Genomic DNA, 57,671 nt, shown 5'->3' with positions numbered 1-57,671 from the left:
CTGAACCGATGGCTTGCCATGACCGCACAAGTAGGGTTGACAGGATATTGTTCGATGGCATCGGGATGGGAAGCCAGTACGATGGAAAGGCTGACGGCACAGGCAGGGCCGGAAATCTACCTGCACCGATGGAACACGCAAATCTCTGTGCGTGGTGGTCGCTATGTGTATGGGGACTATGGAGTAGTCGGGGAAGGTTATCGTCATTTCAAGCATGTCAGCGTAGGTGTGTATGCCTCGTACAGCGACAAAGGGAAAGAGGATGCGGGCTTCAAGGTCATTGTCATGCTGCCACCCTACAAACGGACGGCACGGAAAGTGAACATCCGCCCGGCAAGCAATTTCCGCCTAACCTATAGCGTGGAGGCAGAAACTTATGCCAACCGCACTTACTTTACCGACCCGGAACAGAACGAGCGGACGGGATGGTTCGACCGGAACTTGTTGCCATGGGGAACGGACACAATGTCGCCCGACTTCATCGTCAAGGAAAGAAAGGAGGAAGAGAAATGAAGACTGCAAAGCTGATGAGTTTACGAACTAATTTTCGTCTGATACTTCTTGTCTTTCTATGGTTAGGATGCCATTCTGCATCGGCACAGCTCTATACCGGACTGTCCGGACTGCTCAATACGCCTTCGGCTGACATGAACGAGGAGGGAACGGCACGTATAGGCGGCTATTTCATGAACAAGCATTTCACACCGGATGATGACGGAAAATATGGATTTATCTATGATGGTAAGAAATACAATACAGTGGATTTTTACCTGTCCATAACACCTTTCGACTGGATAGAGCTTGGCTATACTTTCACACTTCAGAAATCCTTGTTAGACGGATATGACAAACCGAAATACAACCAGAAAGACCGCTATTTTTCTGTCAAACTGAATCCGTTGCGGGAGGGACGTTATCATCCTGCCATCGCCATCGGGTCGAACGACTTTATCGGCTCACCCACCAAACGGCATGGCCATGGCGGAAGCGGAGCGGGATATTTCTGCAACTATTACATCGCAGCCACCAAGCATTTCAAGCCTGCGGGACACAACATCGGTATAAACCTTGCCTACCGCTATTGCCCCAATGTATATAACGAGAAATGGGAAGGTGTTGTGGGTGGTATCACCTGGCAACTAAAGTGGGTTCCGAACTTGCGTGCTATCGCAGAATACACAGGAAACGAGATAAACGTAGGTGCAGACTGCCTGTTGTGGAAACATCTGTTCCTGCAAGTGGTGTTACAGGACGGAAAATACTTCTCAGGAGGTTTATGTTTCCAGACCAACCTGTTCTAAACAAAAGAAATACAATTTATGTCTTACAAAAATTAATATTTATGGAAATGAGAAAGTTTAAAAAGTTTGGAGTGCTCGCACTCCTCGGTATGGCACTGACATTCAGTGCAAGTTCGTGCAGCGATGACGATCCGGACTATAGCAACGTCACACCGCCTACAGTGGCACAAGTTCACAACATCAGTGGCTCCATAGCAGGACGAGACGGTAAGGGCATTTCAGGTGCAACAGTTACCATGGGCGGAGCAATGAGCGCTACCGCTACCACTGACGCCAACGGTTTCTTCATCTTCGAGGATGTAAAGGTTGGCACCTATAACCTGAAAGCCACCGCAGAGGGGAAAATACCTCAAGAGGCTTCCGTCAGCGTAACAGATGAAGGCGACGGACAGAACGTGGTGTGGAACGTGATGCTGGCCAGTGAGGAGACCGTGACGAATATCACTGTATCAAACGAGGAAGGCGGCGAAGGCAATGTAACAACTGAGGCTTTGGAAGGAAACGAAAAGGCCAAAATTCCTGTGGAAGTGGTGGTTCCTCCTGCTGCTTTGAGTGAGGAAGCTGTGATTGAAATCTCTCCTGTCTATTCTGAAGAGGAAGCTGTACAAACTCGTGGCATCTTGTCAACCATGTCCATTGTTACGAGAGCCAGTGGTGACAGCAGAATGCTTGTGGGTTCAAAAATGAGCTGTTCAAAAAATGATGTGACGATTACAAAACCCATTGAACTGACATTCAACGTGGATGAGACAACTGCCAAAGAGGTGCGTGCACAGAAGTATTCCAATGGTGCATGGGTTGATGTACAAAGCCGCATAGAGAACGGTAAGGTGATTGTAGAGGCGGATGAATTCACGTCATACGGACTGTTTTTAGGCATCAGCATTAGTTCCACAAGTCGCAATGAGGCCATTAATTTTTCCCAAAATGTATGGGACAATCTGTATGGTAACGGCAACATGAATGTGGGTACCGCTACCTATACTTATATGGTGGGTATGGATGTGAAGACCTCAGGAACGACCGTCTTCACGGCGCTGCTGATTGAGGCATTAGCACGTGCATTTGGTGCGAACTCCTACCAGACACAGGGCAACTATCCAATTAACGTGATACTGCCTGTAGGTACCAAACTGGAAATCAAGGGTGTACAGAAAATCAACACTGTCACAGCTTCTGCAGCTGGTCGCAGTGTCAGCGGTACCCAGTATGGGAATGTGACCATTACGGTCGTTACTTCAAACCGTTCACATACTGGTGGCGGCAATTGAGAATAGTATGTTACAGATTAGAATATCCGGCAATACGGTTATAGTGTTGTCGGATATTCAAAAAAACATATAACACAATGATGTCGCACTTGACTTCTTTTGTTCATTTGAAGGAACAAATTATGCATATATACCCCAATTCGGGATAAAATAGCGATTAGTTGCATGTGAAGACAGATACGTGAATTCTCTTCCCATACCATCAGACATGGGCTATATATAAAGAATCGAAAGAGATTATTCTGTCCTTAGAACAATGTAAGTTGCTTCGTGTCTTCGATGCAGTATCCTTGCAATGCCTTTGGCTTGTTGTCGAAGAAGCAATATGCTCCCAATGCTGAAATAAGGTTCATGATAAAGTTGCTTACAGATCTATGGCGTGAATGTACAATCTGTGCCGTATTCTTCAGCATGTCGTTAATGGTTTCGATAATGTATCTCTTGCGCAGCATCATTCTGTCATAGAATGGCATCAGCTTGTTTTTCATGTTTACGCGCAACCCTGTCACCAGCTGTATTCCATCCTCAAAGAGGAAGTCAAACAGCTTTTGCGAAATATAGCCTTTGTCAGCGAACAGCTTGCCATACAAACGTTTAGCAAGAACCTTGAACACATTCGGGTCCTTGTCGCTGACATTTGCACCAGTAAGTACAAACGCTATTATCTCGCCTCTGTCATTGCACGCAAGATGGAGCTTAAAGCCATGGCACCAACCCATTGTTCCTTTTCCGTCAGTGGCAATTCCCTTGAATACCTTATTGGCATATCTCCTGAGATTATGGCATACGGGTATCATCGTGGAATCAACGAATGTTATGCCGGTACATCTTCCGAAAGCTCCCAGATTAAGGAAGAACATGAGCTGGAAGAACACGCGGCTTTCCAACTCCACAAAGCGGTTGTACGACACAGCTTTCGGAAAATAAGACTTCATCGTACCCTTAATAAAGAACAGGTAGTAGTGCTTGAAATTGCGGAATGTACCGAAATGGAAATACAACAGAATCGTCATGATTTCACTGTCGGACAACGATGCTGCACGCCGTCTACGCTTCACTCCGCTATTGTCTTCCAGCAAATTTCCTGCATTTTCTGCATCAAAATGTTTGCAAAACTCGTCTATAATACAAAATAATTCTGTAACTTTGCAATCGGTAGTCATATTAAATATTTTTGTAACTATTTGATTTTCACCTATAAAGGTACAAAATATTTATGAGACTACCAGCTTTTTTATAAACTATTTCTTATCCCGAACTGGGGTAAAACATAAATAGCCATTCACCCATGTGGAGGGATGATGAATCATGTCTTGTCGCATAATTGACTTTATGACATAATCTTATCCCGAATTCAGGTTTAGAGTAATTTGAAATTCCAAAAAGCATTCAAGGATGGTGTAGTGTTGGGCAATGAGACATCGGGGTGGCATGCTAAGTATGGCAGGTGGGGTGTGTATGCTTCTCGCGTACGCACATGTGTATATGCGCACATGCGCAAGTTGCGTATTTTTCGACCACTCGACCACCATTCTTTGTAACATGTTGTGCGATAACGGTTTGCTGGTGCTTGATAGGTATATCTATCGACCACCCATCGACCACCGACCGACCACCGAATGTGGTGGTCACGCATTTGTCACGTCAAATGGTTTGGTAATTCGATAACTTAATTGTACCTTTGCAGCTGCGCTGTCTAAGGTAGGCTGCACCTCGGAAAATCAAAAGAAAAGGTGTTTTCTTTTGTTTTTCTCTCGGTTTGCACTACCTTTGCACCACCAACCGATATAGAATCGGAATATCGACGCTAACAATTCATAAAAACAAAAGTATATGAAGTCAACAACAATTCTTAGTGCCTGTTGCACAGTAATGATGCTGGCAGGCAACATGGGCGCTGAAAAGGCATTTGCTCAACAGCCAACCAAGGTGCATGGCTATGCCAAAGAGAACATGAACACGGCAGTGAAGCCCGGTGACAACTTTGTGGAATATGCCACTGGTGCCTGGCTGAAAAACCATCCGTTGCGCGACGACCAAGTGACCAACGGTGCCTTCATGGACCTCTACGAGCAGAACCAGAAGCAGATTCAGGAGCTCATCTTGCAGTTTTCTACCACACCACAGCAGAAAGGTTCGTTGGGTCAGAAGATAGGAACGCTCTACAATCAGATGATGGATTCGGTGCGCCGCAATAAGGAAGGCTTCCAACCCATCGTGAAAAACCTGGAGAGAATCCGTGCCATCAAGGACCGTAAGGAATATCAGCGCGTGACAGCCGAACTGGATCGTCGTGGCGAATCGACCATGATGTATGGCATCGGTGTGTCAGCCGACCAGCGTCAAGCCGACCGCAATATCGTGGGCATAGGTCAGGGAGGACTCGGTTTGGGCACTCGCGACTACTATCTGAACGATGATGCTCAGACGCAAGCTGTGCGCAAAGCCTATATGGACTATAATACTAAATTGTTCACACTCGTGGGCTATGACGAGGCAACAGCCAAGCAGAAAGCCGATGCGGTATATGCCATAGAGAAGCGTATTGCCGAGAAGAGCTATTCCAGAGTGCAGCTGCGCGACATCAATGCCAACTATCACAAGATGTCGTTTGACGAACTCTGCGAGCAGTTCCCCGGTATCGACTGGACCACCGTATTCTGGGTATCAGGATTCCCAGCCTTCGACAGCGTGGATATGGGTCAGCCCGAACCCCTTCACGAGGTGGAGAAAGTATTGGCAGAGACATCGATCGACGATCTGAAGAGCTATGCCGAACTGCGCATCATCAGCGGTTCAGCCTCTTATATGAGCGATGACTTCCGAAAGGCTGCCTTTGCATTCTCAAGTGTGTTGAGCGGTCAGCAGCAGGACGATCCCCTTTGGAAGCGTGCCACCAATCTGGTGAATGGAGTGATGGGCAACGCCATTGGTAAGATGTACTGCGAGAAATACTTCCCCGAATCCAGCAAGAAGCGCGTGCTCGAACTGGTGCGCAATCTGCAAGTGGCACTCGGTCAGCGCATCAACGAAGCCACATGGATGAGTGCTGAGACCAAGGCCCAGGCTCAGGACAAACTGTCTAACTTCATTGTGAAGATAGGTTATCCCGACAAATGGAAAGACTATAGCAAGTTGGACATCAGCGATTCGCTCTCACTCTGCGAGAACCTTGCCAACATCTCTGAGTTCTTCACGATAGACGAACTGCAGCGTAAAGTGAACAAACCCGTTGACAAGACCGAGTGGCTGATGACCCCACAGACCATCAATGCCTACTACAATCCTACCACCAACGAGATCTGTTTCCCTGCCGGTATCCTTCAGGCTCCCTTCTTTGATCCTACAGCCGACGATGCCATCAACTACGGTGCCATCGGTGTGGTGATCGGTCATGAGATGAGTCACGGTTTCGACGATCAGGGATGCCAGTTTGACAAGACCGGCAACCAGCGCAACTGGTGGACTGCTGCCGATAAGGCTAACTTCGATAAGCGTACCGCAGTGCTCGTAGATCACTTCTCTACCATCGAGGTGGTGAACGGCAAGAAGGTGAACGGCAAGATGACTCTTGGTGAGAACATCGGCGACAACGGTGGTTTGAACATCGCGCTGCGTGCCTACCACAACGCTCAGAAGGAGGGCCATGTGATTTCGTCAGACCAGAAAGACTTCACTGCCGATCAGCTCTTCTTCCTCGGTTATGCTCGCATCTGGGCAAGCAACAACCGTGAGCAGTATATGGATATGCTCCTGACACAGGATGTTCACTCGCCCAATATGGCTCGCGTGAACGGTGCGCTGCCCCATATCGATGCTTGGTATCAGGCTTTCGGTGTGAAGAAGGGCAATCGCCTCTTCCTTCCTAAGAAGAAGCGTGCACAGGTGTGGTAACATCGCTGTTGCCCCTGTGGAGCGTCAGCTATCATGGGTGTAAACCTTGCATAGCGCTGTTGTGCATGCTGGGTTTACACCCTTTCTGTATCGTGTAGCGGTGGTGTGAACGGCAGATGGCTGAGCAAATTCATTGAGATTGGTTTGCAAATTCATTGAATTTGGTTTGCAATTTCAATGAATTTGGTTCGCAATTTCATTGAATTTGGTTTTGTATGGATGGGTTTTGTAATGCTTATGTCATGCGCATTGCATTGGTTTTTATGATCATCGGAATATAAAAGGTCACACGGAAATCACAGGATTTTTTAATGTCACACGGATTTTTTTGGGGTTGCTGACGCAAGAAATCTTTGGAGGAAATCTTTTTGAAGATGTTGCGCGAGCGCAAGAAATATTTTAAGGAGATAGAAATTACGGAATTACATACAAGCAACGGCGGGCTGAAAGCCCAATGACTTCCTTAGCCTAGGGCAACGCCCTGAGGATATAGAGCAACATACCCAACTACGTCCTGTAAGGACAAAAGTAGAAACAAGGTGGGTTGAAAACAAAATCTTAAAACAAATCTTTGACCAAAATGCGCTCGAATACCTCGCTTTTGGGGAGAATTTTATTGGGGATTGCCTACGTTCGGAAAATCAAAAGAAAAGGTATTTTCTTTTGTATTCCGCTCACTTAATCGTAACTTGGAGGCGTCAAGCCTCCAAGTTACTCACGTTCGGAAAAACAAAAGAAAAGGTATTTTCTTTTGTTTTTCGCTCACTTAATCGTAACTTTGTACCCTAAATACGAAAAAGATGAAGAAACTTTATATTGAAACCTACGGATGTCAGATGAATGTAGCTGATTCGGAGGTAGTGGCCAGCGTGATGCAAATGGCCGGATACGAACACACTGAAAACCTCGATGAGGCTGATGCAGTGTTTCTGAACACCTGTTCGATACGCGATAACGCCGAACAGAAAATATATCACCGACTCGATGCACTCGATGCCATCAAGCGCAAACGACCACTGATCATCGGCGTGATAGGGTGTATGGCAGAACGCGTGAAGGACGATCTGATAGAAAACCACCATTGCGATCTCGTGGCAGGACCAGACGCTTACCTCACACTGCCCGACCTCATAGCACAAGCGGAAAACGGACATAAAGCCATCAACATAGAACTATCTACCACAGAGACCTATCGCGACATCGTGCCACAACGACTGCATGGCGCACATATCGGAGGATTTGTCAGCATCATGAGAGGATGCAACAACTTCTGCCACTATTGCATCGTGCCCTATACACGCGGACGCGAACGGTCACGCGACGTGGAAAGCATACTCCGCGAAGTGAGAGACCTGCACGACAGAGGCTTCAAAGAGGTGACTCTGCTGGGACAAAACGTCAATAGCTACGGACTGTCGCCATCGGGAAAACGCGAGCCAGGCAGCACATCGTTCGCACAGTTGCTCCATCTCGTAGCGCAGGAGGTGCCCGATATGCGCGTGCGCTTCACCACATCCAATCCGGAAGATATGACAGAGGATATCCTACATGCCATAGCCGAAGAGCCCAATCTCTGTAAACACATCCACTTCCCGGCACAAAGCGGTAGCAACAAGATACTGAAACTGATGAACCGCAAATACACCCGCGAGCAGTATTTAGAGCGCGTGGAAGCCATACGCCGCATCATTCCCGGTTGCGGACTGACCACAGACATCTTCGTGGGCTACCACGACGAGACTCCCGAAGACCATGAGGAAACGCTCTCGCTCGTGCGTGAATGTCAGTTTGACTCTGCCTTCATGTTCAAATACAGTGAACGCCCAGGCACCTATGCTGCCAAACACCTGCCCGACAATGTGCCGGAAGAGGTGAAAATAGAACGACTGAACGAACTGATTCGCCTGCAAACAGAGGTCAGTGCCGCACAAAACCGCAAAGACGAGGGCAAGGAGTTTGACGTGTTGATAGAGTCGTTCAGTAAGCGTTCGCGCGAACAACTCATGGGACGCACCGAACAAAACAAGGCGGTGGTGATGGATAAGAAAGGACATCACATCGGCGAAACCGTACGCGTGCGTATCACAGGAAGTACCAGTGCAACATTATTCGGCGAGATACTATGAGAGAATTTATCAATGTGTTGAGGCGCTTCGTGCCTCCCTATAAGAAGTATCTGGTGTTGTCGGTGGTGTTCAACATCCTCTCGGCAGTACTCAACATCTTCTCGTTTGCCGCACTCATACCTATCCTGCAAATCATATTCAAAACCGGCGACGGTAAGGCTGCCACCGGTTGGATGGCATGGGACTGGGGCAATGCGCAAGAAGTATTGATGAACAATCTCAACTACTACGTCAACACCCTGTTGGCAGAACATGGACAGACCACCACACTGCTCTTCATCGGACTGTTTCTGGCTTTTACCACCATGCTCAAAACGGGGGCCTACTTCCTCTCATCGGCTACCATCGTGCCCATCCGCACGGGGGTGGTGCGCGATATTCGCAACCAGCTCTATCGGAAAATCACGGCGTTGCCCCTCGGATTCTTCAGCGAGGAACGCAAAGGCGATATCATTGCCCGCATGAGTGGCGACGTGCAAGAGATAGAATCGAGCATCATGTCGAGTCTTGACATGCTTTTCAAAAACCCCGTACTCATTGTGGCATACTTCACCACACTCGTCTTTATATCATGGCAACTCACCGTGTTTACCCTCGTCATCGTGCCCGTTATGGGATGGTTCATGGGATTTGTGGGCCGTAAGCTCAAAGCCAAATCGATCAAGGCACAATCGCTATGGAGCGACACGATGAGCGTGGTAGAGGAAACCCTCGGCGGTCTGCGCATCATCAAAGCATTCTGTGCCGAGGAAAAGATGCGACAGAAGTTTGACCGCATCAATACAGGCTACCGCAATGATATCATGCATGTGAACATTCGCCAACAGCTGGCACACCCCATGAGCGAGTTTCTGGGCACTGTGATGATCGTCATCGTGTTGTGGTTTGGCGGTGTATTGGTGCTCAACTACCATGCCCTGTCGGGTCCGACATTTATCTACTACATGGTTATCCTCTATTCCATCATCAATCCGCTGAAGGAGTTTTCAAAGGCTGGCTATAACATTCCGAAGGGATTGGCATCGATGGAACGTGTGGATAAGATACTCATGGCTGACGACAGCATCAAGGAGTCAGACCATCCGCAGCATATCCAGCAGTTTGAACATCAGATTGAACTGCGCAATGTGTCGTTCCGTTATGGCGACCAGTGGGTGTTGCGACATATCAACCTCACCATTCCAAAGGGAAAAACCATTGCCTTGGTAGGACAGAGCGGTAGCGGCAAATCGACACTGGTCGATCTCATTCCCCGCTATTACGATGTGCAAGAGGGCGAAGTGCTTATCGATGGCATCAATGTGAAAGACCTCGGCATACAGGATTTGCGACAGTTGATCGGTAATGTGAACCAAGAGGCGATACTCTTCAACGACTCGTTCCGCAACAATATCGCCTTCGGTGTGGAGACTGCCACCGATGAACAGGTGGCGGAAGCCGCACGCATAGCCAATGCCTACGACTTCATCATGCAGAGCGAACAACAGTTTGATACCAATATCGGCGACCGCGGCGGACGCCTGTCGGGCGGTCAGCGTCAGCGTGTCAGCATTGCACGTGCGATATTGAAAAATCCTCCAATACTCATACTCGACGAAGCTACATCGGCACTCGATACCGAGAGTGAGCGCTTGGTACAGGATGCACTGGAGCGACTGATGAAGCAGCGCACCACCATAGCCATTGCCCACCGACTCAGCACCATACGCAATGCCGACGAGATATGTGTGCTCCATGAGGGACATATCGTAGAGCGTGGCACCCACGAGTCACTCCTGGCGATGGATGGATTCTATAAACGACTCAACGATATGCAGAACTTAGGATAAGCCACTGTGGTGGCATCCGACAGGAAAACAACATCAACACGATCAACAAACAAGGGTAACAACGATGAAAGGTATCATAGGAAGATTCCAACTCATGCTGGGCGACTATATCAAGATGATAGGCATCTTTATAGCCGCGAAGCTCTGTTTCATGCTCGCACTGCGCAGCAACCATCCGTTTGAAGGGGCTGACGTCTGGCAAGTGGTGAAGCACGGACTGTCGCTCGACCTCTCTACGGCACTCTATCTGACGATTGTGCCCTTCTTGGTGATGGCGGTATCGGTGTGGTGGAAGCGCACGGAGGTGTTGCGCAAAGTTCTCAACGGCTATTATGCCGTAGTGGCTTTCATCCTCGCCTTGGCATTTGTGGCTGATACGAGCCTTTATCCGTTCTGGGGATTCAAGCTCGATGCCTCCTGTTTACAGTTTCTTTCCACTCCAGGTGACGCTTTTGCCAGCGTCAGCATAGGTTATATCGTGTGGAGAGTGGTGATCATAGCAGTGGTGACAACGGTGATTGCCGTGCTGATGATGCGTTGCAGATGGCATTTCAAAGTGACCTGCCGCCGCTGGATAGCCATGCTGCTGATGGTGGCAACGGTGCCGTTGATGGTCATCGGTATTCGTGGCGGATTGGATGAATCGACCACCAATATCGGACAGGTGTATTTCTCGCAGAACCAATTCCTCAATCACGCAGCGGTCAACCCGGTGTTTAGTTTTCTGGCATCGATGGAAAGAACTGCCAGCGACCAGACAGACTACCACTATATGGACGATGAAACATGTGAGAAACTGACTGCACAACTCTTTCCCACAACGAGTACAGACACTGATTCGCTACTCACCACGCAGCGTCCTGACATCATCGTCATCTTGCTGGAAAGTGCGGGAGGCGAGTTTACTGATATCGGTGGACGTACCGACATCATGCCGAATCTATGCCGACTGACGCGCGAAGGCATCTATTTCGACAACTGTTACGCCAATTCGTGGCGCACCGACAGAGGAACGCTATGCACTTGGAGCGGCTATCCATCGTTTCCTACCACCTCTGTGATGAAGATGCCGGCTAAGTCGAGAAGTCTCCCCAACATGGCAGCAACGCTTGCCCGACAGGGTTACAATACCCACTATCTATACGGTGGCGACATCAATTTCACGAATATGAGAAGTTATCTCGTGGGCGGAGGTTTCAGTCAACTGACGTGGAAAGCTGACTATAGCCAGGAAGAACAACAGTCGGCGGAGTGGGGCGTACGCGATGATATCACGTTTGAAACGTTGAGGCAACTGACAGATACCATGGCGAGACCCTATCTCATCGGGTATAGCACCCTCAGCAGTCATGAGCCATGGGATGTGCCTGTGCATCGTTTCGATGACAAAGTGCTCAATGCGTTCTATTATCTCGACCAGTGTATCGGTCAGTTCATTGCCCAGTTGAAGCAATCGCCACAGTGGAAGAACACCTTGGTGGTGATGCTGCCCGACCATGGTATCAACTATAAAGACATTGACGAAACGCATCAGGTGAGAAACCACATACCCATGCTATGGGTGGGAGGCGCAGTCAAAACTCCTAAGCGCATCAGTAAGCTATGCAACCAAACAGACTTGGCTGCCACACTGTTGGCACAGCTGGGCATCGACCATGCTGACTTTGGCTTCAGCCGCGATGTGCTGAGCAACTCCTATAGCTATCCCTTTGCCTATCATACCTATAATAATGGATTCTCACTGGTGGATTCTACGGGATATGTGGTCTATGATCTGAACTCAGAAAAGGTGATTGCCGGCAACTCAACGGATAAGGAACGACTCGTCAGGATGGGTAAGGCGCTGTTGCAAAAAACATCGGCGGACCTGAAAAAACGATAAACGAAAGGACTGAAAATGAAACAACTGAAATACATAGCACCGTTGGTGGCGGTGGCATACAATATGATTTTGGCATACGCTGTCTATATGTTGGCGCGTGTGGCATACTTGCTTGACAACTGGACACACTTTGCTGAGAACATGACATTCAGCCATTTTCTCAGTCTGTGCAGGGGCGGACTGGTGTTCGACACCGCTGCACTCTTGGTGACCAACGGCTTGTGGATGGTGCTCATGCTATTGCCGCTATGGTTGAAGGAACGTTTCTGGTATCACCGCATGTGTCGCATCTTGTTTGTAACCATCAACGGTTTGGCTCTGGTGGCCAATCTGTGCGATGCTGCCTACTTCCCCTTTACCATGCGACGCACTACCACAACGGTGTTTAGCGAGTTTCAGAACGAAGGAAACCTCGGTGGCATCGTCATGAAAGAACTGCTCCACCACTGGTATTTCGTGGTGCTGGCAGTGGTTGTCATCTATGGATTGTGGCGCTTATACCGTTCGCCAAGAATGGAAGCCAAGTGGCTGTCGCCCTGGCGCTACGCTGTGGCAATGGTGTTGTCGCTGGCGGTAGTCACTCCATTGGCTATCGGTGGCATACGTGGAGGATTCACAAAGGCTGTGAGACCCATCACTGTGAGCAATGCCAATCAATATGCTGAGCGGCCCAGCGAGGCAGCACTGGTGCTCAATACGCCGTTCTCACTCTATCGTTCGATAGGTAAATCGGTCTTTGTGGTGCCCACCTATTATCATAACGAGGCAACCATGGCAGCTATCTATACACCGGTGCATGCTGCTGCAGAAGGTCCGATGAAGAAGAAAAACGTGGTGGTACTCATCGTGGAGAGCTTCGGCAGGGAGTATATCGGTGCGCTCAACCGCGATTTGGAACAGGGAACATACAAGGGATATACGCCCTGTGTGGATTCATTGATAGGTCGGAGCGTCACGTTTAAATACAGTTTCTGCAACGGCAGAAAGAGCATTGACGGCATGCCCAGCGTACTTTCCAGTATTCCAATGTTTGTAGAACCATTCTTCCTCACACCATCAGCCATGAACGATGTGGGCGGTTTGGCATCTATGTTGGCAGGGGAAGGCTACCAAACAGCATTCTTCCATGGCGCACAGCGCGGATCTATGGGCTTTCAGGCATTTGCCACGAAGACCGGATTCCAACACTATTACGGCAGAGAAGACTTCAATCAGGACAAACGCTTCGGCGGTGATGAAGATTTCGACGGTACATGGGCTATATGGGATGAACCTTTTATGCAGTATTATGCTACGAAGATGGGAGAAATGAAACAACCGTTCATGACAGCACTGTTTACTGCATCGAGCCATCATCCCTTTGTCATTCCCGAAAAATATAAGCAGCGCTTCCCCGAAGAACAGCTCGTCATCCATAAATGTATTCGCTATACGGATATGGCGATAGGCAAATTCTTCCAAACGGCATCGCGCCAACCATGGTTTAAAAACACTATTTTTGTGTTGACGAGCGATCATACCAACCTCAGTAACCATCCCGAATTTCAGTCAGACCTCGGTGGTTTCTGTTCGCCCATCATCATCTATGCACCCGATGGCAGTTTGACACCGGCGATAGAAGACAAGGTGGCGCAGCAAATAGATATACTGCCAACAGTCATGGGACTGTTGAATTACCCCAAGCCCTACTGTGCCTTTGGCATCGATGTGTTGCAGACAGCAGGCAAAGACACATGGGCAGTGAACTATCTCAACGGCATCTATCAGTATGTCAAATATGGTTATGTGTTGCAGTTTGACGGTCAGAAGACCAAAGCCATCTATCGGTTGGATGACAGACTGATGCAGCGAAATCTGAAAGGTCGTGTTGATGTGGAGCAAAAAATGGTGCGCGAGCTCAAAGCCATCATACAGCAGTACATGGAACGAATGACGCAAAACAGGCTGAAACTCTGAGCAGAAGGAGAAGATGAATAGCGATTGAAAACTATTCAGAAGTGCCTTTGGGGTATCTATTCGCGTCGTCGAATCACCTTGCCATCCACTGTTTCATAAAAACGGTTGAACTTTTCGCGTGTACGCTTCCATCGGTTGTGACTCCAAAGCCATAATTCAGGGCGCTTACGAATAGTATCTTCCAACAGTTGGAAATAACGGTCGGTAATGGCATATTCAGGCATTTTGTCCGGTTCGCGCGTCACGAGTTTGAATTCTACTTCATAATATCCACGCTTGACACGGCTCACTTCCATATAAAACACCGCATGGTTCATGCTGCGGGCAATACGCTCTGTGCCGGTAAGTACGGGTGTGTCGTGGTGAAGGAAATTGCACCAGTGGTGGATATTCTGCCACATCGGCACCTGATCGGATATGTAGCCGATCACAACGGGTTGTCCTTCTTTGCGGTATCTCACCATTTCGCGCAGTGTATTATTCATGGCAATACACTTTGCACCGAATCTTTGGCGCATGCGAAGAAACAGTTTATCGAAGTCTTTATTCTCCAATGGATGGTAAATCTGTCCACAATGTGCCTTGGGCGTAACCCACAAAGGCAGTGAAGTAATCCACTCCCAGTTGCAATAGTGACCCAGATAGATCGCACACGACTGTCCGCTTTCCACCACCTCGTTGATGCGTTCAGCGCTTTTGAACACCATTCGGCGTTTTATTTCTGCCTTGCTCATGGTCAACAGTTTGATACTTTCTACCATATAATCGCAGAAGAAGTGGTAAAAGCCGCGTTCCACATCTTGGTGTTCCTCGGCGGTCATCTCAGGAAAAGCAGTGACAATATTGGTCCAGACGGTGCGACGACGGTAGCCCACGATACGGTAGAGCACCAGATACAATACGTCTGACAGAACATAAAGTACGCGGAGTGGCAACAGCGAAATGATGTACCACAGGGTAAAGACGATGTAATAGAGGATTTTTTTCATATCTGTGAGGATTTGTCGTCTGCAATTCTTGCCTTCCCCTCATAGGTCAGCAGGTCGTCACGGGTGTATTTATATTGTTTGCTGGCTAATGATGACGTCTCGTCGAAATGGTTGGATTCCACATCAAAGATACCGCACATCAGTTCATAGACTAAGTCGTTGGTGAAATATCTGTTGCTATTGGCTTTGAGTGCCTCTACGCGTTCGGGATGACAAGACAGGTATTCGTCGGAGAGATGAATGAAGAGCGGGATGCGCGTGGCGCCGAATCCAGAGAAATTGGGCGATCGATGGCGGTCGGGAACAGTAGCGTGATCGCTGAAATAGACCATGGCCTGGAGGTTCAGGTGTGTCTTGGCATACTCATAGAACTGCTCTAAAACGCTGTCAGTATAGCGAATGGAGTTTTCAAAGTTTGCTATATTGTCCTGTACTCCACGTTCGCCCCATACGGTACGGTCTGCCGGATAGCGGTTGAGGAAATTGAAATGGCTACCTTTCAGATGCAGCACGAGGAGGTTGTTGACATTGGGATCGAGTTCTTCGAGAAATGCTGTCATGCTTTCATCGTATTGCACCTTTCCCAAATCCTGCTTCGTCCATTTCGCTACATCGGCGGTGTTTGCCACCAAAGTGATAGGTGTATCGTTGGCACCAAGGTGTCCTTGGTTGCTATACCAGTGTACTCTGTATCCTAACCGGTGTGCAATATCGATGATAGAACAGGAGTCGTAGAATTGGCGTCCGTTGTATTGGTTGTATTCGGTAAGGGCTTTTTCCAGCGACTGCACGGTGTGCATGGCGCAACTGTAGGCATTTGGAAACAGAATGGTACGCCTGTTGTCCTCCGTCATGCGGCGCATCCATGGCGTCGTGTCGTGTTCCATGGGTGTAAAGGCACTCATATAGTCACGAGATGCAGACTCTCCAATCACCATCATGATGGTTGACGGACGTTGGAAAGCCTTTCCTAAGGGTTTGACGTGAAGGTCCTTCAACCGTCGTTCCATTTCGCTGACATACCGATGGTCGTTGGCTGCATACTCTCGGATATCTAACCAGAGGCGAACAATGCCGGAGCGGACGAACATGCCGCGGTGGGGTTTGAAGATATACCAAGCGAAAAAGAGGGCAACGGCAACAAGCAGTGCAATCTTCCACGGTGTTTCTGGTACTGTTGTGTTGTGGTTTCCGACGATGAATCCAGCAAGCAGTGCCACGATGGCCATCAGTAGCAGCACCACTTTCCATAAGGGATAGGAACGTGAAAACTCAATGATTTCGTTGGGATGCGAGTCCTGTACGATCTTCATGCCATTGGCATCGATACATGTTCCATAGAGCATATAATAGACCCACAAGGATATACTGATCAACAGGAGCATCCATTCAGCAATGGCGGCAATCACTCCGCCCCCTAAAAGACCGATGGCGGCGAAGAGGCCGAAGAAGTATATGCCACATGAAATCTCACCATAGTTTTCGTAGTCGGGTGATATTTTGCGGTTGGTGAGGTGGAATATCAGCGGATAAGTTATTGCCCATACAGCTCCAGAAAGTGCAGCAAGTGCAAGAGGCATGTTGGGTTGTGCTCCGACGATGGCGATGGGAAGCCATACCAATATGGCGGCAGCAGCAAAGCGGCGGGTCTGTTGCCCGCGTGCGCTATGGCTCATGCCCTTGTTACATCCATAATAGATGGCACAACTGGCGGCAAATGTCAGCAATAGTCCGATGGCTATTGTCCAAAATTGTATAGTTACCATAGTACAAAGGTAGTGCAAACCGAGCGAAATACAAAGAAAAACCTCGTTTTTCTTTTATTTCCGAGGTGCCGCCTACCTTGGGGCTGTCAAGCCCAAAGTAGTGCAAACCGAGCGAAATACAAAGAAAAACCTCGTTTTTCTTTTATTTCCGAGGTGCCGCCTACCTTGGGGCTGTCAAGCCCAAAGTAGTGCAAACCGAGCGAAAAACAAAGAAAAAGCTCGTTTTTTCATTTATTTCCGAGGTGCCGCCTACCTAAGCGACGCGGTCGTAGGGGAGTGATGGCGAGACAATACAGCCTTTATTTTCCTTTCAAGCGACACATGATGTAGGGCACTGCCAAGCGTGCAACAAACTTGATTCGCTGTGGGAAAGGAATGGTTTCGCATACCACTTTGATGTTGTCGAACAGTCCTGACGATCGCTTACTGTTAGACACACCGGTGGTGTCGAAGATGGCTATCGGTATATTGATATACTGGAAACGAGCCCCCTGTTGATACTGTTGGATGAAAAACTTATAGTCTGCTGACAGTCTGTGGTGTATGTCGAATGGAATATCGACAAGACATTGTCGTCTGACAAACACACATTGATGGCAAAAGAGCATGCGGTGGTAGAGGCGGTAGTGCGCTGGTGCAGCCTTGACATGGTTGTCTTTAACCACATCACCATAGACAATGTCCGCTGCATCCCATTTGTTGGAGAAAACTTGATGGAGCACATCATCTGTAGCAAAGGTGTCGCCAGCATTCATGAATATCACCCATTGTCCCGAACACCTGCTCACGCCTTTGTTCATGGCGTCGTAGATTCCCTTATCGGGTTCGCTACTCCATTGTGTCACCGTTCCCTGGTCAGCATAGTGCTGTATGATGGCTAAGCTATTGTCGGTAGATTTACCGTCAACCACGATAGTTTCTTTGTTGCCGTATTGTTGTTTTTGTATGCTGTCGAGGGTTTTTTCCAGCATAGCTCCAGCATTGTATGTAACAGTGATAATACTTACCTTTGGAATATTAAGTTCTGTCATGCGTGTTATTTTCGTACAAAGGTAGTGCAAACCGAGAGGAATACAAAGAAAAACCCCGTTTTTCTTTTATTCCCGAGGTGCCGCCTACCTAAGAAATAGGATTTCAAAGGTAGTGCAAACCGAGAGGAATACAAAGAAAAACCAAATAAAGTTGTGCATTTTCTTTGGTTATTCGCTCGCTTAATCGTACTTTTGAGCCTGTGGCTCTTAGGTACTCACGTTCGGAAATGAAAATAAAAGCACGCTTTTATTTTGCATTTCTCTCACTTAATCGTACCTTTGAGGCTTTGCCTCTAAAGTACTCACGTTCGGGAATACAAAAGAAAAACGAGTTTTCCTTTTGCATTCCGCTCACTTAATCGTACCTTTGCAAAAAGAAGGCGGAAGAGTCATATAAAAACTATTCGACATCAGAAACAGGCACATGAACGACAAACTCATCATAGGATTGGATGCCAAACGCATCGTGAGAAACGGAACAGGACTGGGTAGCTATGGGCGGACGCTCGTCAACGACCTGGCGGAACGTCCATTGCAACTGCGCCTTTATGCTCCTGACGCAGGACGCGACGACCTCAGGCAACAGGTGATGGACCATGACAATGTGCAACTCTGCTTGCCCAAACGACCGTTGCCATTGGTGGGAAAGGCATTGTGGCGCAGCCGTGGCATGGTGGCTGACCTACAACGTGACGGAGTGCAGCTGTTTCACGGTCTGTCGGGTGAACTGCCTATCGGTATTCGTCGCCGTGGTATTCCTACTGTCGTCACCATCCACGACCTGATCTTTATGCGCCATCCAGAGTTCTATCACTGGGCTGATGTGCAGATTTACAAGTGGAAATTCCGTCAGACAATCCGTGAAGCCGACCATATTATTGCCATTAGCGAATGTACAAAGCGCGATATTATGGAGCTTGGAGACGTCGATGAGCGGCGCATCTCACTCATATATCAGAGTGCAGCCCATCGTTTTGCAGCCGAAGTCACAGCCGACGAGCGTCAGCGGGTGTGTCAGAAGTACGGCCTGCCGAAGCGCATCATACTGAATGTAGGATCGATAGAAGCACGAAAAAACATGTTGTTGGCGGTCAAGGCACTGCCTTACCTGCCCGAAGACGTGGGACTTGTGATGGTGGGACGCCATACACCATATACTGATACCATCGTCAAGTATGCTGAAACGCACCAACTGACCCACCGCCTGCATATCCTGCATGGTGTTCCCGATGAAGATTTGCCTGCCCTCTATGCTGTTGCTGAGGCTTTTGTATATCCGTCAGTATATGAGGGTTTCGGTATTCCTATCATCGAAGCCATCCGTCAGGGACTGCCTGTGGTGGCCTGTTCCGGATCGTGTTTGGAGGAAGCCGGAGGTCCAGACTGCCGTTATGTGGCGCCCGGCGATGTGCAGGGCATGGCAGATGCACTCCGAAAGTCGCTTGTGGGCGATGCAGAACGCAATGCGCGGATCATAGGCAGTCAGCAGTATATACGTCGTTTCGAGGGTAATACGGTGGCGAGTCAGGTTTATGACCTCTATCAAGAACTGTTGCGGAAACGCCCCTAAATGTTTCTTCCGACGGTTCTCCCTTGTCTTTTAGTGTTCTGACCGCCCCTTTGTGGCATCCTTATCGTTTATAATGGAACAAATCAATTGAGTAGCCGTTTGGCAAAATAATGTACGGGATACCACACGCTGATAAAGCCTACAGCGAGGACAGTGAAGAACACTACGACGATATCCCACGGGTGGACGCTGACAGGATAGGCATCGACCACAAACGAACCTTCGGTAGATCCTAAGCCTATCAAGCCGAACTGCTGCTGCAACAGGCATAGCAACAAGCCGATAGCAATGCCTATCACGGCACCAATGGCGGAAATCATGCGACCTTCGAAGAGGAAGATACGGATGATTTGGCGGTCGCTGGCACCCAGATTGCGTAGGGTCACCACGTCGTTGCGCTTGTCGATCATCAGCATAGAGAGGCTGCCGATGATGTTGAAACAGGCTATGACGAGGATAAAGGTGAGGAAGATATATGCCATGAGCTTCTCTACTTTCATGATGCGGAAGGTGTCTTCCTGCTGCTCATAGCGGTCGCGCACCACAAAACGGGTGCCTGCCATCTCTTGTACCTTGGCTTTCACATGCTCGAAATTGCTACCGGGTTTCAGTCGGAGTTCCAACGATGTGAGTTCTCCGTCGCGGTCAAAGAGGTTGCGGGTGAATTGTATAGCGGTGATAATATACCGCTTGTCGTACTTGCCTTGCTTGATGCTGAAGAGTACGCCCGGTGAATACAACTCGTCTTCCACGAATCCGTCTTGCAGATTAGCCATGTTGATCTGACCTTCGCGCCGTGGCGCATAGATCTTCAGCGGTTCGCGGTAGGTATAACCGATGCCGAGCTGATAGGCTACGCCCAGTCCCAAGATGCCATAGTTCATATCGGCAGCATGGAGTGCATAGTCGCCGTCACCTTCCAAAATCTGGCGGATATGGGTCAGCTTGTCGTAGTTGTCATCCACACCTTTAATCGTCACCATCTGCTGGCGGTCGCCATAGACAGCCAATGCCTGGTCTTCAAGCACATCGGTGGCTACAGCCACCTCGTCCAACTGGCGTATGCGCATCAGCGTAGAATCGTTGCTGGCGGCAGTCTTGCCCTTGGCAGGAGTGATTTTCAACTGTGGGTCGAGCTGCGTGAAAAATGATGCCACCATGTCGTGGAAGCCGTTGAACACGCTCAACGTCACCACTAACGCCATAGACGCCACGGCAACACCTACCACCGAAATGCCGCTGATGACATTGATGGCATTGGTAGATTTCTTGGAGAAAAGATATCTCCGTGCAATGTAGAATGGGAAATTCACAGTGACACTTATTGCTTAAGCAGCTCGTCGATGCGGTCTATGTAATCGAGTGAATCGTCGATGAAGAATCTTAATTCAGGGATGATGCGCAGTTGATGGCGCACGCGGGTACCCAATTCATAGCGTATCTGTGCGCTGGTCTTGTTGATGTTCTCCATAATTTCTTCTCCACGCTCGCTGGGGAAAATGCTCAAATGGGCGGTGCAGATGCTGAGGTCGGGACTCACGCGCACTTGTGTGACGCTGACCATAACACCATGCATGCTGCGTGTCTGTTGTTGGAATATCACGCTAAGTTCCTTTTGAAGCAGTCGTGCAATTTTGTTTTGTCTTGTTTCTTGCATATATATCTATTGATTCCTTTATTTTTGCAAAGTTACACTTTTCCTATCAAAACATCAAGGAAAACGCACACTTTTTCATCCTATCGCTGTCTGATAACTGGATTGCAACGTGCTTCTACCCTTCATGGACAACAGCAAGTCAGAGTGTGGCAACTATGGTTGGGTAGGGTAGGCAACCGCTTTGTGAATGATATGGAAGGTCTCTGGGACTGCGTGTAAACGACTGCTTGTCAGCTGGAAACGTTATTTCCGTTTGTAAATTCAATGAATTTGCTTTGCAATTTCAATGAATTTGCTGAGTAAACTCAATGAATTTGCTGACCAAACTCATTGAATTTCCTTTTATGCGTATATGATTCCAGCATGCTGTGGCTATGCTCTTGATGTGGTACGGATATTCCTTTGGATAGCAAATCAATTTGTTTTCCTTGGCAAATCAATTTGTTTTCCTTGGCAAATCAATTTGAATTCCTCAGCAAATCAATTTACTTTGCTGAGAAAAGTGATGTTTATTGCGGTGCAAAGTATTGAACGCGAGATTGATACATGGCGTTTGTGTGATGTCTGGCAAATAGCTGTTCAGCCGGCAGATAAGTGAGGTATTGCCTTTTGTCGGCAATCAGCATCTGGAAGGATGACTTTTGCGGGATGAGGCATGATAGGAGATTGCAGCGTCTGTTCATGCCCATCGGCTGTTTATCCCAGTGAGATATTCTCCACCTCAACGGGTTCGTGGAGAAACAGTTGAGCCGACTCTTTGAAGCGATCGGGGTTCTCGGTAGTGAGATAATGCACATGTCCGCCTTTTGTGCAACGCTGTTCCATGTCGGGATGGCGATCAAAATACTGGCGGAGCGACTCTGCCACATATTCCCCCTGTGATACGATACGCACGCCACGGGGTATGAATTTATTGATTTTAGGCAGCAGCAAAGGGTAGTGGGTGCAACCTAAAATAATGGTGTCAATCTGGGCATCGAGGCGCAACAACTGATCGACACGCTTCTTCACAAAATAGTCGGCACCGGGAGAATCGGCTTCGTTGTATTCTACCAAAGGAACCCAGAAGGGACATGCCACACCCGAAACCTTGATGTCGGGAAAGAATTTGTGGATTTCCAAGTTGTAGCTCTCGCTTTTAATCGTTCCTTCGGTGGCAAAGATACCCACGTGGCGAGTCTTGGTCAGTGTTCCCACCACTTCGGCAGTGGGACGGATGATGCCCAAGACACGGCGGTTGGGATCTATCAGCGGCAGGTCTTTCTGCTGAATGGTGCGCAGGGCTTTGGCTGAAGCGGTGTTGCAACCGAGGATGACCAAATGGCAACCACGCTCGAAAAGACTGATGACAGCCTGGCGGGTAAACTCATATACCACGTCAAACGAACGTGTGCCGTAAGGCGCACGGGCATTGTCGCCCAGATAGAGAAAGTCGTACTGGGGAAGCAACTGGCGGATTCCATGCAGAATGGTTAGACCGCCATAGCCGCTGTCAAAGATGCCTATAGGGCCTGGATTACTGGGCAACATCGGTAATGACGCTTATCGCAATGCAGTTTTCACAGCCTCGGTCACGTCTTCACCCATCATGGGGTGGGTCCATGCCACAGCCTGTTGGTCGGTATTGATGATAAAGGCAAGGCCACGCGCTATGCCAACACGACCCATGGCTTCGGCAATACGCTTGCGAAGAGGTGCCTCTGCCTTGGCTTTTGCCTGTTCCAAGAGTGCCTGACTCTCTTTCTTGAAGGTGATGTTACGGTCGAGCAAGTCTTGAAGTTCGCTTTGGCGCTTCTGCAAAATAGTCTGCGGCATATCGCGCTGCGTATCGAGAAACTCCTCGTACTTCCGGTTGAACTCGTCTTCTGCACGTTTCTGTTCGGCTGCATACTTCTCGTTGAGCTGCATCATACTGGTCTCAACGGTGGCATATTCATTCATGCTGTGGAGCACGGCATCATAACTGAGATAGCCATACTTCAGGGTGTTGCCATCTGTTGCTACATCCTGGGCAGAAACAGTTAAAGGTAAAAAAGCAAAAAGGCAAAAAGGTAAAACCCATTTTACCGCATTTTTTACCATGCTGTCAAATATCATCTTTTTCATAAGTTTCTGTTGTTTTTATCTTTTTACGTTTTTACTTTTTTACCTTACACATTGTTTATTTCAGTCCGAGCTTGGCTTTTACCTGGGCTGTTACATCAGTAGAAAGGGTTGTGCTGATATAGGGCACGCCACCCTGAACATCCATGATATAGACATAACCACCAGCCTGTCCGACAGCCTTGATGGCGTCGAGAACCTTCACGTTGATAGCCTGAAGCTTCTCACCCTGTGCCTTGTCGAGGGCCTGACGGTTGTCCTGATAGCTCTGCTGGATCTTCTGATACATCTCCTGAAGCTCCTGCTCACGACGCTGCTTGATGTTCTCTGGAAGGTTGGCCTGCTCCTTTTCGTAAGCCTGTGCCTTCTTCTGAAGCTCATCCTGCATGCTCTTCAGATCAGCCTCGTATTGTTTGGTGAGGGCCTCGATCTCGGTGCGAGCCTTGGTAAACTCAGGCATGGCCTGGATGATTTCCTGTGTGTTGAGGTGACCGAACTTCTGTGCGAATGTTGCCAGAGGGGCAAACACCAACAACATTAAAATAAGTTTTTTCATTGTTTAATTGTTTGTTTAGTTATTATTGTTTCTTTCTGTTTTATTTTGAAGTTAGCGTGTGGAACCCAAACGCGACAGTACATCGTCGGAAATGTCGATGCGGGGAGATCCGTAGATGATGCCCGAATCACTCGCACGGTCCAATACCAACTGATAACCGCGTGATTCTGCTACATCGCTCACAGCGTTATATACCAGTTCCTGAATAGGAGCAATGAGTGCGTTGCGCTTCTTGAAGAGTTCACCGTCGGGTCCGAAATACTTCTTTTTAAGTTCGGCAGCCTCGCGCTCCTTCTTCATGACAGCGTCTTGGCGCTCCTTCTTCTGTTCTTCTGAAAGGAACACGACGTCGCGCTGGTAGTTCTTGTACATGCTTTGTGCTTCTGTCTGGATGGCTTCCACCTCTGCCTGCCACTTTTTGGAAATCTGTGTCAGCTGTTCGTTAGCACGCTCGTAGGCTGGAATGTTCTTGAGAATATAGTCCATATCGAGCAATGCAAACTTCTGTGCACTGGCGTTTTGGGGTAGGAATATCATGATGGCTGCAACCAATAGTGCCTTGGCGGCGAGTGCCATCAGTAGGGTTTTGCCCATTGTCTTGTATTCTTGCTTCATATCAACAGTCTCCTTTCTGTAGGTTTTATAAGGTTAGAACTCTTGTCCGAGAATGAAGTGGAACTGGCTGCCGCCCTTCTGGTAGCTGCCGTTGTTATATACCTTGTCAAAGCCATAAGCCCAGTCGATACCCATCATACCTACCATTGGGAGGAAGATGCGGACACCCAGACCGGCAGAACGCTTCATGTCGAAGGGATTAAACTTCTTGGTATCTACCCATGCGTTACCGCCTTCAAGGAATCCAAGACCGTAGATGGTGGTGTTACCCAACATGAATGGATAGCGAAGCTCCAGGGTGAAGCGGTCGTAGGCATAGGCATTATAGTATGCACTCGTGCCTGCAAGATAGGCTGCGGTGTTTGATATCGAACCGTTCTCATAACCGCGCAGACCGACGGTCTCTTCGGCATAACCGGTAGAGTAGCCACTCATACCGTCACCACCCACATAGAAGGTTTCGAAAGGCGACTTCTTGTCTTTATTGTAGGAGCCCAACAGACCGAGTTCGACACGGGTCATCAGCACGAAACACTTCTGACCGCTGGTCAACGCAGTATAGGTCTTTGACTTAAACTTCCATTTGTGGTATTCTATCCAACGGTATTTCTCCTGCAATTCACGCTCGTATGCTGCTGAATAGCGGTCGGTGGCGAGGGTGGAATAGTCTTTGTGGTCGAACAAAGACCATGGTGGAGTGAGCTGTACGGATGCTGAGAACTCTGATCCCTGACGTGGGAAAAGCTGGTTGTCGATAGATGTACGTGACAGCGTAATACCGAGGTTGATGTTGTTACAGTTACCGTTGCTGATGATAAAGTAACTCCAGTCGCGTAGCATATAACGGGTGTATGCCAACTGCATTGACAATTGGAAATAGTCGTCGGGCCAGCGCAAACGCTTACCCCATCCCAATGCTACACCGAACATCTCAATATACTTATCGTCGTCGAGCATAGCGTCGTAGTTGTGACCGAAGTCGTTGTACGAACCAAAACCATACATGTAGTTGAGGTAGTTGTTATAGTAGCTGTTGTTGCGGTAACTGCTTGAAATATCGCTCTGCTTAGAGAAGAAGGCGCTGACGTTTAATGCATTCGGGCGCTTGCCACCAAACCATCCGGTGCTGTAACCTGTAGAGAGCGAGGTATAGTAGCGTCCGTTGGTCTGCAACGACAGTGACAGTTGTTCGCCATCACCGATAGGCATGATACCACGGTGCATCTTGTTCTTACCAAAGAGGTTGCGCATGGAGAAGTTGTTGAGCTTTATGCCGATTCGACCGATTACACCCGTCTGTCCCCAACCCAGTGAGAATTCAAGTTGGTCGTTAGACTTCTGTTCCAATTCCCAGTTGATATCCACGGTGCCGTCCTCATAGTTAGGCTTGATATCTGGGTTGATGGTCTCAGCATTGAAGTATCCCATGTTACCAATCTCACGGGCAGAACGCATCACAGCATCTTTAGAGAAGAGGTCACCGGGCTTGGTACGCAACTCACGGCGAACAACTTCTTCATAGAGGCGGTCGTTACCATAGATGCGTACAGCATTGATGTGAGCCTGCTGGTTTTCGGTGATACGCATCTCAAGGTCGATAGAGTCGCCCACGATATTGACTTCGGTGGGGTCGAGCTGATAGAAGATGTATCCGTTGTTCCAATAGTAGTTACCCACGGCATCTTCATCTTCTTTCAGACGTTTGTTCATCAGTTTCTGATTATAGACATCGCCCTTCTTCATGCCCAAGGCATTGTTGAGGAAGTCGCTGGTGAGTACTGAGTTACCCACCCATTCTATATTGCGGATGTAGTATTGCTGACCTTCATCCACCTTGATATATACGTTGACGTGCTTCTCGTCTTCGTTCCATACCGAGTCTTCCAAAATGGTGGCATCGCGATAACCGAGTTCGTTGTACTTCTCAATCAGGTTTTTCTTGTCGGTTTCGTAGCGTTCAGGGGTGAACTTCTTGGCTTTGAAGAAGTTTTTGAACTTGCCGGCTTCGTGTATCTTGGCAAAGGCTCCGTTCTTAAAGAATGTACCTGTAATCTTGTTTCTCTTGAGTTTTTCGTTGCCTTCGATGATGATGTGGCGCACCTTCATCTTGTCTTTCTTGTCGATATCAACGTCAAGAATCACCTGATCCTTATTGGATACATCGTCGCGCTGAAGGATGCTGATTTCTGCGTTCTTATATCCTTTATCGTCAAAATAGCGCTTGGCGAGAATCTTCGCACGGTCTATCATGTTGGGCGTAATCTGGTTTCCCTTCATAATACCCAGCTTGTTTTCCAAATCTTCGCGTTCGCTCTTCTTCACACCATTATAGTTGATGCGGCTTACGCGTGGGCGAGTGCCGAGATGGATGCAGAGATAAATCTTTGAACCTACGATAGAGTCGGCAGTGATAGCCACTTTCGAGAACAGTCCGTGACGCCAGTAACGCTTCACGGCATCGGTGATTTCAGAACCTGGTACACTGATGACTTGACCTACGGAGAGTCCTGACAGACCTGTCAGCACATAGTCTTCGTAACCTTCTACGCCTTTTACAGCTATACCGCCAATCTCACAAACACGCGGTGTGCCTGTATAGGAGATTTCGGGATTGGTAATCACATCCTGTGCTTTAACAGCGGCAGGAAGGAAGAGTATGGTGCAAAGCAGCATCATGCACTTTGCCATGTCTGTCAATTTGTTGGAATAGAATATATTTCTCACTTTACTAATTATTTCCGTTGTTATTTCTCTTCATTTTCCACCTGTGCTTCGGTCTTGCCAAAACGACGTTGGCGCTGTTGGTAATTGGCAATGGCTTCGTGCAACGCTGCTTCATCGAAGTCGGGCCAGAATGTATCACAGAAATACAATTCTGAATAGGCTATCTGCCACAGCAGATAGTTGGAGATGCGCAATTCTCCGCCTGTACGTATCAGCAGTTCGGGATCTGGCATGAAATTGGTTGCCAGATGCTGGCTGATGGTGGTGTCGTCGATGGCATCAACAGACAGGGTGCCTTGTTTCACTTCTGTTGCGATATCACGCATGGCTTTGGTGATTTCCCATTTCGACGAATAACTCAACGCTACTACCAAGGTCATGGTAGTATTGTTGGCAGTATGCTCTTCGGTCTCGCGTAGTTTCTGAACGACAGACTCTGGCATTCTTGAGATATCGCCAATGACGCGGAAGCGTACATTGTTCTTCATGAAGAGTTCGTCTTCGAGTGATGTGAGTATCAGTCCCATCAGTGCTGTTACCTCGTCAGCAGGGCGGCTCCAGTTCTCTGTAGAGAATGTGTATAGTGTCAGATACTTAACTCCCAGTTTGGCAGACTCCGAGGTGATGCGTTTTACAGCCTCTACACCGGCTTGGTGTCCATAGCTACGCTCTTTACCTCGCTGTTGTGCCCAACGCCCGTTGCCATCCATGATAATGGCAATGTGCTCGGGGATGCGTGTCATATCCAGTTGCTTGTTCATAGTCATTTATATATCGTTGTTACACGTTTTGCATTTTCTCCAGATGTCGTATGTCAGTGACAACCGCAGGTGGCTGTAACCATCGGTATTCTTGAAGAGTCCACTGCTCTTGATGCCGTATGGATCTGCCACACCGTCGATTTTATCGCTGGTTGTGAAGTGTATGGTCCATTCCATTGCGACATTGGTACGGTCGCCTATCTTGTATTTCACACCTGCGCCAATTGGCATGTTGACAGCTGCTTCTGTCTTTTCCGGTTTTGCGATGGTGGCTCCGATACCTATATATATATAAGGTGTAAACCGTTGCGCTCCCCGATATTCATGTCCTGTGCCGTAGGGCCAGAAGTTATATTCATACCTCATGCCTATGTCTGCCACCGAATGTTTGAAGCTCATGGGCTCCAAATCCGGATAGTAGGTGTTGGCATGGGTTGACGATCCTTTCAGTTGTCCCCAACTGATATTGGCAGCCAGTGCCATGCGTGGATTGAGGCGATAGCGTCCTACGAGGGTCAGCATGGGTTGCTGGTTGCGTAGCGGATTGCCGTTGAAATCGCCTTCATAGGCCACCAGTCCTATTGCCCCGCCTATCTCGGCTCGATATTCGGGAGCGTCCTGTGCACTGGCATGTATGGTCAGTGTGAGGAGAACCAGTGTTTGCAGTATCTTTCTCAAAGATAGTTTCGTTCTTTTACCACGCCAGTTTGTTGAGTCTGCCGCGCCATACTTCGCCGTTTGCTCCGCCGAAGAGCCAGATATTCACACCGTCTGATGTGGCGGCATAGCGTGTAGTGCTGGTGTCGAAATCGTTTGGCAGTTGGTAGTACTTGTTCTTTTTCCAAGTGATACCGTTGTCGCGCGACTGGTAGATATAGGTAAAATTGCCATTCACCGTACCGATGGCGAGTACGCCGTCATCGTAGGGCACCAGTGTGAGGTTGTCGAGTTGTGGCAGTTCGTATCTGTTGCCGTCGGCTTCCATATATACCCATTGTCCTGGCTCGCTATGATAGTTGTATTCTGCAATCTTTCTCCATACCACGGCAGCTTTGGCGTTTGCTGTACTGTTGCCTGCCATAACGACATAGTCGGTAGAGTCTGCCATGTTCATTGGATAGCATGTCGTGGCGACTGGCGCTGTGGGTAGGAGTGATTCGCTTGCGTCGATGGCATCGGCTTGCCACTGGTGTCCACCGTCGCGTGATACCATGAGTTTGTTGTCGGCAGTCATGCCGTAGAGTTCTTTCTTGCTTGCACCGATGAGTTTGGCAATAGCTGTTGTCTCGCCAATCTCGTCCCATTGGCTACCGTCGGCAGTGCGCAACAGCATGTTGCCGTTCATCATGTAGATAGAATCTGCATTTGCCACGGTTTGTTTGTATGCTCCTGCGGTCAGCGGTGTGTTGATGTTGGGAGTGAGTGTAGTCCATTCGTTGCCATCGGTGGTGGTATAGCCAACGGTAGTGCCGCCATCGTTGCCGAATACGAAGATACGCTTGCCCAATACCATGGCCTTCATGCCAGAGAGTGCTGCCAACTGGTTGTTGTCAGCCATTTGTTTCCATCCAAAGGCATCGCCGTCTTCTTGGTGGACATTCACTTTGATGGTGTATTTCTGATACGACATACCATCGGTAGCATAGACACGGGCTTCGCGTGGTTGCGAAAAGTCGATGCTGTCTGATGAGGTGTAGAATTTCAGTGAGTCGTTGTTGAGGTTTTTGATGACTACTATGCCATTGTTCTTTGTACCTATGGTGCATACCACCTTTGACGCATCAATACCCAAAGGCAGTGAGTCGGGGTTGAAGATGACGTGATTGATCTGGTCGATGTTGAATTTGTAGCTTGATGCTGCTACGCTTGTCTTGTAGATAGAGTCCTTTCCTGCTGCTGTTGTTGTGTGCAGATAGCGGTTGAGTGTGCCCAAGGTAAACGACGTGATTGCGGCGTCGTTATAATATACGGCCTCATCATCGTTAGACTTCAGACATGATGTCAAAACAGCTATGACCAACAGCATGCATGCTGCATTTACGAGTTTTTTCATTTGAAATATTTCAATTTTGGATGCAAATTTACTCACAATTCTGCAAATAGCGTCATATTTGGTGCTTTTATTAAGTAAATTATATGATAATGTGACATATTTTAGAATTTCTAAACATAAAAAGAGTGTGACATGAATAGCTCAAGTCGCACTCTTGTTGTTAACGGACATTCGTGTGTGTCAATGTTATTAGGCACATGACAGCCGATATTGCCACAGTCGCCAGAATGGCCATTGTGTGTAAATCAAACATAATTAATTAGAATTCTTGTCTATTAGTTCCTAAATAAATCTTTTACCTTTATCTCTCAATTGCGGGTGCAAAGTAACTACATTTCTTTCAGATGACCATCGTGTAGAGGTCTTTATTTTGTCGGTTTGCTATGTTTCTTTGACTTCTGTCAATTTCTGAAAGAAGGTGTATAACAAAAAAAGGCCCGTTTCCATGGAGGAAACGAGCCATATTTAGAATGAATAGACGGGTCTATTAGAGTTTTGGACCAGCAGCTACGAGAGCCTTACCAGCCTCGTTGCCCTCATACTTCTTGAAGTTCTTGATGAAGCGGGCTGCCAGATCCTCAGCCTTCTTGTTCCACTCTGCAGCGTCAGCGTAAGTGTCGCGTGGGTCGAGAATGTTGGTGTCAACACCCTCAAGCTGTGTGGGAACTTCGAAATCGAAGTAAGGAATCTTCTTGGTAGGAGCGTTCAGGATAGCGCCACCGAGGATAGCGTCGATGATACCACGAGTGTCGCGGATAGAGATACGCTTGCCAGTACCATTCCAACCAGTGTTTACGAGATAAGCCTTGGCACCGCTCTTCTCCATCTTCTTCACGAGCTCTTCAGCATACTTGGTAGGATGCAACTCGAGGAATGCCTGACCGAAGCAAGCAGAGAAGGTTGGAGTAGGCTCGGTGATACCGCGCTCTGTACCAGCCAACTTAGCGGTGAATCCGCTGAGGAAGTAGTACTTGGTCTGCTCAGGAGACAGGATAGATACTGGAGGCAGTACGCCGAATGCGTCGGCTGACAGGAAGATAACGTTCTTGGCAGCAGGACCTGCGCTACGACCGTTCACCTTCTTCACGATCTTCTCGATGTGCTCGATAGGATATGATACGCGGGTGTTCTCAGTTACGCTCTTGTCTGCGAAGTCGATCTTGCCGTCGGCAGCAACTGTTACGTTCTCGAGCAGAGCGTTGCGCTTGATAGCACCGTAGATATCGGGTTCGCTTTCTTTGTCGAGGTTGATAACCTTTGCATAGCAACCACCTTCGAGGTTGAATACGCCTTCGTCGTCCCATCCGTGCTCGTCGTCACCGATAAGCAGACGCTTAGGATCGGTAGAAAGAGTGGTCTTACCTGTACCAGAGAGACCGAAGAAGATTGCGGTGTTCTTACCTTCCATATCGGTATTGGCTGAGCAGTGCATAGAAGCAATGCCCTGGAGAGGCAGGAAGTAGTTCTGCATAGAGAACATACCCTTCTTCATCTCACCGCCGTACCATGTGTTGATGATGCACTGTTCGCGTGAAGTGGTGTTGAAGGCTACGCAAGTTTCTGAGTTGAGGCCGAGCTCTTTGAAGTTCTCAACCTTAGCCTTAGAGGCATTGTAGATAACGAAGTTAGGTTTGAAGTTCTCCAGTTCCTCTTTGGTAGGCTGGATGAACATGTTGGTAACAAAGTGTGCCTGCCATGCTACTTCAACGATGAAGCGTACAGCCAGACGTGTTGCCTCGTTGGCACCGCAGAAAGCATCAACTACGTAGAGCTGCTTGTTGCAGAGCTCCTTGATAGCGATATCCTTAACTTTTGCCCAAACCTCCTCGCTCATGGGGTGGTTGTCGTTCTTGTATTCTTCGGTGGTCCACCAAACCTTATTGTGGCTCTGTGCATCGTCAACGATGTACTTGTCCTTAGGAGAACGTCCGGTGTAGATACCAGTCTTTACGTTTACTGCGTTGAGCTCAGTGTTCTGACCTTTATCGAAACCAGTCAGTCCTGCCTTTGTCTCCTCTTCAAAGAGAAACTCATACGAAGGATTGTGAGCGATCACGGTTGAGCCTGTGATGCCATACTGTGTCAAATCTAACTTTGCCATAATAATGAAAAATATTTTAGTTTGAAATTACTATTATCCGTTTTACGGCGCAAAGTTACAAAGAATTCCGAATTTACTGGTCGGCTTTTAGTTTTTTTAGCGTTTAGATGAGCCATTTTTTGGTTAAAGTAGTTAAAAATGGGTGGTCTCGCAAATAATTGTCACGCTGACTTTGCAAAATTCCGCGAACATTTCTTATCTTTGCGGTCAAAAACCGAAGCAATCTATGAAAATTATCAATTTCGATGAAGAGAACAGCGTGATGCACCTCTATATGGCTGAATTGCGCGACAAGAATCATCAGCGCAACCGCCTGTTGTTCCGTAATAACATCAAGCGTGTGGGTGAGTTGATGGCTTATGAGATATCTAAGACGCTCGATTACAAGTTGAAATCTGTTACCACACCGTTGGGCATTTGTGATATTCAAGTGCCTAAAGATGAAATTGTTGTAGGTACTGTATTGCGTGCGGGCTTGCCTTTCCATGAAGGATTCCTTCAGGTGTTTGACCGTGCAGAGAATGCTTTTGTGTCTGCCTATCGCATGTACACCAACCGCGAGCATACCGAAGTGGGCGTTCATACCGAGTATATGGCATCGCCCAGCATTAAGGGCAAGACTTTGATACTTGTTGATCCGATGCTGGCTACAGGTGGTTCGATGGCTGCTGCCATTGAAGCGCTTTGCAAAACAGGTAAGCCTCGCAAGATACATATCGCCAGTGTGATAGCTACACAAGAGGGAATTGATACCATTCGTCCTGTGTTGCCCGACGATGCCACTGTTTGGTGTGCCGCCATTGATGGCGGAATGAATGAACACAAATATATCATTCCTGGTTTTGGCGACTGTGGCGACCTTTGCTACGGTGAGAAATTATAATCCTTTGGCACCATTGTCTGCATTGGACAATGGTGCTTCTATCTTATAATTTGGCGTGCTACGCAACCGATAGGTGCGTACTCATGGCATCGGCAGTATTGCCACACGTTGGGAGGTGTGGCAATACTGCTTACACCTATTATATAATTATAAGAATGGGGGTGGTGTGTAGTTTTGACGATTATTGGAATGGTAAGACAGTTTCATGTCAAGTATTGATGACCTCTGTGGACTTTATGTCAATGCAGCCGAACAGTTTGTGAGATTCGCAAAAAGTGAGAAGCGTGTACTTGAGTTCACCCAATCTGCCGATTTGTAATGATAGCTCCCGAAATCGTAGTAGAGCAAATCGTGGTCAATCCTGATAACTCCCGTTATAGTTACTTTGGTAACGGTTTCTCCTTGTAGGCTTTGTCAGGAAGAAGTGGTGGAGGTCGTGTATTCCTCTATGTTGCGCACAAGGTGCTCATGCTCAAAAAAATAACAATAATTTTGCAGTTTCAATTATTTATAGTAATTTTGCAATCGGTTAGCAGAGCGCTAACTAAGGGGTGCTACCTACTCGTAGAAGAGACGGAGGCTGAGAACATACCCATAGAACCTGTACAGGTAATGCTGTCGTAGGAATTTTCCTTGGACTACGTTCTTTCCCCCTTTATATAGTTTAAGGTTTATAACAAACATTCAATGAAAAGATTAAACAGGATTGCATTCAGTGTGGTGTGCTGTGTTTTTGCCAGTCAAGCCGTATGGGCACAAGCCACAATCGACACCGTCAAGGTGCACCAGCTGAATGAGGTAGTAGTAAAAGGTGTACGTGCAGCCAAGGAAGCTCCTTATGCCGTAGCCAACATTAAGAAATCAGAACTCCAGCAATTTTCTCGTACAGGAAAGGAACTCCCATTCCTCCTTTCGCGCACACCCGGCATCCTTGCATGGGGTGAGAATGGATTGGGCACTGGTACCAGCTATATGCGTATTCGTGGTGCTGCAGGTAGCCGCATCAATGTCACCCTCGATGGTGTAGCCCTTAACTCTCCTGAGGATCAGACCGTGTTCTGGGCCAATATGAACAGCTATGCCGCTCTTTTGGGTAGTGTGCAGATTCAGCGTGGTGTTGGTTCATCTACCAATGGTGATGGAGCCTTTGGTGGTAGCATCTCTATGGCTACTGCTTTCCCATCGCTTATCCCTACCGCAGAGGTGACAGGTTCGTTTGGTAGCTTCAACACCTATAATACAGGTGTCAGCTTCTCAACAGGTTTGTTGGGCAAACACCTGATCTTCGACGGTGCCTATCATGAGACCGCTACCGATGGCTATATCGATGGAACATCAGGACGATCAGGTTCTTACTATGGTGGACTGACATGGCTTGCTGACAATTTCAAGGTGAGCTACAAGAATATCGGCAACTTTGAAAAGACCGGCCAGGCATGGAGTGGTGTGCTCGCCAGCGACTATGACACCAACTTCACGTTGATGAGCGATGGTATCTATACCTATAAGGATATGGATGCTGCTGGTCTCGGGAAGTTCAATATCCTGACAGCAGGATTGGTGCGCAACGGCAAGGGCGACTATACCATCGTGCCTTACACCATGCGTGATGGTAGTCTTTGGAACAAGACCACCGACAATTTCTATCAGAACCACAATATCCTTTCTGCTGTTTGGACTCCCAACGACCATTGGAGTCACAACTTTGCCGTACACTACACCTATGGTTATGGCTACTACAACGAGTTCAAGAGCCAGTCGAAATTTGCTAAGTTTGGTCTCACCTTCTATGATGCAGACGGCAATTTCGTAAAGCGTTCCGACTTTGTGCGCAAGAAGGGGCTGACCCAGCACACCTATGGCATCGTGTATAACACCAACTACAAGGATGAACACTGGGATGTTATTGGCGGATTGAACCTTCAGCAGTTCCGTGGCAACCACTGGGGCTATCTCACCTATATTGCCAATCAGGCAGCAGAAAACCAGTTCTTGGGCAGCAATGGTCAGTATAAATACTATGATTCTGATGCCCATAAGTATGACTATAGCGCCTTTGTTAAGGCCAACTATCGTTTTGCCGACAACTGGAATGTATTTGCCGATTTGCAGTTCCGTCGTGTAGAATACAAGACCGATGGTGTCAACGATAAATTTGTGGAGCAGGCTGACGGTACCTATAAGAACCAAGTATTGGACATCAACGAGAAGTTCAATTTCTTCAATCCCAAGGCAGGTATCAGCTATACCAACAATGGTCATAAGGCCTATGCTTCTGTAGCTTACAGTAATCGCGAACCTGAGCGCAACAACTATACCGACAACTACAACTATCCATTCCCAGAGCAAGAGAAGTTGCTCGACGTAGAGTTTGGCTATCAGTATCAGGGCAGCAACTGGCATGCCGGTGCCAATTTCTACTATATGGGTTATGACAACCAGTTGGTACAGACCGGTCAGCTGAGCGACATCGGTGAGGCACTCACCACCAATGTGAAAGACTCCTATCGTATGGGCGTAGAGCTCACAGCAGGATGGGCACCCTTGTCATGGATGTCGTTGGAAGGAAATGCCAGTCTGAGCAAGAACAAGATCAAGGATTTCGACGAGTATGTAGATAACTGGGACGGTGATCCATTGAAGATCCACTACGACAATTCAACCTTGTCATTCTCACCTTCTGCCATCCTCAACGGCTTCATCGACCTCCACTATGCAGGATTCTCTGCCACATGGCATACCAATTTCGTCAGCAGTCAGTATCTCGACAACTCTGAGAGCAAAGACCGTTCACTGCCTTGCTATTCACAGAGCGACCTCAGCATCAACTATGGTTCAAAGGTTACCAAGGCATGTGGTATCAAGTATGTGACCATCGGTTTCGATATCAACAATATCTTCGGTCGTTGCTATGCTCCTTCTGGTTTCGTATGGTACAATGCTGTTAGCGAGAGTGCCGGCTATACCAAGGATCATCGTCTGAGTGCCATCAGCTATATTCCTATGGCAGGCACAACCTTCATGACCCATCTGACATTGAAATTCTAATCATGTACGACTATATTGCCCTACATGGGCTTGACATACTGACCACGATACTCGGCTTGATATATATCTGGCTGGAGTATCGGGCCAGTATTTTTCTTTGGATAGTAGGCATCGTGATGCCCGCCCTCGATATCTGGCTCTATTGGCAGCACGGACTCTATGGTGATGCAGGAATGGCTACCTATTATACTTTGGCAGCAGTCTATGGCTATATCGTATGGAAATGGGGACACGGCGAGAAGCGTACGCTTCCCATCAGTCACATGCCCCTACGCCTTTATCTGCCAGTCACGGTGTTCTTCTTTGTAGCGTGGGGAGCTACCTATTATATACTCATCACCTGGACAAATTCTACCGTTCCTGTACTCGATGCCTTCACCAATGCGCTGAGTTTTGTGGGCCTATGGGCATTGGCACGCAAATATATGGAGCAATGGTTCTTTTGGATTGCAGTCGATGTGGTATGCACGTTCCTCTATGTCACCAAAGGCATTCCCTTTAAGGCAGGACTCTATGGACTCTATGTTGTGATTGCCGTAGCAGGATGGTTTAAGTGGCGTCAACTGATGCATCGCCAGAATCATCAAGACCAGCAGTCACCCTCAACCTCAGAAGCATGATGATGTCGCAATTCCTCTTTCGTCCTGATGCCGTTATCCTTGCCAATGGTGTGTTTCCCACCCATGCCATACCGCTCGGAGTGCTTCGTTCTGCTCCCCATGTGGTTTGTTGCGACGGATCTATTGCCCATTGGCCCGATGCTGATGTTGTAGTGGGCGATGGTGACAGCATTCCTTCGCAGTATCGCTCACGGTTGGCACGGATTACCGAACAGGAAGACAACGACCTCACTAAAGCCACACGCTATTGCTTGGACCACTATCAGTCCTCCATCAGTAATCATTGCCGTTTACGCTTAGCCTATCTTGGTGCTACTGGAATGCGTGAAGACCATACCCTTGGCAATATCGCCTTGATGATGCGTTATTACCGTCAGATGAATATCGAACCCCTGATGTTGACCGATTATGGATGGTTTGTTGCAGCAGAAGGTCGTCAAACCTTTGATAGTTTCGCAGGCCAGCAGGTCAGTATCTTCAGTTTCAATACCACTCGACTCACGTCAGAAGGCCTTCGTTGGTCTGCCTATTCCTATGAAGAACTGTGGCAAGGCACGCTCAACGAATCCTTAGGAGCCCGTTTTACCCTTGATGCCGATGGTTGCTATTTGGTATATCGCACTTATGATGCCAAATAGATAGAATGACGGCAAATATACCTTAAAAATCACTAAAAATCCAGTCTTATTCGGTCTTTTACAGAATAAGTGACTATCTTTGCAATATCTTAAAAAAACAGGTAAAAAACAGATAGAATAATGAAGAAATTAGTATTTCTGTCAGCAGTGGCAGTTGCCACACTGACATCGTGTGGTGGAAAGCTTGGAGAATTGTCTGCCGACAACTTCAAGGTAGTACCCAATCCGTTGGTTGCCGAGTCGGGTCAGGTACCTGCAACAATCAATGGTATGTTCCCTGAGAAGTATATGGCCAAGAAAGCTGTGGTTACCGTAACACCGGAACTGCGCTTCACCGACAATGGCGTAGAGACTGCCGTTAAGGGACAGAGTGCAACATTCCAGGGCGAAAAGGTGTTGGGTAACGATCAGTCCATCTCCTATAAGGTAGGCGGCCACTATACCATGAAAGCCAATTTCGCTTATCAGCCTGCCATGCAGAAGAGCGACCTCTATCTCACTTTCAACGCACGCGTTGGTAAGAAAGAGGTGCAAGTACCTGCTGTCAAGGTTGCAACAGGTGTGATTGCCACCAGCGAACTCTATCGTTCTACCATTACCAGTGCTAATCCCTGCACATCGCAGGATGCATTCCAGCGTGTCAACGAACAGAAGTTTGATGCTACTATCAAGTTCCTCATCCAGCAGGCTGAACTTCGCAAGAGCGAGTTGAAGAGCAATTCCGTACAGGAGTTCACCAGTCTGCTCAAGCGCATTGCACAGGATCAGGAAGGTCTCAATATCAATAATGTAGAAATCTCAGCCTATGCTTCGCCCGATGGTGGTGTGTCTCTCAACGAGAAGCTCGCCAACAAGCGTCAGAAGAACACCGAGTCATACGTGAAGAAACAGATGAAGGCTGCCAAGATCGACGCCAACCTCTCTTCACAATATACCGCACAGGACTGGGAAGGTTTCCAGGAGTTGGTTAAAGCCAGCAACATTCAAGACAAGGATGTTATCCTCCGCGTTCTCTCTATGTATCAGGACCCACAGGAGCGTGAGCAGCAGATTAAGAACATGAGTCAGGGTTTCCGCGAATTGGCAGACGGCATTCTGCCCGAACTGCGTCGTGCCCGCATGACCATCAACTATGAGACAATCGGTCGCGATGACGATCAGATTTTCGCTCAGTATAAGGAAGATGCTTCTAAGCTCAGCGTTGAGGAACTGCTCTATGCAGCATCTATCGCCGATACCGATGCACAGCGTGAGGACATTCTCAAAACCACAACCAACCTCTATCGTGAGGACAGCCGCGCTTACAACAACCTCGCCGTACTGGCTATGCAGAAGGGCAACAATGCCGAGGCACAGAAATATCTGAGCATGGCACGTACCCTCGATGCTAAGAATGCTGAGGCCAATGCCAACATGGGTCTGCTGGCTCTGCAGCAGGGTGATGCTAAGACCGCAGAGGATTATATCTCACGTGCAGCCGGTGCCAACAATCTGGCAGAGGCTCTGGGTAACCTGCATCTGGCACAGGGCAACTACGCTCTGGCACAGCAAGACTTCGCCGGTGTAAACTCTAACAGCGCTGCTCTGGCACAGTTGCTCAATAAAGACTACGCCCGTGCCACTCAGACACTGGCTAACGTGAAGAATCCCGACGCTATGACCGACTATCTCAACGCCATTGTCAATGCACGTCAGGGCAACAACGACGCAGCAGCTTCTTATCTGCGCAGCGCCATCCAGAAAGATCCCAAACTGGCTCAGTATGCTGCCAACGACTTGGAGCTGAGCAAGGTTAGCAAATAAAGAATGAGAAAAATTCTTGGATATATTTCGTTCGTCTTGATTCTCGTTTCGTGTGGCATCAGCGGTAACAAATTCCGTCTTGAGGGCCGACTCAGAAACCTGAATCAAGGCGAATTCTATGTGTATAGTCCCGATGGAGGCATGACGGGTACCGATACCATCAAGGTGCGCGACGGACGTTTCTCTTACGAGAAAGCCGTGCAGGGCGACTATACCTTTATCATCATCTTCCCCAACTATAGCGAACTGCCCGTGTTTGCCACTCCTGGCACTTCGCTCAATATCAAAGGCGACGCCACCCATCTGAAGGAGATTACGGTGAAAGGGTCTAAGATCAACGAGCAGTTCACCGATCTGCGTTCACAACTCAACCGCCTCACACCGCCTGAAGAGCGTAAAGAGGTGGCAGACTATATCCGTAAGCATCCCGAATCGCCCATTAGCACTTATCTGCTCAATCGCTATTTTGTCTTGACCATAGATGCCGATTTCGACCAAGCCGCCCAATTGGCAGCAGTGATGTTGAAGGCGCAACCCAACAATGCACGGTTGCTCACGCTGCGCCGCCAACTCGATGTACTGAAGAAGAGCCGTCAGGGTGCTGTCCTCCCTTCGTTTACCGCTACCGATCTTAAAGGTCGTCCCGTATCGAAAGCACAGCTCAATGGTAAGGTCAATGTGGTCAATGTCTGGGCAACATGGAGTTATCAGAGTGGTGACATACAGCGCCGTTTGCAGAAGCTCCAGAAGACCTACGGTTCAAAACTCGCCGTGGTGACACTCTGTCTCGATGGCAATATCAAAGACGTGCGCCACCGTGTAGATCGCGACTCCATCCCATGGCCTGTAGTGTGCGATGGTAAGATGTTCCATTCTCCCATGGCAACCCAGTTGGGCATATCCGCAGTCCCCGCCATGATTGTTGCCGACAATAGCGGACGTATAGTGGCACGCGACTTAGAGCCCGAAAAGGTGGAACAGGAATTGGAGAGAAGATTGAAGTGAAGACTATGTGATTGTTGGGTGAAAAAATCAATATGGATATTGTTCATCAGTCTATGTAATATTAGTTGTCTTTTTTTAATTTATAGGACTATGAAAAGAATTTTATTTGTATTGCTGACCATGGTTGCCACACTTTCATTTAGAGAATTATTGATGATAGAAGCATAAACTTTATAGAAACCATCGTTTGATAATAAGAGTGTTTGTATTAAGCCAAATGAGCAGAATTAAGCTTGCTTAAATTTTGCCATGGCGAGAGAAAGTGACATAAAATGGAAGGTTCGTTTGATATGGTCAGACGAACCTCTTTCTCTATATACGCGCGTACGCCTACGCGCACGCGATTTCGCACAAATCGACCACTCGACCACCATGACGGTATAACATCAAGCGAAACAGAATGTTATGCGGTGGTCGAATGCTTTTCTTTCAGGTGTTTTCGACCACACTTCGACCACCGGATTTCCATCTCTCATAACCATGAAACTGCTAAACGACCCACGTATATCAATGTATAAATAGGGTTAGTGAGGTTTATCAGCACTTTTTCAAACCTTGATAATATTTTTATCCAACGATGGATAACACCTTTATCCAATATTGGATAACACCTTTATCAAACGTTGGATAATACTTTTATCAAACGTTGGATAACATCTTTATCAAACGTTGGATAATATTCTTATCAAACATTGAAAAGACCTTTTTCAATCGTTAGACAATACCCTTGCTAAACGTTAGACAATACCCTTGCTAAACGTTGGGCAATACTTTTGCCAAGCATCTAAAACTCCTTGCCAAAACGTTATCAAAAAAAAAACAATCCATTTTATTGCTGAGCGACATTATATTTCTTTTGCAATTTACTCTGTAATTTTATCACCATTGTAGTTCTAAAATTGAAAAATTGTTGTATCTTTGCAGAAAATTAAACCAATGATAGTAAATAGGAAATGATAATACACCACATGAGTATGCTGAAAAGAACGATAGCGTTTATATTTTTTCTGTCAATCATAACCATATCCAGTGTTCAAGCACAGTCACAAGAGGCGCAAAGCAAGAAAGAAGTGCTCGTATTGAGTTCTTATTTCCAGGGATATGCATGGGCGGAAAACCTCGCCAGTGCCGTAGTTTCACGTTATGCAGTCAACAGACGGTTGACGGTAGAAGTGGAATTTCTTGACCTTGTAGCCCAGCGCGACAGCGTATTGATGCGGGAAAAAGCCGAATCTATCATGAACACCAATGATGCCACAGGCAAGGAAATAGTCATTCTGATAGGTGAGGAAGCATGGATTATGTATCGCACATTCATGAAAGGCGCATGGAAAGAGGTGCCTTGCGTTGCTGTTTTCTCTGGCGAATACACCTTCAGTGCCAAGGACTATGACAGTGGTAAGGAGTGTGTGGAAAGTATGAAGATACCACTGGAAGAGTCGCGTCGCGGCTTCAATGCCGCACTCATCACCGATCCCTATTCTATACACGAGACCATTGAATTGGCTTTACAACTCAAACCGAATACCAAGAATCTTGCCCTTGTCACTAATTCATGGCAGATAGGCTATCTTTCAAGATATAAAACGCGAAAAGTGTTGGAGCAATACCATCCCGACATCAATTTCATCGACCTCAACAATAGGCAGATGACTACTGCCGAGTTGCAAAACCGACTGATGACACTGCCCAAAAACACAACAGTAATCTTCGATTCGTGGATCAGTCAGAACCAGAATGCCACCCGTGCATTATATCCCGACAATGCCATGCGACAGATTGTGGGCCAGTTGACTGGCGATGCCGCTTTCGGACTTTACGATTTGGGCATCAGAGATGGCGCATTGGCAGGAGGCGTATATCCCACTTCCGACGAATTCATAGAGAAGTTGCAAGAAGTGCTTTCGAAGATAGAGAACGGCACACAACCCAAGGATATTCCTCTGATACAGCTCGACAATGCCAAACGATACCTCAATTACAACACGCTGAAAGCCTACGGAATACCCGAAGAACTCTATCCCGCTGATGCCGTTTACTACGGCAAACCCGTGAGTTTCTTAGAGCGCAACAAGGTGTATGTCATTATTGGCCTCATCATTATGGCATTCTTCCTGATAGTGTTATTCACCATAGCTGTCGTTGAAAGCAAACTCAAGAAGAAAACCAAAGAACTGCTTGTCCTTACCAAAGAGAACGAAGCCGGCAAGACCCGCTTCATAGCCAATATGGGCAAACTCATCCGCAATCCGCTCCATGTCATCCAGATGTCTATCGACATGATTGATACGAACCATCTGAGCGAAGACGAGCGCAGGATGATGAAAATCATAGCCAACAACAAAACGCAGCTCATCAACCTCTTCGACGACATCATCGACCTCGGAAAGGCTGGTCTGAACGACTTCCAGTTGTATAGTGCCAATGTCAATGTGGAGACAACACTGTCAGATATCCACGAAACACAAGAGCAGTGTAACAACCTTGAGTTTACGCTGATACCTGCCGGACGGGAGCATTATGTCTATGCTGATCCCAAGCGTCTTTCGCAAGTACTGACATACGCCATACTCAATGCCGACTGTCGTAAGACCGAAGGGCAGGTGGAAGTGAAATGTGAGGGCGATGGCAAGCAGGTGAAAATCTGGGTGATGGCACATGCCAACTTCCAAGATAAAGACAAAACCGAACTGTTTGATGCCTTCAACGACAGGCAGCCCTGTGCACAGAGTGACCGAAGCAATCTCGAACTGCCCCTGTGCCACAAAATCATGGAAGCCATGGGTGGCACTATCACGCTGCAGAAACTTACCGACGGCAAATGGGCATTCCTCATAGAAATGAGCGAAAGTTCTCCGCTTAAGAGCAAGTAATCGAGGGTTTCTGTACTATGAGACATGGTGCTGCCAGGTATCGTGCGATTTTATCGCGATAATGGGGCTGGATTTGAAAAAATGTTGTATCTTTGCACCACGCAAAAAAGATGAAACAGATGAAAATACTTATTGTGAACGGTCCCAACCTTAATCTGCTCGGACAGCGCGAACCAGGCATCTACGGCACCTCGTCGTTTGAAAGTTATCTGCCTACGCTGCGGCAGCGTTATCCCGATGTGGAGATAGACTACTATCAGAGCAATGTAGAGGGAGAACTCATCAACCGCATGCAGCAAGATGGATTTACGGTAGATGGCATCGTGCTCAACGCCGGTGCATACACCCACACTTCTATAGCGCTGCACGACTGCATCAGGTCGCTGAAAAGTCCAGTGATAGAGGTACATATCTCCAATGTGCATCAGCGCGAACCATTCCGCCACCATTCCTATCTCTCGCCAGCCTGTCGCGGAGTGATCTGTGGTTTCGGACTCGACTCCTACCGTCTGGCTATTGAAGCACTCATCGGATGACGCTCGATAACTATATATTGACCCATTCAGACCCAGAGCCCGACTATCTCTATAAGCTTTGGCGTGCTACCAATATCCATCTGCTCCATGGACGCATGGCATCGGGCCACCTCCAGGGCAGACTGCTGAAGATGTTGGTCGGCATGATACGCCCCAAGAATGTGCTTGAGGTGGGTACGTTTAGTGGCTATAGCGCCTTGTCAATGGCTGAAGGACTGGAAGATGGCGGACATCTCTACACTTTCGAAATCAACGACGAGCAAGAGGACTTTACCCGTCCGTGGATAGAACAGTCGCCATGGGCTGACCGCATCACCTTTCTCATTGGCGATGCCATTACCGAAGCGCCCCGACTCGGCGTCAGCTTCGACCTTGCTTTCATAGATGGCGACAAGCGCACATATCGCGAAACCTACGAAATGGCACTCTCGGTGGTGCGCAAGGGTGGCTTTATCCTTGCCGATAACACCCTGTGGGACGGTCATGTGGTGGATCCTTCCTACGGGAAAGACCAGCAAACCCAAGGCATCGTCTCTTTCAACGACTATGTCAGACAGGACTCCCGTGTGGAGCGTGTCATCCTCCCGCTGCGCGACGGACTGACCCTGATTCGCAAACTATAGGCGGCGAACACAGGCTTGCCTGCGGTTTCGTCCTTTCGCCACAACTCTGTAGAAAGAGGCAGAAACGGCAACCTTTTTGTATTCTGCTCACTTAATCGTACCTTTGACCTTACGGTCTTAGGTACTGTCGTTCGAGAATAAAAAATAAATTTAATTTTTCTTTTTGTATTCTGCTCACTTAATCGTACCTTTGCAGTACGAATTTAACTAGAACAAATCATCACACTTATGAAAACAAATTATGAAATTCGTTATGCAGCGCATCCCGAAGATGCAAAAAGCTATGACACTAAACGAATCCGACGCGATTTCCTAATTGAAAAAGTATTCGCCCAAGACGAGGTGAATATGGTTTATTCTATGTATGATCGCATGGTCGTAGGTGGAGCAATGCCTGTCAACGAGCCACTAAAACTCGAAGCCATCGATCCGCTGAAAGCTCCTTTTTTCACTACACGACGTGAAGTGGGTATCTTTAACGTGGGTGGAGCCGGAATCGTAAAGGTGGGCGACGAAACTTTTGAACTCGACTATAAGGAGGCACTCTACATCGGAAGTGGCGACCGTGACGTGGTGTTTGAATCGAAAGATGCTAAGCAGCCTGCGAAATTCTACTTCAACTCTACTACCGCACACAAGCAATATCCTTGCAAGAAAGTAACTAAAAAGGATGCGGTAGTGGCTCACATGGGTGCACTCGAAACTTCTAACGAGCGCGATATCAATAAGATGCTCGTCAATCAAGTGCTGCCTACTTGTCAACTGCAAATGGGTATGACCGAACTCGCACCCGGTTCTGTATGGAATACCATGCCTGCTCACGTGCACTCAAGACGTATGGAAGCATACTTCTACTTTGAGATTCCCGAAGATCAGGCCGTTTGCCACTTCATGGGCGAAGTGGAAGAGACACGCCACCTCTGGATGAAAGGCGACCAAGCTGTGCTCTCGCCAGAATGGAGCATACACTCGGCTGCTGCCACACACAACTATACTTTCATCTGGGGTATGGGCGGCGAAAACCTCGACTATGGTGACCAAGACTTCTCACTCATTACTGATCTGAAATAAAACATAAGTATATGACAAATCTATTTTCATTGGAGGGCAAAGTAGCCCTCGTTACCGGTGCTGCCTATGGTATCGGATTTTCTATCGCGGAAGCCTATGCTAAGGCTGGTGCAAAAATTGCTTTCAACTGCCGCAAGCAGGAACACCTTGATAAAGCTCTTGCCGACTATAAGGCTAAGGGTATTGAGGCTCACGGATACATCTGTGACGTGACCGATGAAGAGCAGGTGAAAGCTATGGTTAGCGACATCGAAAAGAAGTTGGGCGTTATCGATATTCTCGTCAACAACGCTGGAATCATCAAGCGAATCCCCATGACAGAAATGTCGGTAGAAGACTTCCGACAGGTGATTGACATCGACCTCAACGCTCCTTTCATCGTATCAAAAGCAGTATTGCCAGGCATGATTAAGAAGGGACATGGTAAGATTATCAATATCTGTTCTATGATGTCGGAACTCGGAAGAGAAACCGTTTCGGCATACGCAGCGGCTAAGGGCGGACTGAAAATGCTCACACGCAACATCTGCTCGGAGTTTGGTGAATACAATATCCAGTGTAACGGACTCGGTCCAGGATATATCGCAACACCACAAACCGCACCCTTGCGCGAACGTCAGGCAGACGGTAGCCGCCATCCATTCGACAGCTTTATCTGCGCCAAAACACCTGCAGGACGCTGGCTCGAACCTGAAGAACTCATGGGACCTGCTGTCTTCCTCGCTTCAGACGCATCAAATGCTGTCAACGGACATATTCTCTATGTGGATGGAGGTATTCTGGCATATATCGGAAAACAGCCCTGATGTCAGAAACTGATACTTATCAGCCCAAAAAGGAAACAGACTGAAAAAAGAATGGGGACTCCAAAACGGAGTCCCCTATTCTTTGTTGGGCCTAAAGACACAGATTACTTGTTGATAGCCTCTGCAAACTCAGCACCAGCCTTGAACTTGGCAACCTTCTTTGCAGCGATGGTGATCTTCTCACCTGAACGGGGGTTGATACCCTCGCGAGCGGGCTTCTCAGCAACGGCGAAAGTACCGAAACCTACGAGCTGAACTTTATCACCTGCGGCGAGAGCGGCCTTAATTACGGATACGGTGGCCTCAAGGGCTTTCTTAGAGTCAGCCTTTGTCAATCCTGCCTCGGCTGCAATCTTGTCAATCAATTCTGTCTTGTTCATAATTCTGATTTTTTTGATAAATTATTAATAGTTTTTGTCGGTTCTTATTTAATTTCTTGGCAAATATAGGGGAAAGTATTCAAAAAACAAACAAAAAATCAAAAAAAGTGAGTTTTTTACTAAAAAAAACCGCTTACAAGGCACTTTTCATGCCGAAACAGCAAGATTTTTAGTAATTTTGCGACCGAAAAGAAATAACAAGAGCTTACATATAATAAAACGAAGGAACAACACGATGAATAATATACCAAGTATTACAAAGAACCTGCTCATCATCAATGTACTGGCATTCTTTGCCACATGGGTGTTTGAAAAACAAGGCCTCGATCTCACAGCAACATTCGGTTTGCATTTCTTCATGGCCAAAGACTTTTCGTTCTACCAACTCGTTACATACTTGTTTATGCACGGTTCGTTCATGCATCTATTCTTCAACATGTTTGCAGTATGGATGTTTGGAACCGTTATGGAACGAGTTTGGGGACCAAAACGATTCCTTATCTACTATCTTGTATGTGGAATAGGAGCAGGTATCATACAGGAAGGTGTGCAATACATCAACTATGCCAACGAAAACCTTGCGGCATACGATTTCGTAATGACATCGTCAGGAAGAATTACAACCGAAGCGTACCTTAATCTGTGGACCACAGTAGGAGCGTCGGGAGCCGTCTATGCCATTCTGTTGGCATTCGGTATGACATTCCCCAACGAGAGAATGTTTATCATTCCATTCCCATTCCCCATCAAGGCAAAATGGCTCATCGGGGGATATATCGTGATAGAAGTGTGGTCGGCATTGAATACTCCGGGCGACGGAATAGCACACATGGCACATCTTGGTGGTATGCTCTTCGGATTTCTGCTCATACGCTACTGGCGGAAACATCCGAACATTGAACAGAGATTTAATGGCCAAAACGGTTTCTTCCAACAGATGAAGAAACAATATGAGAATAAGCGCCGCAACACCTTCCACTATCAGCCTTCTACCGAAACACCACGTTGGGAGGAACATAAAGAAAAGGAAGAAGACAGCGCACGGCAGGCAGAAATAGACGCTATACTCGACAAAATCAGAAAAAGCGGATATGACAGTCTGACTAAAGAGGAAAAGAAGAAACTGTTTGAACAAAGCAATAGAAATTGATTAAGCGACTCAAACAGTTCACTATAAAGATGGTAGCAGGCGCCAATATGGCGCTGGTACTCATCATGCTGGCCGTGGGATTCTCTGATAGACTCAATCCTGCCGACCATCCGGTATTGTCGTGCGTTGGAATGACATTCCCTATCTTGCTACTCATCAACTTGTGTTTCCTCTTCTTCTGGCTCACATTCAAGTGGAGAATGGTGTGGATTCCTATCCTCGGATATGTTGCAACATATATTCCCATCAGCACCTATATGCCACTCAATATGCAATTTACAGATCCTGATGAAGGCGCAATAAAGCTCATTTCATATAACGTATGTACCTATGGGGGCAACTATAAATATGAAGATGGATTTGGGACCGTGTGCCAATATCTGCATGATGAACAGCCAGATATCGTCTGTCTGCAAGAAGATGTGGATACGTGGAGAAGATATGCATTTAAAGAATTTCAGAAGACATTTGCCTATAACGATACTGTCCACTTTAATCCAGGACCTGCCATCAATGGAGTTGGCATACATACCAAGTTTCCCATCATACGAAAAGAACGAATCAACTATCGCTCAGAGGCCAATGGTAGTGTGGCTTGGTATCTGCAAGTGGGAAACGATACACTATTGGTAATCAATAACCACTTCGAAGGAACACACCTCTCAACAGAAGACCGACATAACTACCAAAACATCATTAAAGGCAATATCAAGGGACAAGAGGCCAAACATGAATCAAAAAAACTGCTCATCACACTGGCTGAATCATCGGCAAGGCGTGCTCCGCAGATTGATGCAGTATGTCAATACGTGGAAGAACATAAGCAGTATCCTATCATACTCTGCGGAGACTTCAACGACAACCCCATTTCCTACTCGCGCCACAAAGTATCTACAGTACTCAAAGACTGCTTCACCACAACAGGAAAAGGACTCGGATGGTCGTACAATCAAAAAGGATTTTACTTCCGCATAGACCACATTTTCTGTTCCAACGATATACAACCATACAACTGCAAGATAGACAATAAAATAGATGCCAGCGACCATTATCCCATAGTCTGTTGGCTTAAAATCAACGGAAAACCTTGAAAAATACACGTTTTTCAGCGAGAAATTTCGCTAAGTGAAGAAAAATAAGTATATTTGCAAACTATTTGGGAAAAAATATACAAAATAAAATAAAACAATAAAAAAATGCAAAACAAAGGAATCGTAAAATTCATCGCACTGGTTCTGATACTCGTGTGTATCTTCTACCTCTCCTTCTCCTTCGTGACACGCTACCATGAGAATAAGGCAGCGGCCATGACTGAAGAGAAAGGCCAGGAGTATCTCGACTCTATCATGAACGAGAAAGTGTACTGCGGAATCTACTCTTTCAAGCAGTGCCGCGAAATGGAAATCGGCCTCGGACTTGACCTGAAGGGCGGTATGAACGTGATTCTTGAGGTTTCAGTGCCAGACGTTGTTGACGTACTCGCTGACCACAAGACAGACGTTGCCTACAAAAAGGCCATGGAAGAAGCTAAAAAAGAAGAGGAAACAAGTCAGGAAGACTTTATAACACTCTTCGTGAAACATTGGAAAAAAGAAGGAAACGGTCGTCCACTCGCAGCCATCTTTGCTACACAGCAGATGAAAGGCAAAGTGAGCACCAGCAGCAGCGATGCTGAAGTTGAACGCGCACTGCGCACTGAAGTGCAGTCTGCTGTGGACAACTCATTCAATGTGGTACGCAACCGTATCGATAAATTCGGCGTGGTACAGCCTAACATCCAGAAACTGGAAGGACAAAGCGGACGAATCATGGTTGAAATGCCTGGTATCAAAGAGCCAGAGCGCGTGCGCAAATTGTTGCAAGGTAGTGCAAACTTGGAGTTCTGGGAGACCTACAACACCAAGGAAATCGTACCATTGCTGAGCCAGCTCAATCAGAAATATGCCGTAACAGGTGGTGCTGCTGAGGCAGAAGCCGACACAACAGCTACCGAAACTACTGCAAATGCAAAGGCCGCAACCAACGATTTGGCAGCAAAGCTCAATGCTGGAAAAGCTAATGCAAGCAAAGAAGAAGCAAAGGCTATTGCTGCTGCAAAGAAGCAGAACCCTCTCTTCTCTGTACTCCAGCCCATGCAGGGTGATGGTCTTGCCATTGTAGGTTACGCTAATGCACGCGATACTGCAGAGGTCAACAAGATTATCTATTCTGATATTGCCAACCAAGTGTTGCCTGCTGAGTGCAAACTCCGTTGGGGTGCTAAAGCTGAAGACTTTGGTGGACAGAATACTCGTGGTGATATCTTCGCTCTCTACGCATTGAAAGTGACTGAGCCAAACGGACGCGCTCCACTGGAAGGTGACGTTATCACCGGGGCTAAAGATGAGTTCGACCAGATGGGTCACCCATCGGTTTCTATGCAGATGAACTCTGACGGTGCACGCCGCTGGTCACAGATTACCAAGCAGAATATCGGTCGTGCTGTTGCCATCGTACTTGACGATGCCGTATATAGCGCACCGCGTATCCTTACACAGATTGACGGTGGTAACTCTTCTATCACTGGTAACTTCACAATAGAAGATACTAAAGACCTTGCCAACACCCTCAACTCAGGTAAAATGCCTGCTCCTACACGTATCGTACAGGAAGAGGTCGTAGGTCCTTCACTCGGTGCACAGTCTATTCAGCAGGGCGCTATCTCATTCGTTGTAGCTTTCGTACTGCTGATGATTTATATGGTAATGCTCTATGGATTCATTCCTGGAATGCTCGCAAATATTGCATTGCTCTTCAACCTCTTCTTCACACTTGGTATCTTGACGTCATTCCAAGCTGCCCTGACCATGCCGGGTATTGCCGGTATCGTGCTCACATTGGGTACTGCTGTGGATGCCAACGTGCTTATCTATGAGCGTACGAAGGAAGAACTCCGCAAGGGACATACCGTGAAAGAAGCACTCAACCTCGGTTACTCGAATGCCTTCTCGGCCATCTTCGACTCTAACTTCACTTCGTTGATTACTGGTATCATCCTCTACGTATTCGGAACAGGTCCTATCAGAGGCTTCGCTACTACTTTGATCATCGGTATCTGTGTATCATTCTTCACCGCTGTATTCATGACACGTCTGGTTTATGACGGCAAGATGAAGAAGGATAAGTGGCAGAATCTCACTTTCACCACCGCTTATTCACGCAACATGATGCAGAATACCAAGTTCAACTTCATGGGTGCATATAAGAAGTCATTCACCATCTGGGCTGTTGTGGCAGTTCTGTTCTGCATAAGCTTCGCTGTTCGCGGACTTAGCAAGAGTATCGACTTCACCGGTGGTCGAAACTACGTGGTAACACTCGACAAGTCTGTACCTGTTGAGCAGGTACGCACTACATTGGCTGGCGCATTCGTCAACACCGTTGGTGAGAACGCAGGCAAAGAGGCAAACACCAGCGTTATCGCACTCGGTACTGATGGAAAGACAGTTCGTGTTTCTACCAACTGGGATATCGAATCAAACAATCCTCAGGTGGACGACAAGGCTGAAACTATTCTTTATAACTCATTGAAGAAGGCTGGACTGGTTAGTCAGGAGAGCGTTGAAGACTTTAAGAACCCAGATATCCGCAAGGGTGGTTCTATCATTAGCTCATCAAAGGTTGGTCCTTCTGTTGCTAAGGATATTACTCACGGTGCTATCATCTCCGTATTCATCGCCTTGATTGCCATCTTCCTCTACATCTTGCTGCGTTTCCGCAACCTCGCTTACTCTGTAGGTGCTACTGTAGCATTGGCACTCGATGCCCTTATCGTTGTAGGAATGTACTCGGTATGCTGGGGCATTCTCCCCATGTCGTTGGAGATTGACCAAACCTTCATCGGTGCTATCCTGACCGTTATCGGTTACTCTATCAACGATAAGGTGGTGGTATTCGACCGTGTACGTGAGAACCACAGCCTCTATGCAAAGCGCGATTTGCAGTCATTGTTTAATGGTTCGCTCAACCAGACACTGGCCCGTACCATCAACACCTCTGTGACTACATTGATCGTATTGCTGTGTATCTTCGTTCTCGGAGGCGACAGTATCCGTTCATTCTCATTCGCAATGTTGCTGGGTGTAATCTTCGGAACGCTATCGTCTATCTTCATAGCTGCTCCTACTGCATTCCTTGTAATGGGTAAGACCATCCGTGAAGATAATGCCGGAGAAGCAAAAGCATAAGGATACACCTTATTAATATATATAGCGAGCCCGCTTCCACATGGAAACGGGCTCGCTTTTTCAATTCATCAATAGGAAAGAAGGTCGAACGAGAACTGATATCTTAGTTTCGAAACCACTACAACCGTCTTTGTCGAGAACGTCACTCGAATAGAATGAGTACGTCTGATGTATGGGATAGTGCGGTTTCTTTCCGCAGTTGATAGAGAACTTTACTCGAAATAATAAAGGAAGGCAGCAATACCCTCAAGGGCTGGTTTGCGTTGTCCCTCAATTTCAATCTTGAACTTAATTTCAGCCTTACAGATACCGCGAAGGTTTTGAATAGCATGAAGAGTAGTGACAAGGCGCACGCGACTGCCGGTGATAACAGGTTGGCCGAAGCGCATGTCAGTCATGCCGTAGTTGACCAACATCTTGATATTGTTGACTTCAATAATCTGATCCCACATGTATGGCAACAGACTTAACGTCAAGTAACCATGAGCAATGGTGCTCTTGTAAGGACTCTCCTCTTTTGCGCGCTTTACGTCCACGTGTATCCACTGGTGGTCGAGTGTAGCATCAGCAAAGAGATTGATGCGATCTTGATCTACTTGCAACCAATCGGAAGCACCTAATTCCTCGCCCAGATGGGCGGCAAACTCGTCATACGAGTTGATGACTAATTTTCCCATAATATCAATATTTGTATTAGAAATATGCTACAAAGGTACTCAAAAATAATCATATTACAATTATATTTCGTACCTTTGTGGTCGCATTTCGGCTGCCCTGATAGTTAAATGGATATAACAAGGCTCTCCTAAAGCTTAGTTCCGAGTTCGATTCTCGGTCGGGGTACTATCGAATCTACTACTAAGCATAAGGCGATGATGACTAATATAGAAATAAAGAAAGTAACCACACGTCAGGAATTGAAACAGTTTGTGCAGTTTTACTACGAGATGTATCGTGAGTGTAAGCAGGCTGTTCCGTTTCTTTATTCCGAAGAGATGAATACTTTGCGACATGACTGTAATACGGCGTTCGAATGTTGCGAGGCGGAATACTATCTTGCTATGCGAGACGGGAAGGTTGTGGGACGCGTTGCAGCCATCATCAACCATCGGGCTAATGAGCGATGGAACCGCAAGGAGGTGCGTTTCGGATGGTTCGACTTCATCGATGATGCTTGCGTGAGCCGTGCACTGATGGATGCTGTCATGCAGTGGGGACGCCAGAAAGGCATGAATGAAATAGCTGGGCCACTCGGATTTACTGATATGGATCGTGAAGGTATGCTGATTGAAGGATTCGATGAAGATGCCACGATGTATATCAACTACAACTACCCTTATTATATAAAACATATGGAGCAGTTGGAAGGATTTGTCAAAGACAATGACTATATGGAATATCGGGTGAAAGTGCCTGAAGTGGTGCCTGAGAAATTCCATAAAATTGCCCAGATGATACGCAAGCGCTACAATCTTCAAATACATAAATTTACAAGAAAGGAACTTGTTGAAGGAGGTAAAGGACGTGAAGTATTTGATATTATCAATGCCACTTACAAGGACCTTTATGGTTACAGCCAACTCTCAGAGAAGCAGATTGACCAGCTTGTGGAACAGTATATTAAGATTGCGGACTTGAAATTGGTGACCAGTATTGAGGACTGGAACACTCCTGATCATCGAATGATAGGATTCGGAATAGCTTTCCCTTCGTTTACTAAAGCACTTCGCCAAACGCGTGATGGGCGTATGTTACCATTCGGTTGGTGGCATCTTTTGCGTGCATTGAAGTGGCATAAGACGGATACTGCCGACCTTTTGCTTATCGGCGTGCTACCAGAATATCGTGCCAAGGGTGCCAATTCGCTCATTTTTGACGACCTCATTCAGCAGATTCAACGCTATGGCTTCAAGTGGGCAGAGGCTATGCCACAGATGGAAACCAATGAGAATGTGCGCAGCCAATGGCAGTATCTTGATGCTAGACAGCACCGTAGGCATCGTTGCTATCGTAAACAACTTGTATAAGTATAGGGTTTTCTTTTTAGAAAACTTACAAATGGGGACTTTTTCAAAAGTTTCCCATTTGTGTTTTATAACTTATTGTGTATTAGCGAATTGACATTTATTAACACAACAAAAGTTGTCCAAAACGAAAATCTTATAATATTTATTTGTATCTTTGCAAACGGAAAATAACAACCCAATAACCAATTCATAATTCCAAAAGTTATAAAAGCATGATACAGACAGTAGTAAAGCGCGACGGACGCATCGTGGGATTTAACGAGCAAAAGATTATGGCCGCTATTCGCAAGGCCATGATCAGTACAGAGAAAGGTGAAGATGATAGCCTTCTACAGACTATTACAGACCGCATTGCCGCACGTGGCAGTGCTCAGATGACGGTAGAGCAGATTCAGGACTCGGTAGAAATGGAGCTTATGAAGAGTTCGAGAAAGGATGTTGCACAGCGCTACATTGCCTATCGCAACCAACGTTCCATTGCCCGTAAGGCTAAGACTCGCGACGTGTTCCTTGATATTGTCAACATCAAGAACAACGACGTGACACGTGAAAATGCCAATATGAATGCCGACACCCCTGCCGGTATGATGATGAAGTTTGCATCTGAAACCACTAAACCCTTTGTCGATGACTATTTGCTCTCACCTGAGAGCCGCGATGCCGTGGAGCACAACTATCTGCACATCCACGACAAGGACTACTATCCCACGAAGTCCCTCACCTGCTGTCAGCATCCTCTCGACAATATTCTCACTAAAGGTTTTGTTGCCGGACATGGCGCCAGCCGTCCTGCTAAGCGCATTGAGACTGCTGCCGTACTGGCTTGTATCTCTCTGGAATGTGCACAAAACGAAATGCATGGCGGACAGGCTATTCCTGCCTTCGATTTCTATTTGGCTCCATACGTACGCCTATCGTATATAGAGGAACTGAAAGCGCTCGAAGATTTGTATGGTGAGAGTTTTGCAGACCTGTATCATGAGCCGCTGATTGACTATCTAAAGCAGGATCTTGATGGTTTGAAGGGTAAAGACCGTGTGCGTCAGCATGCTATCAACAAAACTGTCAGTCGTGTACATCAGGCTATGGAAGCTTTTATTCACAACATGAACACCATTCACTCACGTGGTGGTAATCAGGTTGTGTTCTCAAGTATCAACTATGGAACCGATACTTCGGCTGAAGGTCGTTGCATCATGCGTGAATTGCTCAACTCTACTTATCAGGGTGTGGGTAATGGTGAGACTGCCATCTTCCCAATCCAAATATGGAAAAAGAAGCGTGGTGTCAACTATCTGCCACAAGATCCTAACTACGATTTGTATCAGCTGGCATGTAAAGTGACCGCTCGTCGTTTCTTCCCCAACTTCCTCAACCTCGATGCTACCTTTAACCAAAGTGATGCATGGCGTGCCGATGACCCCAAGCGCTATATGAACGAGGTTGCCACTATGGGTTGCCGCACTCGTGTATTCGAGAACCGTTTCGGTCCAAAGACCTCTGTTGGTCGTGGTAATTTGTCGTTCTCAACCATCAATATCGTGCGTATTGCCATCGAATGTATGGATGTGAAAGATCAGGAGGCTCGTATCGCCAAGTTCTTTGCAAAACTCGATGAAGAGTTGGAAATAGCTGCTAAGCAGCTCGACGAGCGTTATCAGTTCCAGAAAACCGCTTTTGTTAAACAGTTCCCACTGTTGATGAAGAGTCTTTGGATTGGTGCAGACAAACTGAATTCTGATGATACTATTGAGAGCGTCATCAACCAAGGCACCCTTGGTATTGGTTTCATCGGCTTGGCAGAATGTCTTGTAGCACTGACAGGAAAGCATCATGGCGAGAGCGAAGAGTCTCAGAAACTGGGTCTGAAGATTGTGGGTTACATGCGCGACCGCGCCAATGATTTCTCTGAGCGTTATCAGCACAACTACTCTGTTCTTGCTACTCCTGCAGAAGGCCTTAGTGGTAAATTCACCAAGAAGGACCGCGCAGAGTTCGGATCAATCCCCGGTGTGACCGATCGTGATTATTATACCAATTCTAACCATGTGCCCGTTTATTACAAATGTTCAGCTCGTCACAAGGCGGAAGTAGAGGCTCCATACCACGAAATGACTCGTGGTGGTCACATCTTCTATGTTGAAATCGACGGTGATGCCACCCACAATCCACAGGTTATCATGAATGTTGTAGATATGATGGACCAGTTGAATATGGGTTACGGTTCGGTGAACCACAATCGTAACCGTTGCATGGACTGCGGATATGAGAATGCCGATTCACACCTGGAAGTATGTCCTAAGTGCGGTAGCAAGCATATTGATAAGTTGCAGCGCATTACCGGTTACCTCGTAGGAACTACCGATCGTTGGAATCACGGCAAACTATGCGAGTTGAACGATCGTGTGACCCATATTGAAGGTTCGCAACAGCAGAATCTTTTCGACGAGAAATAATCCATCAGCAACATAATTGTTGGATTGATTTCTACGAAACAAACAGTCAATCACTCCATGATACAAGTACTTGATATCATAGAAGACACAATGGTAGATGGTCCGGGTTTCCGGACCTCTATCTATTGTGCAGGTTGTTATCACGAATGTCCTGGTTGTCACAATCCTCAGTCCTGGAATCCAGGAGGTGGACATCCGATGACCACTGACGAGGTGATGAAAATCATTGTAGCCGATCCTTACGCCAACGTAACATTCTCAGGAGGTGACCCCCTGTATCAGGCAGAAGGCTTTACCGAGTTGGCTCGTGCCATTCGTAGCCAGACTCAAAAGACCATTTGGTGTTATACCGGTTTTACCTTTGAGGCCATCGTGAAGATACCGCGTTATCGGCAGTTGCTCGATGAAATAGACGTTTTGGTTGATGGTCCCTTTGTGAAATCCTTGCGCGACGAAGACCTCCTTTTTCGTGGAAGCAGCAACCAGCGCCTTGTTGATGTACCAGCATCACTTGCCAAAGGAGAGGTGGTGGAATTTCATCCCGACGTCGAAGTATAATGTCCTTAGACACAAATTAAAACCTTGGCGACTTTGCTGAGTTCTGTTGTTACTATAATACTTAGTTGACGATATATCGAAAGAAACTTGTTTCTCAGCAAGACGATGTCAGAAACCACCATCTTTAATAAACTGGCTCAAATATCGTTGGGGCGTGATTATTAAGTGCGCTAAGCAGAAGCGCTTGCTTACGTACTTTGTTTTCCTTAATCTATCAGTCATGGCTATAGGTAGTCTTTGCCTCTATCAACATAGAGGCATGCAAATGGACGAGACCAACCATATCTAGTATAAACTTGTAATCAAGACCAGAAAGGACAAAAGCATTGGCGCGAAGTTGACTCCATCCTGCATAGGAACAGAGGCTTCTATGACAGACTCTTCAAATAATACATGATTTGTGTCATGTATTGTTCTATTTGAGGATGTTGGAACACAAACTGGGAGCAAACCATAGACTTACAGAAATGGTTTCGGCTATGAAATGGTGGTTTACGAGAGAAATATGGTGGGTGGAAATAAAAAAAACGCCGCTACTCAACACGAGCAGCGACATCCAAAGCCTATGTATAACTAAAAATCCTTTCTTTTTGTTTTCCAACCTCAAGATTGGATTGCCTTGCGGCATGTATATGTTGTATGAAACAAAATTCTATAAAAAAAAAGAAAGTTATGGGAGCCTCACGGCGACCACTGTTATCCATATTTCAAACTTTCTTTTTACCAATAACTAAAAACCTAAAACTATAAATATTACTACTAACCTAAAACAATCTATTAACC

At 47.2% G+C, this 57,671-nt stretch carries 44 protein-coding genes, 1 tRNA gene and 1 riboswitch (1 of these 46 running past the window's edge); of the genes, 28 read left to right on the top strand and 17 right to left on the bottom strand.

Going from position 1 to position 57,671, the window contains the following annotated elements:
- The 3 genes in view from CIK90_RS11415 to CIK90_RS11405 are tightly spaced (at most 47 nt apart) and all read left to right on the top strand, a layout consistent with a single transcriptional unit that may run on beyond the window.
- On the top strand, positions 1–513 hold the 3' end of the coding sequence (locus tag CIK90_RS11415; RefSeq protein WP_216820914.1) for a GDP-mannose 4,6-dehydratase. It extends 540 nt beyond the left edge of the window; the window shows 513 of its 1,053 coding nt (coding positions 541–1,053); the start codon falls outside the window, past its left edge; its stop codon occupies positions 511–513.
- Positions 510–1,301 (top strand): YjbH domain-containing protein, encoded by a 792-nt coding sequence (locus tag CIK90_RS11410; RefSeq protein WP_094465482.1) that lies wholly within the window; start codon positions 510–512, stop codon positions 1,299–1,301. Before CIK90_RS11415 ends, CIK90_RS11410 begins: the two co-directional genes overlap by 4 nt.
- 47 nt (positions 1,302–1,348) lie before the next feature.
- A complete protein-coding gene (locus tag CIK90_RS11405; RefSeq protein WP_158216063.1) occupies positions 1,349–2,572 on the top strand; it encodes a carboxypeptidase-like regulatory domain-containing protein in 1,224 nt (407 codons plus the stop codon).
- Between the two features lie 248 nt (positions 2,573–2,820).
- On the opposite strand, the gene CIK90_RS11400 is transcribed toward CIK90_RS11405, so the two are convergent.
- Positions 2,821–3,735: an IS982 family transposase gene (locus tag CIK90_RS11400; protein WP_094435496.1), complete on the bottom strand. Its 915-nt coding sequence runs from the start codon at positions 3,733–3,735 to the stop codon at positions 2,821–2,823.
- Positions 3,736–4,405: 670 nt separating this feature from the next.
- Between CIK90_RS11400 and CIK90_RS11395 the strand changes: the two genes are divergently transcribed.
- The 5 genes from CIK90_RS11395 (at position 4,406) to CIK90_RS11375 (ending at position 14,259) form a co-directional block, all read left to right on the top strand.
- Positions 4,406–6,466, top strand: coding sequence for a M13 family metallopeptidase (locus CIK90_RS11395; protein WP_094391569.1), 2,061 nt, complete (start codon positions 4,406–4,408; stop codon positions 6,464–6,466).
- Positions 6,467–7,266: 800 nt separating this feature from the next.
- Complete coding sequence (gene miaB, locus CIK90_RS11390; RefSeq protein ID WP_094391570.1) at positions 7,267–8,592, top strand: tRNA (N6-isopentenyl adenosine(37)-C2)-methylthiotransferase MiaB; 1,326 nt, start codon at positions 7,267–7,269, stop codon at positions 8,590–8,592.
- A complete protein-coding gene (locus tag CIK90_RS11385) occupies positions 8,589–10,421 on the top strand; it encodes an ABC transporter ATP-binding protein (protein ID WP_094391571.1) in 1,833 nt (610 codons plus the stop codon). The genes miaB and CIK90_RS11385 overlap by 4 nt, the downstream gene beginning before the upstream one ends.
- Before the next feature lie 64 nt (positions 10,422–10,485).
- Positions 10,486–12,303 carry an LTA synthase family protein gene (locus tag CIK90_RS11380; RefSeq protein ID WP_094391572.1) on the top strand — a complete coding sequence of 606 codons (1,818 nt, stop codon included), beginning with the start codon at positions 10,486–10,488 and terminating at the stop codon, positions 12,301–12,303.
- A gap of 15 nt (positions 12,304–12,318) precedes the next feature.
- Positions 12,319–14,259, top strand: coding sequence for an LTA synthase family protein (locus CIK90_RS11375; protein WP_094391573.1), 1,941 nt, complete (start codon positions 12,319–12,321; stop codon positions 14,257–14,259).
- Positions 14,260–14,315: 56 nt separating this feature from the next.
- Here the strand turns inward: CIK90_RS11375 and CIK90_RS11370 are convergent, their stop codons facing one another.
- From CIK90_RS11370 to CIK90_RS11360, 3 genes are all read right to left on the bottom strand, one after another.
- Positions 14,316–15,248 (bottom strand): lysophospholipid acyltransferase family protein, encoded by a 933-nt coding sequence (locus tag CIK90_RS11370; protein ID WP_094391574.1) that lies wholly within the window; start codon positions 15,246–15,248, stop codon positions 14,316–14,318.
- Positions 15,245–17,014, bottom strand: a complete 1,770-nt coding sequence (locus CIK90_RS11365; RefSeq protein ID WP_094391575.1) for a phosphoethanolamine transferase — start codon at positions 17,012–17,014, stop codon at positions 15,245–15,247. The genes CIK90_RS11370 and CIK90_RS11365 overlap by 4 nt, the downstream gene beginning before the upstream one ends.
- 299 nt (positions 17,015–17,313) lie before the next feature.
- A complete protein-coding gene (locus CIK90_RS11360; RefSeq protein ID WP_094391576.1) occupies positions 17,314–18,045 on the bottom strand; it encodes a glycosyltransferase family 2 protein in 732 nt (243 codons plus the stop codon).
- A gap of 424 nt (positions 18,046–18,469) precedes the next feature.
- Between CIK90_RS11360 and CIK90_RS11355 the strand changes: the two genes are divergently transcribed.
- On the top strand, positions 18,470–19,615 hold the full coding sequence (locus CIK90_RS11355; protein ID WP_094389875.1) for a glycosyltransferase family 1 protein: 1,146 nt from the start codon (positions 18,470–18,472) through the stop codon (positions 19,613–19,615).
- 83 nt (positions 19,616–19,698) lie between these two features.
- On the opposite strand, the gene CIK90_RS11350 is transcribed toward CIK90_RS11355, so the two are convergent.
- Together CIK90_RS11350 and rbfA are read right to left on the bottom strand one after the other, a co-directional pair.
- Complete coding sequence (locus CIK90_RS11350) at positions 19,699–20,928, bottom strand: FtsX-like permease family protein (RefSeq protein WP_094389874.1); 1,230 nt, start codon at positions 20,926–20,928, stop codon at positions 19,699–19,701.
- A gap of 8 nt (positions 20,929–20,936) precedes the next feature.
- Positions 20,937–21,272: a 30S ribosome-binding factor RbfA gene (gene rbfA / locus CIK90_RS11345; protein WP_094389873.1), complete on the bottom strand. Its 336-nt coding sequence runs from the start codon at positions 21,270–21,272 to the stop codon at positions 20,937–20,939.
- A 352-nt stretch (positions 21,273–21,624) separates the two neighbouring features.
- Here rbfA and CIK90_RS11340 point away from each other — a divergent pair, with 352 nt between their 5' ends.
- Positions 21,625–21,870, top strand: coding sequence for a hypothetical protein (locus CIK90_RS11340; RefSeq protein WP_094465478.1), 246 nt, complete (start codon positions 21,625–21,627; stop codon positions 21,868–21,870).
- A gap of 98 nt (positions 21,871–21,968) precedes the next feature.
- On the opposite strand, the gene murI is transcribed toward CIK90_RS11340, so the two are convergent.
- The 9 genes from murI to pckA all read right to left on the bottom strand — a co-directional run bounded on the left by murI (position 21,969) and on the right by pckA (position 32,185).
- On the bottom strand, positions 21,969–22,802 hold the full coding sequence (gene murI / locus CIK90_RS11335) for a glutamate racemase (RefSeq protein WP_094389871.1): 834 nt from the start codon (positions 22,800–22,802) through the stop codon (positions 21,969–21,971).
- Positions 22,803–22,814: 12 nt separating this feature from the next.
- On the bottom strand, positions 22,815–23,378 hold the full coding sequence (locus CIK90_RS11330) for an OmpH family outer membrane protein (protein ID WP_254046342.1): 564 nt from the start codon (positions 23,376–23,378) through the stop codon (positions 22,815–22,817).
- 55 nt (positions 23,379–23,433) lie between these two features.
- The gene (locus CIK90_RS11325; RefSeq protein WP_094389870.1) at positions 23,434–23,931 is read right to left on the bottom strand and encodes an OmpH family outer membrane protein; all 498 of its coding nucleotides are present in this window, start codon (positions 23,929–23,931) and stop codon (positions 23,434–23,436) included.
- Positions 23,932–23,982: 51 nt separating this feature from the next.
- The gene (locus CIK90_RS11320; protein ID WP_371596066.1) at positions 23,983–24,507 is read right to left on the bottom strand and encodes an OmpH family outer membrane protein; all 525 of its coding nucleotides are present in this window, start codon (positions 24,505–24,507) and stop codon (positions 23,983–23,985) included.
- Between the two features lie 72 nt (positions 24,508–24,579).
- Positions 24,580–27,243, bottom strand: a complete 2,664-nt coding sequence (locus CIK90_RS11315) for an outer membrane protein assembly factor (protein WP_371596064.1) — start codon at positions 27,241–27,243, stop codon at positions 24,580–24,582.
- A gap of 47 nt (positions 27,244–27,290) precedes the next feature.
- The gene (locus CIK90_RS11310; RefSeq protein ID WP_094465503.1) at positions 27,291–28,031 is read right to left on the bottom strand and encodes an isoprenyl transferase; all 741 of its coding nucleotides are present in this window, start codon (positions 28,029–28,031) and stop codon (positions 27,291–27,293) included.
- A 6-nt stretch (positions 28,032–28,037) separates the two neighbouring features.
- Entirely contained in the window at positions 28,038–28,709 is a 672-nt protein-coding gene (locus CIK90_RS11305) for a DUF6089 family protein (RefSeq protein ID WP_094440552.1), read from the bottom strand.
- Between the two features lie 16 nt (positions 28,710–28,725).
- A complete protein-coding gene (locus tag CIK90_RS11300) occupies positions 28,726–30,084 on the bottom strand; it encodes a DUF6242 domain-containing protein (protein ID WP_094465475.1) in 1,359 nt (452 codons plus the stop codon).
- A 487-nt stretch (positions 30,085–30,571) separates the two neighbouring features.
- Positions 30,572–32,185 carry a phosphoenolpyruvate carboxykinase (ATP) gene (gene pckA, locus CIK90_RS11295; RefSeq protein WP_094389865.1) on the bottom strand — a complete coding sequence of 538 codons (1,614 nt, stop codon included), beginning with the start codon at positions 32,183–32,185 and terminating at the stop codon, positions 30,572–30,574.
- Positions 32,186–32,411: 226 nt separating this feature from the next.
- Here pckA and upp point away from each other — a divergent pair, with 226 nt between their 5' ends.
- The 11 genes from upp (at position 32,412) to CIK90_RS11240 (ending at position 46,091) form a co-directional block, all read left to right on the top strand.
- Positions 32,412–33,068: a uracil phosphoribosyltransferase gene (gene upp / locus CIK90_RS11290; RefSeq protein ID WP_094465473.1), complete on the top strand. Its 657-nt coding sequence runs from the start codon at positions 32,412–32,414 to the stop codon at positions 33,066–33,068.
- 537 nt (positions 33,069–33,605) lie between these two features.
- A riboswitch (TPP riboswitch) is annotated at positions 33,606–33,712 on the top strand.
- A 43-nt stretch (positions 33,713–33,755) separates the two neighbouring features.
- Positions 33,756–36,116, top strand: a complete 2,361-nt coding sequence (locus CIK90_RS11285) for a TonB-dependent receptor (RefSeq protein ID WP_094434030.1) — start codon at positions 33,756–33,758, stop codon at positions 36,114–36,116.
- A 2-nt stretch (positions 36,117–36,118) separates the two neighbouring features.
- On the top strand, positions 36,119–36,736 hold the full coding sequence (gene pnuC / locus CIK90_RS11280) for a nicotinamide riboside transporter PnuC (protein WP_094465471.1): 618 nt from the start codon (positions 36,119–36,121) through the stop codon (positions 36,734–36,736).
- Complete coding sequence (locus CIK90_RS11275) at positions 36,670–37,374, top strand: thiamine diphosphokinase (protein WP_254046341.1); 705 nt, start codon at positions 36,670–36,672, stop codon at positions 37,372–37,374. Before pnuC ends, CIK90_RS11275 begins: the two co-directional genes overlap by 67 nt.
- 120 nt (positions 37,375–37,494) lie before the next feature.
- Positions 37,495–39,177 (top strand): lipopolysaccharide assembly protein LapB, encoded by a 1,683-nt coding sequence (locus CIK90_RS11270; protein ID WP_173849345.1) that lies wholly within the window; start codon positions 37,495–37,497, stop codon positions 39,175–39,177.
- Between the two features lie 3 nt (positions 39,178–39,180).
- A complete protein-coding gene (locus CIK90_RS11265; RefSeq protein ID WP_094447024.1) occupies positions 39,181–40,182 on the top strand; it encodes a TlpA disulfide reductase family protein in 1,002 nt (333 codons plus the stop codon).
- A 974-nt stretch (positions 40,183–41,156) separates the two neighbouring features.
- The gene (locus tag CIK90_RS11260; RefSeq protein ID WP_144007273.1) at positions 41,157–43,055 is read left to right on the top strand and encodes a HAMP domain-containing sensor histidine kinase; all 1,899 of its coding nucleotides are present in this window, start codon (positions 41,157–41,159) and stop codon (positions 43,053–43,055) included.
- Positions 43,056–43,174: 119 nt separating this feature from the next.
- Entirely contained in the window at positions 43,175–43,591 is a 417-nt protein-coding gene (gene aroQ, locus CIK90_RS11255; RefSeq protein WP_094389881.1) for a type II 3-dehydroquinate dehydratase, read from the top strand.
- Positions 43,588–44,214, top strand: coding sequence for an O-methyltransferase (locus CIK90_RS11250; RefSeq protein ID WP_094389857.1), 627 nt, complete (start codon positions 43,588–43,590; stop codon positions 44,212–44,214). The genes aroQ and CIK90_RS11250 overlap by 4 nt, the downstream gene beginning before the upstream one ends.
- A gap of 228 nt (positions 44,215–44,442) precedes the next feature.
- Complete coding sequence (gene kduI, locus CIK90_RS11245; protein WP_094389856.1) at positions 44,443–45,285, top strand: 5-dehydro-4-deoxy-D-glucuronate isomerase; 843 nt, start codon at positions 44,443–44,445, stop codon at positions 45,283–45,285.
- A gap of 11 nt (positions 45,286–45,296) precedes the next feature.
- Positions 45,297–46,091 (top strand): gluconate 5-dehydrogenase, encoded by a 795-nt coding sequence (locus CIK90_RS11240; RefSeq protein ID WP_094389855.1) that lies wholly within the window; start codon positions 45,297–45,299, stop codon positions 46,089–46,091.
- 104 nt (positions 46,092–46,195) lie between these two features.
- On the opposite strand, the gene CIK90_RS11235 is transcribed toward CIK90_RS11240, so the two are convergent.
- Positions 46,196–46,471, bottom strand: a complete 276-nt coding sequence (locus CIK90_RS11235) for an HU family DNA-binding protein (RefSeq protein WP_094389854.1) — start codon at positions 46,469–46,471, stop codon at positions 46,196–46,198.
- A 235-nt stretch (positions 46,472–46,706) separates the two neighbouring features.
- On the opposite strand from CIK90_RS11235, the gene CIK90_RS11230 reads away from it, so the two are divergent.
- The 3 genes from CIK90_RS11230 to secDF all read left to right on the top strand — a co-directional run bounded on the left by CIK90_RS11230 (position 46,707) and on the right by secDF (position 51,847).
- Positions 46,707–47,621: a rhomboid family intramembrane serine protease gene (locus CIK90_RS11230; RefSeq protein WP_094434022.1), complete on the top strand. Its 915-nt coding sequence runs from the start codon at positions 46,707–46,709 to the stop codon at positions 47,619–47,621.
- Complete coding sequence (locus CIK90_RS11225) at positions 47,618–48,712, top strand: endonuclease/exonuclease/phosphatase family protein (RefSeq protein WP_094434021.1); 1,095 nt, start codon at positions 47,618–47,620, stop codon at positions 48,710–48,712. The genes CIK90_RS11230 and CIK90_RS11225 overlap by 4 nt, the downstream gene beginning before the upstream one ends.
- 105 nt (positions 48,713–48,817) lie before the next feature.
- On the top strand, positions 48,818–51,847 hold the full coding sequence (secDF, locus tag CIK90_RS11220; RefSeq protein ID WP_094465463.1) for a protein translocase subunit SecDF: 3,030 nt from the start codon (positions 48,818–48,820) through the stop codon (positions 51,845–51,847).
- Positions 51,848–52,059: 212 nt separating this feature from the next.
- Here secDF and CIK90_RS11215 read toward each other — a convergent pair whose 3' ends face one another.
- A complete protein-coding gene (locus CIK90_RS11215; RefSeq protein WP_094389850.1) occupies positions 52,060–52,524 on the bottom strand; it encodes a MaoC family dehydratase in 465 nt (154 codons plus the stop codon).
- A 94-nt stretch (positions 52,525–52,618) separates the two neighbouring features.
- Here CIK90_RS11215 and CIK90_RS11210 point away from each other — a divergent pair.
- From CIK90_RS11210 to nrdG, 4 genes are all read left to right on the top strand, one after another.
- A tRNA-Arg gene (locus CIK90_RS11210) sits at positions 52,619–52,690 on the top strand.
- Between the two features lie 29 nt (positions 52,691–52,719).
- Positions 52,720–53,874: an N-acetyltransferase gene (locus CIK90_RS11205; RefSeq protein WP_094389849.1), complete on the top strand. Its 1,155-nt coding sequence runs from the start codon at positions 52,720–52,722 to the stop codon at positions 53,872–53,874.
- 212 nt (positions 53,875–54,086) lie between these two features.
- Positions 54,087–56,330 carry an anaerobic ribonucleoside triphosphate reductase gene (locus tag CIK90_RS11200; protein ID WP_094465461.1) on the top strand — a complete coding sequence of 748 codons (2,244 nt, stop codon included), beginning with the start codon at positions 54,087–54,089 and terminating at the stop codon, positions 56,328–56,330.
- Between the two features lie 57 nt (positions 56,331–56,387).
- Positions 56,388–56,888 (top strand): anaerobic ribonucleoside-triphosphate reductase activating protein, encoded by a 501-nt coding sequence (nrdG, locus tag CIK90_RS11195; protein WP_094465459.1) that lies wholly within the window; start codon positions 56,388–56,390, stop codon positions 56,886–56,888.
- Positions 56,889–57,671: the final 783 nt, after the last annotated feature.

Origin of the sequence: Prevotella sp. P5-126 (genome assembly GCF_002251185.1) — a bacterium.
In the GTDB taxonomy this organism is placed as follows: Bacteria; Bacteroidota; Bacteroidia; order Bacteroidales; family Bacteroidaceae; genus Prevotella.
Note: the sequence above shows the minus strand (reverse complement) of the source record. Positions and strands in the feature narration are given on the sequence as shown.

Excerpts from the sequence above, each read along its gene's own strand:
- CIK90_RS11410 (WP_094465482.1), top strand. The coding sequence starts at position 510 with ATGAAGACTGCAAAGCTGATGAGTTTACGAACTAATTTTCGTCTGATA.
- CIK90_RS11405 (WP_158216063.1), top strand. The coding sequence starts at position 1,349 with ATGAGAAAGTTTAAAAAGTTTGGAGTGCTCGCACTCCTCGGTATGGCA.
- CIK90_RS11400 (WP_094435496.1), bottom strand. The coding sequence starts at position 3,735 with ATGACTACCGATTGCAAAGTTACAGAATTATTTTGTATTATAGACGAG.
- CIK90_RS11395 (WP_094391569.1), top strand. The coding sequence starts at position 4,406 with ATGAAGTCAACAACAATTCTTAGTGCCTGTTGCACAGTAATGATGCTG.
- miaB (WP_094391570.1), top strand. The coding sequence starts at position 7,267 with ATGAAGAAACTTTATATTGAAACCTACGGATGTCAGATGAATGTAGCT.
- CIK90_RS11385 (WP_094391571.1), top strand. The coding sequence starts at position 8,589 with ATGAGAGAATTTATCAATGTGTTGAGGCGCTTCGTGCCTCCCTATAAG.
- CIK90_RS11380 (WP_094391572.1), top strand. The coding sequence starts at position 10,486 with ATGAAAGGTATCATAGGAAGATTCCAACTCATGCTGGGCGACTATATC.
- CIK90_RS11375 (WP_094391573.1), top strand. The coding sequence starts at position 12,319 with ATGAAACAACTGAAATACATAGCACCGTTGGTGGCGGTGGCATACAAT.
- CIK90_RS11370 (WP_094391574.1), bottom strand. The coding sequence starts at position 15,248 with ATGAAAAAAATCCTCTATTACATCGTCTTTACCCTGTGGTACATCATT.
- CIK90_RS11365 (WP_094391575.1), bottom strand. The coding sequence starts at position 17,014 with ATGGTAACTATACAATTTTGGACAATAGCCATCGGACTATTGCTGACA.
- CIK90_RS11360 (WP_094391576.1), bottom strand. The coding sequence starts at position 18,045 with ATGACAGAACTTAATATTCCAAAGGTAAGTATTATCACTGTTACATAC.
- CIK90_RS11355 (WP_094389875.1), top strand. The coding sequence starts at position 18,470 with ATGAACGACAAACTCATCATAGGATTGGATGCCAAACGCATCGTGAGA.
- rbfA (WP_094389873.1), bottom strand. The coding sequence starts at position 21,272 with ATGCAAGAAACAAGACAAAACAAAATTGCACGACTGCTTCAAAAGGAA.
- CIK90_RS11340 (WP_094465478.1), top strand. The coding sequence starts at position 21,625 with ATGATTCCAGCATGCTGTGGCTATGCTCTTGATGTGGTACGGATATTC.
- murI (WP_094389871.1), bottom strand. The coding sequence starts at position 22,802 with ATGTTGCCCAGTAATCCAGGCCCTATAGGCATCTTTGACAGCGGCTAT.
- CIK90_RS11330 (WP_254046342.1), bottom strand. The coding sequence starts at position 23,378 with ATGAAAAAGATGATATTTGACAGCATGGTAAAAAATGCGGTAAAATGG.
- CIK90_RS11325 (WP_094389870.1), bottom strand. The coding sequence starts at position 23,931 with ATGAAAAAACTTATTTTAATGTTGTTGGTGTTTGCCCCTCTGGCAACA.
- CIK90_RS11320 (WP_371596066.1), bottom strand. The coding sequence starts at position 24,507 with ATGGCACTCGCCGCCAAGGCACTATTGGTTGCAGCCATCATGATATTC.
- CIK90_RS11310 (WP_094465503.1), bottom strand. The coding sequence starts at position 28,031 with ATGAACAAGCAACTGGATATGACACGCATCCCCGAGCACATTGCCATT.
- CIK90_RS11300 (WP_094465475.1), bottom strand. The coding sequence starts at position 30,084 with ATGAAAAAACTCGTAAATGCAGCATGCATGCTGTTGGTCATAGCTGTT.
- pckA (WP_094389865.1), bottom strand. The coding sequence starts at position 32,185 with ATGGCAAAGTTAGATTTGACACAGTATGGCATCACAGGCTCAACCGTG.
- upp (WP_094465473.1), top strand. The coding sequence starts at position 32,412 with ATGAAAATTATCAATTTCGATGAAGAGAACAGCGTGATGCACCTCTAT.
- CIK90_RS11285 (WP_094434030.1), top strand. The coding sequence starts at position 33,756 with ATGAAAAGATTAAACAGGATTGCATTCAGTGTGGTGTGCTGTGTTTTT.
- pnuC (WP_094465471.1), top strand. The coding sequence starts at position 36,119 with ATGTACGACTATATTGCCCTACATGGGCTTGACATACTGACCACGATA.
- CIK90_RS11270 (WP_173849345.1), top strand. The coding sequence starts at position 37,495 with ATGAAGAAATTAGTATTTCTGTCAGCAGTGGCAGTTGCCACACTGACA.
- CIK90_RS11265 (WP_094447024.1), top strand. The coding sequence starts at position 39,181 with ATGAGAAAAATTCTTGGATATATTTCGTTCGTCTTGATTCTCGTTTCG.
- CIK90_RS11260 (WP_144007273.1), top strand. The coding sequence starts at position 41,157 with ATGCTGAAAAGAACGATAGCGTTTATATTTTTTCTGTCAATCATAACC.
- aroQ (WP_094389881.1), top strand. The coding sequence starts at position 43,175 with ATGAAAATACTTATTGTGAACGGTCCCAACCTTAATCTGCTCGGACAG.
- CIK90_RS11250 (WP_094389857.1), top strand. The coding sequence starts at position 43,588 with ATGACGCTCGATAACTATATATTGACCCATTCAGACCCAGAGCCCGAC.
- kduI (WP_094389856.1), top strand. The coding sequence starts at position 44,443 with ATGAAAACAAATTATGAAATTCGTTATGCAGCGCATCCCGAAGATGCA.
- CIK90_RS11240 (WP_094389855.1), top strand. The coding sequence starts at position 45,297 with ATGACAAATCTATTTTCATTGGAGGGCAAAGTAGCCCTCGTTACCGGT.
- CIK90_RS11235 (WP_094389854.1), bottom strand. The coding sequence starts at position 46,471 with ATGAACAAGACAGAATTGATTGACAAGATTGCAGCCGAGGCAGGATTG.
- CIK90_RS11230 (WP_094434022.1), top strand. The coding sequence starts at position 46,707 with ATGAATAATATACCAAGTATTACAAAGAACCTGCTCATCATCAATGTA.
- secDF (WP_094465463.1), top strand. The coding sequence starts at position 48,818 with ATGCAAAACAAAGGAATCGTAAAATTCATCGCACTGGTTCTGATACTC.
- CIK90_RS11215 (WP_094389850.1), bottom strand. The coding sequence starts at position 52,524 with ATGGGAAAATTAGTCATCAACTCGTATGACGAGTTTGCCGCCCATCTG.
- CIK90_RS11205 (WP_094389849.1), top strand. The coding sequence starts at position 52,720 with ATGATGACTAATATAGAAATAAAGAAAGTAACCACACGTCAGGAATTG.
- CIK90_RS11200 (WP_094465461.1), top strand. The coding sequence starts at position 54,087 with ATGATACAGACAGTAGTAAAGCGCGACGGACGCATCGTGGGATTTAAC.
- nrdG (WP_094465459.1), top strand. The coding sequence starts at position 56,388 with ATGATACAAGTACTTGATATCATAGAAGACACAATGGTAGATGGTCCG.